Here is a 55,797-nt window from a genome sequence, read left to right as displayed (position 1 = left end):
GCGTCTCGCCGCCGAAGACAAGTTCATCTCGAAGTTCACCCGTGTGCTGCTGGGTATCACCAAGGCCTCGCTGTCGACCGAATCGTTCATCTCCGCGGCTTCCTTCCAGGAAACCACCCGCGTACTGACCGAAGCGGCCGTTACCGGCAAGCGCGATTACCTGCGCGGCCTGAAAGAGAACGTGGTCGTGGGTCGTCTGATCCCGGCCGGTACCGGTCTGGCCTATCACAGCGAGCGCAAGCGCCGCCGTGAAGCCGACAAGCCGCTGCGTGTGAGCGCCAGTGAGGTGGAAGCCGCACTGACCGAAGCGCTGAACTCCAGCGGTAACTAAGTACAGGGCAGGGCCCCGGCAAACCCCGTGCGACCATCGATGACATGAAATGTTGCCGATGATCGGGCGGGGAGGGCCGGGGCCTCGTCTTGACTGGGTGCAAGATCCTCCGTAGACTTTTGTACCCTTAAATTTGGTGAGGCTCCGTCTCGCCAATTTTTGGCTTTCTTGCAAGACAATTGAGTCGCAAGGCAATCAGTGGAGCTAGTAGATGGCAACTATCAACCAGCTGGTACGTCAGCCGCGTAAGCGTTCGGTCGAGAAATCGGACGTTCCTGCGCTGCAGAACTGCCCGCAACGTCGTGGCGTGTGCACCCGCGTGTACACCACTACGCCGAAAAAACCTAACTCGGCACTGCGTAAAGTATGCCGTGTGCGTCTGACCAACGGTTTCGAGGTTTCCTCGTACATCGGTGGTGAAGGCCACAACCTGCAAGAGCACAGCGTCGTCCTGATCCGTGGCGGCCGTGTAAAAGACTTGCCAGGTGTTCGTTACCACACCGTTCGCGGCTCTCTGGATACTTCGGGCGTCAAAGGCCGTAACCAGGGTCGTTCGAAGTACGGTACCAAGCGTCCGAAGTAATCGGCCGTTTGCAGACATCCATTTTTTTGAGTCGATAAGAGTAAGGTCGGGCAGGGGTCGAAGACCCACGTCCCGGGCTAACCTGAAGACCGTTTGAGGGCTTATCATGCCAAGACGTCGTGTAGCAGCAAAACGTGAGATCCTTGACGATCCGAAGTACGGATCCCAGATCCTCGCCAAGTTCATGAACCACGTGATGGAAAGCGGCAAGAAGGCCGTAGCCGAGCGCATCGTTTACGGTGCCCTGGATACCGTCAAAGCACGCAAGAACAGCGACCCCCTGGAAATCTTCGAGAAAGCTCTCGACGCCATCGCTCCGCTGGTCGAAGTTAAGTCCCGCCGTGTTGGCGGTGCCACTTACCAGGTCCCGGTTGAAGTTCGTCCATCCCGTCGTAACGCTCTGGCAATGCGCTGGCTCGTAGACTACGCCCGCAAGCGCGGCGAGAAGTCGATGGCCCTGCGCCTGGCCGGTGAACTGCTGGATGCTGCCGAAGGCAAAGGTGCTGCAGTCAAGAAGCGTGAAGACGTTCACCGTATGGCTGAAGCCAACAAAGCGTTCTCGCACTACCGCTTCTAATTCAAGCATCAATCATTTTGCGAGGGCTTTATGGCTCGTACTACAGCAATTAACCGCTACCGTAACATTGGTATCTGTGCCCACGTTGACGCGGGCAAGACCACCACTACCGAGCGGATCCTGTTCTACACAGGTCTGAGCCACAAGATGGGCGAGGTGCATGACGGCGCCGCGACCACCGACTGGATGGTGCAGGAGCAGGAGCGCGGTATCACCATTACCTCCGCTGCCGTTACCACCTTCTGGAAAGGTTCCCGTGGTCAGTACGACAACTACCGCGTAAACGTCATCGATACCCCCGGCCACGTTGACTTCACCATTGAAGTAGAGCGTTCGCTGCGCGTACTCGACGGCGCGGTCGTTGTGTTCTGCGGTACCTCCGGCGTTGAGCCGCAGTCCGAAACCGTATGGCGTCAAGCCAACAAGTACGGCGTTCCACGTGTTGTTTACGTGAACAAGATGGACCGTGCTGGTGCCAACTTCCTGCGCGTTATCGGCCAGATCAAGAACCGCCTGGGTCACACCCCGGTTCCGGTCCAGCTGGCTATCGGTGCAGAAGACGACTTCCAGGGTCAGGTTGACCTGATCAAGATGAAAGCCATCTACTGGAACGACGACGACAAAGGTACTACCTACCGCGAGGAAGAAATTCCTGCCGAGCTGGTGGACCTGGCCAACGAATGGCGCAGCAACATGGTCGAAGCTGCTGCCGAGGCCAACGAAGAGCTGATGAACAAGTACCTTGAAGAAGGTGACCTGTCCGTCGAAGACATCAAGGCTGGTCTGCGCGCCCGTACCCTGGCGAGCGAGATCGTTCCTGCTGTCTGCGGTTCGTCGTTCAAGAACAAGGGTGTTCCCCTGGTTCTCGACGCCGTTATCGACTTCCTGCCTGCTCCGACCGAAATCCCGGCGATCAAGGGTATCCACCCTGACCTGATCGACGTGCCGAAGGACGAAGTTACCGCAGAACAGTACGATGAGCGTCCTGCTGACGACAACGAGCCGTTCTCGGCCCTGGCGTTCAAGATTGCCACCGACCCGTTCGTTGGTACTCTGACCTTCGTCCGCGTTTACTCGGGCTTCCTGACCTCCGGTGACTCCGTCATCAACTCGGTCAAGGGCAAGAAAGAGCGCGTTGGTCGTATGGTGCAGATGCACGCCAACCAGCGTGAAGAGATTAAAGAAGTACGCGCTGGTGACATCGCTGCTCTGATCGGCATGAAGGACGTCACCACCGGTGACACCCTGTGCAACGCCGACAAGCCGATCATCCTCGAGCGTATGGACTTCCCTGAGCCGGTAATCTCGCTCTCCGTAGAGCCGAAAACCAAGGCTGACCAGGAGAAGATGGGTATCGCACTGGGCAAGCTGGCCCAGGAAGACCCGTCGTTCCGCGTCAAGACCGACGAAGAAACCGGCCAGACCATCATCTCCGGTATGGGTGAGCTGCACCTGGACATCCTCGTTGACCGCATGAAGCGCGAGTTCAACGTCGAGTGCAACGTCGGCAAGCCGCAGGTTTCGTACCGCGAGAAGATCACCAAGTCCAACGTCGAGATCGAAGGCAAGTTCGTTCGTCAGTCGGGTGGTCGTGGTCAGTTCGGTCACTGCTGGATCCGTTTCTCGGAGCCGGACGTGGACGACAAAGGCAATATCACCGAAGGTCTGGTGTTCTCCAACGAAGTCGTTGGTGGTGTGATTCCTAAGGAATTCATCGCCCCGATCCAGAAGGGCATCGAAGAGCAGATGAAAAACGGCGTTGTTGCCGGCTATCCGCTGCTCGGCCTGAAGGCCACGGTATTCGACGGTTCGTACCACGACGTCGACTCCAACGAAATGGCGTTCAAAATCGCTGCTTCGATGGCCACCAAGCAACTGGCCCAGAAGGGCGGTGGCGTGGTCCTCGAACCGATCATGAAGGTCGAAGTTGTAACCCCGGAAGATTACCTGGGTGACGTGATGGGTGACCTGAGCCGTCGTCGTGGGATGATCCAGGGTAATGAAGACTCGGTGTCCGGCAAGGTAATCACTGCTGAGGTGCCGCTCGGAGAGATGTTCGGTTACGCGACCGACGTTCGTTCCATGTCTCAGGGTCGCGCAAGCTACTCCATGGAATTCTCCAAATACGCCGAAGCTCCGTCGAACATCGTCGAAGCACTCGTTAAAAAACAAGGCTAATCCCCTTTAGGCAAGAGGTTCACTGTCGTGGCTAAAGAAAAATTTGATCGTTCCCTTCCCCACGTTAACGTCGGCACTATCGGCCACGTTGACCACGGTAAGACCACTCTGACCGCAGCTCTGACCCGCGTCTGCTCCGAAGTTTTCGGTTCGGCCGTCGTTGAGTTCGACAAGATCGACTCGGCTCCGGAAGAAAAAGCTCGCGGTATCACCATCAACACCGCGCACGTCGAGTACAACTCGAACATTCGTCACTACGCTCACGTTGACTGCCCAGGTCACGCTGACTACGTGAAGAACATGATCACCGGTGCTGCCCAGATGGACGGCGCGATCCTGGTTTGCTCGGCCGCCGATGGTCCGATGCCACAAACCCGTGAGCACATCCTGCTGTCCCGTCAGGTTGGCGTTCCGTACATCGTGGTCTTCCTGAACAAGGCTGACCTGGTAGACGACGCTGAGCTGCTGGAACTGGTCGAGATGGAAGTTCGCGACCTGCTGTCCACCTACGACTTCCCAGGCGACGACACTCCGATCATCATCGGTTCGGCTCGTATGGCCCTGGAAGGCAAAGACGACAACGAAATGGGCACCAGCGCTGTCAAGAAGCTGGTTGAAACTCTGGACAGCTACATCCCAGAGCCAGAGCGTGCTATCGACAAGCCGTTCCTGATGCCAATCGAAGACGTGTTCTCGATCTCCGGTCGCGGTACCGTTGTTACCGGCCGTATCGAGCGCGGTATCGTTCGCGTTCAAGACCCGCTGGAAATCGTTGGTCTGCGTGACACCACCACCACCACCTGCACCGGCGTTGAGATGTTCCGCAAGCTGCTGGACGAAGGTCGTGCTGGCGAGAACTGCGGCGTCCTGCTGCGTGGTACCAAGCGTGACGACGTTGAGCGTGGCCAGGTTCTGGTCAAGCCAGGTTCGGTCAAGCCGCACACCAAGTTCACCGCAGAAGTCTACGTTCTGTCGAAGGAAGAAGGCGGTCGTCACACTCCGTTCTTCAAAGGCTACCGTCCTCAGTTCTACTTCCGTACCACTGACGTGACCGGTAACTGCGAACTGCCGGAAGGCGTTGAAATGGTAATGCCAGGTGACAACATTCAGATGACTGTCACCCTGATCAAGACCATCGCAATGGAAGACGGTCTGCGCTTCGCCATCCGTGAAGGCGGTCGTACCGTCGGCGCCGGCGTCGTAGCCAAAATCATCGAGTAATCACTCGACCGATTGAAAAAGCCCCCGCTCAGCGGGGGCTTTTTTTATTGGGTTGACACTAAATTGGGGCGTCTATAGAATCACGCCTCCTTTTAGCGGGCGTAGTGCGTCCGTTGGGAACAGCCTGGAGTCTGAAATCCAATGCAAAATCAGCAAATCCGTATCAGGTTGAAGGCTTTCGACCATCGCCTGATCGACCAATCCACCCAGGAAATCGTGGAAACCGCGAAACGTACTGGTGCACAAGTGCGTGGTCCAATTCCACTGCCTACCCGCAAAGAGCGTTTCACCGTTCTGGTCTCCCCGCACGTCAACAAAGACGCGCGTGACCAGTACGAGATTCGCACTCATAAGCGTGTTCTGGACATCGTCCAGCCAACGGATAAAACCGTTGACGCGCTGATGAAGCTTGATCTGGCGGCCGGCGTGGAAGTACAGATCAGCCTCGGCTAAGACTTCGGTCTGGTCGTGTAACGCTCTGAAATGGGCGGCCATAGCGGGTGAAAGCCCCGTACACTCATGAGGTTTACAACATGACTATTGGTGTAGTCGGTCGAAAAGCGGGTATGACCCGTATTTTCACCGAAGAAGGTGTCTCCATTCCGGTCACGGTCATTGAGATCGAGCCGAATCGCGTCACCCAGTTCAAAACCGAAGAAACTGATGGCTACCGTGCAGTGCAAGTCACTGTCGGCGAGCGTCGTGCTTCGCGTGTGACCGCCGCTCAGGCTGGCCACTTTGCCAAGGCCAACGTTGCCGCTGGTCGCGGTGTCTGGGAGTTCCGTCTTGAAGAAGGCGATTTCCAGGCTGGCGATCTGATCAAAGCTGAACTCTTCACTGCAGGCCAGCTGGTAGACGTAACCGGTCAGTCCAAAGGTAAAGGCTTCGCCGGTACCATCAAGCGCTGGAACTTCCGTGGTCAAGATAACACCCACGGTAACTCCGTATCGCACCGTGTCCCTGGCTCCATCGGCCAGTGCCAGACTCCTGGTCGTGTATTCAAGGGCAAGAAAATGTCCGGTCACATGGGCGCTGAGCGCGTGACTGTGCAGTCCCTGGAAGTAGTACGCGTAGACGCTGAACGCAACCTGCTGCTGATCAAGGGTGCCGTTCCAGGCGCTACTGGCGGCGACGTGGTTGTGCGTCCAGCTGTCAAGGCTCGCGGGTAAGGGGAAACTGACATGCAACTTAATGTAAATGACGCTCAGGCGATCGAAGTTTCCGAACTGACTTTCGGTGGCGAATTCAACGAGACGCTGGTACACCAAGCAGTCGTGGCCTACATGGCCGGCGGCCGTCAGGGCACCAAGCAGCAGAAGACCCGTTCTGACGTGGCCGGTGGCGGTAAGCGCCCATGGCGTCAGAAAGGTACTGGCCGTGCTCGTGCCGGTACTACCCGTGGTCCGATCTGGCGTGGCGGTGGTGTAACCTTCGCAGCTCGTCCTCAGGATCACTCGCAGAAGCTCAACAAGAAGATGTATCGCGCAGCTCTGCGCTCCATCCTCGCTGAGCTGGTGCGTAGCGACCGTCTGGTCGTGGTTCAGGACTTCGCTGTTGAAGCGCCGAAAACCAAAGACCTGCTGAACAAGCTGAACGGCATGGGTCTGAGCGATGTTCTGATCGTTTCGGACGCTGTTGATCAGAACCTGTACCTGGCTGCTCGCAACCTGCCGCACGTCGATGTACGTGACGTTCAAGGTTCCGACCCGGTCAGTCTGATCGCATACGAGAAGGTGTTGATCACCGTCTCGGCCGTGAAGAAATTCGAGGAGCTGCTGGGATGAACCAGGAACGCGTATTCAAAGTCCTCCTTGGCCCGCACGTTTCCGAGAAGGCTACCGTTCTGGCTGAGAAGAAAGGCCAGTTCGTATTCAAGGTTGCTACCGATGCAACCAAGCTGGAAATCAAGAAAGCTGTCGAAGGCCTGTTCAACGTAAAAGTTGAAAACGTGTCGACTGTTAACGTTCTGGGTAAAACCAAGCGTACCGCACGTGGTCTGGGCAAGCGTAATGACTGGAAGAAGGCGATCGTCTCCCTTCAGCCAGGCCAAGATCTCGATTTCAGCAGCAGTGCTGAGTAAGGAAGGGGTGCATCATGGCAATCGTTAAATGCAAACCGACTTCCCCTGGCCGCCGTTTTGTGGTCAAGGTGGTCAACAAGGAGCTGCACAAAGGCGCTCCTCACGCACCGCTGATCGAGAAGAAATCGAAGTCTGGTGGTCGTAACAACAATGGCCGCATCACCACGCGTCACGTGGGTGGTGGTCATAAGCAGCATTACCGTCTGGTCGACTTCCGTCGCAACGACAAGGATGGCATTCCAGCCACCGTCGAGCGTATCGAATACGACCCGAACCGTACTGCTCACATCGCCCTGCTGTGCTACGCAGACGGTGAGCGTCGCTACATCATCGCCCCTAAAGGCGTGAGCGCTGGCGACCAGCTGATCGCAGGTGCCCTGGCCCCAATCAAGGCCGGTAACTCCCTGCAGCTGCGCAACATCCCAGTGGGTAGCACCATTCACGGCATCGAACTGAAGCCGGGTAAAGGTGCTCAGATCGCTCGTTCCGCTGGTGCTTCGGCTCAGCTGATCGCTCGCGAAGGTGTCTACGTGACCCTGCGTCTGCGCTCTGGTGAAATGCGTAAAGTCCTGGCTGAGTGCCGTGCGACCCTGGGCGAAGTCTCGAACTCCGAGCACAGCCTGCGTTCGCTGGGTAAAGCTGGTGCCAAACGCTGGCGCGGCGTTCGCCCAACCGTTCGTGGTGTTGCCATGAACCCGGTTGACCACCCGCATGGTGGTGGTGAAGGTCGTACCTCCGGTGGTCGTCATCCGGTATCGCCATGGGGCTTCCCAACCAAGGGTGCTAAAACCCGTGGTAATAAGCGTACCGACAACATGATCGTCCGTCGTCGCAAGTAACTAGAGGGATACGACAGTGCCACGTTCTCTGAAAAAAGGTCCTTTTATCGATCTTCACCTGTTGAAGAAGGTCGAAGTGGCGGTGGAGAAGAACGATCGCAAGCCAGTTAAAACCTGGTCGCGCCGTTCGATGATCCTGCCACAAATGGTCGGTCTGACCATCGCGGTACACAACGGTCGCCAACACGTCCCAGTTCTCGTGAACGAAGACATGGTCGGCCACAAACTGGGCGAGTTCGCCGGTACCCGCACCTATCGCGGGCACGTGGCTGACAAGAAAGCCAAGCGTTAAGGGGTAAGGAAATGGAAGTAGCCGCTAAGTTGTCGGGCGCTCGCATCTCCGCCCAGAAAGCCCGCTTGGTCGCCGACCAGATCCGCGGGAAGAAGGTGGGCGAAGCGCTCAACCTGTTGGCCTTCAGCAGCAAAAAAGCCGCTGAAATCATGAAGAAAGTCCTCGAGTCGGCCGTTGCCAACGCCGAACACAACGAAGGCGCAGACGTTGATGACCTGAAGGTCTCCACCGTCTTCGTCAACGAAGGGCGTTCGCTGAAGCGCATCATGCCGCGTGCCAAAGGCCGCGCTGATCGCATCGTCAAGCGGTCTTGCCATATCACTGTCAAGGTTGCGGACAAGTAACGGAGTCGATCAGATGGGTCAGAAAGTACATCCCACTGGCATTCGCCTGGGAATCGTCAAGGAGCACACCTCCGTCTGGTACGCAGACGGCGCGACTTACGCAGATTACCTGCTGAAGGATCTGCAAACTCGTGAGTACCTCCAAGACAAACTAAAAAGCGCGTCCGTAAGCCGTATCGATATTCATCGTCCGGCTCAAACTGCACGCATCACCATCCACACCGCTCGTCCCGGTATCGTTATCGGCAAGAAAGGTGAAGATGTTGAGAAGCTGCGTCAGGACCTGACCAAGCAGATGGGTGTGCCTGTGCACATCAACATCGAAGAGATCCGCAAGCCGGAACTCGACGCTATGCTGGTTGCTCAGAGCGTAGCCCAGCAGCTGGAACGCCGCGTAATGTTCCGTCGCGCCATGAAGCGCGCCGTACAGAACGCCATGCGTATTGGTGCCAAGGGCATCAAGATCCAGGTGAGCGGTCGTCTCGGCGGTGCCGAGATCGCACGTACCGAGTGGTATCGCGAAGGTCGTGTGCCCCTGCACACCCTGCGTGCCGATATCGACTACAACACCTACGAAGCTCACACCACCTACGGTGTGATCGGTGTCAAGGTTTGGATCTTCAAAGGCGAAGTGATTGGTGGTCGCCAGGAAGAGCTGAAGCCTCAAGCACCAGCGCCTCGTAAAAAAGCTGCTAAGTAAGGGGTACGCCAAATGTTGCAACCAAAGCGTACAAAATTCCGCAAGCAGATGACTGGCCACAACCGTGGTCTGGCACTGCGCGGTAGCAAGGTCAGCTTCGGCGAGTTCGCTCTGAAAGCTGTCGCCCGCGGTCGTCTCACCGCTCGCCAGATCGAGTCGGCGCGTCGTGCCCTGACCCGTCACGTTAAGCGTGGCGGCAAGATCTGGATCCGTGTGTTCCCGGACAAGCCGGTTACCAAGAAGCCTCTCGAAGTGCGGATGGGTAAAGGTAAGGGTTCCGTGGAATACTGGGTTGCCCAGATTCAGCCAGGCAAAGTCCTGTACGAGATCGAGGGTGTTTCTGAAGAGCTGGCGCGCGAAGCTTTCGCCCTGGCCGCTGCAAAGCTGCCTCTCGCCACCTCCTTTGTTAAGCGGACGGTGATGTGATGAAAGCGAATGAACTTCGTGAAAAATCCGCACAGCAACTGAATGAGCAACTGCTCGGCTTGCTGCGCGACCAGTTCAATCTGCGCATGCAGAAAGCAACTGGCCAGTTGGGGCAGTCGCACCTGCTCTCGCAAGTTAAGCGTGACATCGCTCGCGTGAAAACTGTGCTCAACCAGCAGGCAGGTAAGTGATCATGGCTGAAGCTGAAAAAACCGTCCGTACGCTGACTGGCCGTGTCGTCAGCGACAAAATGGACAAGACCATCACCGTTCTGATCGAGCGTCGCGTAAAGCACCCGATCTACGGTAAATACGTTAAGCGTTCGACTAAGCTGCACGCGCACGACGAAGCCAACCAGTGCAAGATCGGCGACAAGGTTTCCATTCGCGAAACCCGTCCGCTGGCCAAGACCAAGTCCTGGGCACTGGTTGAAGTCCTCGAACGCGCTGTTGAAGTCTAAGGGCTAGGGGTCGGAGAAATTTTATGATTCAGACTCAATCCATGCTCGATGTGGCCGATAACAGCGGCGCTCGTCGCGTCATGTGCATCAAGGTGCTCGGCGGTTCGCACCGCCGTTACGCCGGCATCGGTGACATCATCAAGGTAACCGTCAAGGAAGCAATTCCGCGCGGTAAGGTCAAAAAAGGCCAAGTGATGACTGCTGTTGTCGTCCGTACCCGTCACGGTGTACGTCGCGCTGACGGTTCCATCATTCGTTTCGACGGCAACGCTGCTGTTCTGCTGAACACCAAGCAAGAGCCGATCGGCACTCGCATCTTCGGGCCAGTGACCCGTGAACTTCGTACCGAGAAGTTCATGAAGATCGTCTCGCTCGCCCCTGAAGTGCTCTAAGGAGATCCGACATGCAAAAGATTCGTCGTGACGACGAGATCATCGTGATCGCCGGCAAAGACAAAGGTAAGCGCGGTAAGGTGCTGAAGGTTCTCGCTGATGACCGTCTGGTCGTCGGTGGTGTCAACCTGGTCAAGCGTCATACCAAGCCTAACCCGATGGCGGGCGTCCAGGGCGGTATCGTCGAGAAAGAAGCGCCACTGCACGCTTCCAACGTTGCCATCTTCAACAGCGAAACCAACAAAGCTGACCGCGTTGGTTTCAAAGTAGAAGAAGGTAAGAAAATTCGTGTCTTCAAGTCGACCCAAAAAGCGGTTGATGCTTGAACACTGCTAGGTAGAAGACCATGGCACGACTGAAAGAGATTTACCGGAACGAAATCGCTCCTAAGCTTAAGGAAGAACTTAAGCTGTCGAACGTGATGGAAGTTCCTCGCGTTACCAAAATCACCCTGAACATGGGTCTGGGCGAAGCGATCGGCGACAAGAAAGTCATCGAGCACGCTGTAGCTGACCTGGAAAAGATCACCGGTCAAAAGCCGGTCGTGACTTTCGCTCGCAAATCCATCGCTGGCTTCAAAGTCCGCGAAGGCTGGCCGATCGGCGTCAAGGTGACCCTGCGTAGCGACAAGATGTACGAATTCCTGGACCGCCTGCTGGCGATCTCCCTGCCTCGGGTTCGCGACTTCCGCGGCCTGAATGCCAAGTCCTTCGATGGTCGTGGCAACTACAGCATGGGCGTGAAAGAGCAGATCATCTTCCCGGAAATCGACTACGACAAGATCGATGCTCTGCGCGGTTTGGACATCACCCTGACCACCACTGCTCGTTCGGACGACGAAGGCCGCGCTCTGCTGCGTGCTTTCAAGTTCCCGTTCCGCAACTGATTGGAGTAGGAAAATGGCCAAGAAGAGCATGAAAAACCGCGAGCTGAAGCGTCAGCTCACGGTAGCCAAGTACGCTAAAAAGCGTGCCGAGCTGAAAGCGACCATCGTCAACCTGAACGCCTCTCCAGAAGAGCGTTTCGCTGCCGTTGTCGCTCTGCAGAAGCAGCCACGTGACGCTAGCGCCTCGCGCATGCGTAACCGCTGCCGCATCACCGGTCGTCCGCACGGCGTGTACCGCAAGTTCGGCCTCGGCCGTAACAAGCTGCGCGAAGCCGCCATGCGTGGTGATGTGCCAGGTCTGGTCAAGGCCAGCTGGTAATCCCGGTTGGCGTGACCGCCGGCGGAAGGGGAGAAATCTTCCGACCGCCGGTGACCTCGCAAAGAAACAAGCCCCTATATGGGGCTTGTTTCGTTTCTGCCTTGTGTCTAGAATGACCGGCTCACCTGAGCCTGGGTTTTTTACCCTGCCTGCTCGGGTGGTTGTGATAGCCGCAAGGCTAATAATTCTTGTATCAGGAGCATCTAGCCCATGAGTATGCAGGACCCGTTAGCGGACATGCTAACTCGCATCCGTAATGCCCAGATGGCTGAAAAGTCTGTCGTAAGCATGCCTTCCTCCACGCTGAAGGTCGCGGTTGCCAAAGTACTGAAAGACGAAGGTTACATCGCCGGCTACGAAGTCAGCGGCGAAGCCAAGCCTTCCCTGTCGATCGAACTGAAGTACTTCGAAGGCCGTCCGGTCATCGAGGAACTGAAGCGCACCAGCCGTCCAGGCCTGCGCCAGTACAAGGCCGTCACTGACCTGCCGAAAGTACGTGGCGGTCTGGGCGTGTCTATCGTCTCCACCAACAAAGGTGTGATGACTGACCGCGCTGCGCGCGCTGCCGGTGTCGGCGGCGAAGTTCTGTGCACAGTGTTCTAAGGGGAGATAGGCATGTCTCGCGTCGCTAAGAACCCCGTTAAGCTGCCAGCAGGCGTCGAAGTCAAATTCGCCGGTCAGCAGCTTTCGGTGAAGGGTGCCAAGGGCACTCTCGAACTGAACGTTCACTCGTCTGTTGAAGTTACCGAAGAAGCTGGCGAGCTGCGTTTCGTCGCTCGCAACGGTGATCAGCAAGCTCGCGCCATGGCCGGTACCACCCGCGCCCTGGTGAACAACATGGTCCAGGGCGTAAGCCAAGGCTTCGAGCGCAAGCTCCAGCTGGTCGGTGTTGGTTACAAGGCACAGGCCAAGGGCACCATCCTGAACCTGGCTCTGGGCTTCTCGCACCCAGTGGATTACGAACTGCCAGCCGGTATCACCGCTGAAACTCCTAGCCAGACCGACATCCTGATCAAGGGTATCGACAAGCAGCTGGTAGGTCAGGTGGCCGCTGAAGTCCGCGGTTTCCGTCCGCCAGAGCCTTACAAGGGCAAGGGTGTGCGTTACGCGGATGAAGTAGTCCGTCGTAAAGAAGCCAAGAAGAAGTAGGGCCTAGCAAATGACCGACAAAAAAGTTACTCGACTGCGTCGCGCTCGCAAAGCACGCCTGAAAATGCACGAGCTCGAAGCCGTGCGTCTGTGCGTGTTCCGCTCCTCGCAGCACATCTACGCCCAGGTCATCTCGGCCGACGGCAGCAAGGTTCTGGCAAGTGCCTCGACCTTGGACAAAGAACTGCGTGATGGTGCCACCGGCAACATCGACGCGGCCACTAAGGTTGGCAAGCTGGTAGCTGAGCGTGCGAAAGCCGCCGGTGTATCTCAAGTTGCCTTTGACCGTTCCGGCTTCAAGTACCATGGCCGCGTCAAAGCGCTGGCTGATGCTGCTCGTGAAGGCGGGCTGGAGTTCTAAGTTATGGCAAATAACGATCAAAAGCGCGACGAAGGCTACATCGAGAAGCTGGTTCAAGTTAACCGCGTTGCCAAGACCGTCAAGGGCGGCCGTATCTTCACCTTCACCGCGCTGACCGTGGTAGGTGATGGCAAAGGCCGCGTTGGCTTCGGCCGTGGCAAATCGCGCGAAGTACCAGCTGCGATCCAGAAAGCCATGGAAGCTGCTCGTCGCAACATGATTCAGGTTGACCTGAAAGGCACCACCCTGCAGTACGCCACCAAGGCCGCCCACGGCGCCTCGAAGGTCTACATGCAGCCTGCCTCGGAAGGTACCGGTATCATCGCCGGTGGCGCAATGCGTGCCGTCCTGGAAGTTGCTGGCGTTCAGAACGTCCTGGCCAAGTGCTACGGCTCGACCAACCCAGTGAACGTGGTACACGCCACCTTCAAGGGTCTGAAAGCCATGCAATCCCCTGAGTCCATTGCTGCCAAGCGCGGCAAGACTGTTGAGGAGATCCGCTGATCATGGCAACCGTTAAAGTTACGCTGATCAAGAGCGTCTCGGGCCGTATCCCTAACCACAAACTGTGCGTGAAGGGTCTGGGTCTGCGTCGTATCGGTCACACTGTAGAAGTCCAGGATACTCCCGAGAACCGCGGGATGATCAACAAGGCTTACTACATGCTGAAGGTCGAGGGTTAATCGATGAAACTCAATGATCTGAGTCCAGCGCCGGGTTCCCGTCGCGAGAAGCACCGTCCGGGCCGTGGTATCGGTAGCGGTCTGGGCAAGACTGGTGGCCGTGGTCACAAAGGTCAGACTTCGCGTTCCGGTGGCACCATTGCTCCAGGCTTCGAAGGCGGTCAACAGCCGCTGCACCGTCGCCTGCCGAAGTTCGGCTTCGTATCCCTGAAAGCCATGGACCGCGCAGAAGTGCGTCTGTCCGAGCTGGCCAAGGTGGAAGGCGATCTGATCACTGTTCAGTCCCTCAAGGACGCCAACGTGATCGGCCAGCACGTACAGCGTGTGAAAATCATGCTGTCGGGCGAAGTCACTCGCGCAGTCACCCTCAAGGGTATCGCCGTCACCAAAGGTGCACGTGCGGCTATCGAAGCAGCTGGCGGCAAGTTCGAGGAATAAATGGCTAAGCAAGGTGCTCTCTCTTCGCTCGGTAAGGGCGGGATGTCGGAACTCTGGGCTCGTCTGCGTTTTCTGTTCATGGCGATCATCGTCTATCGGATTGGCGCGCACATCCCGGTACCAGGCATTAACCCGGACCGTCTCGCGGATCTGTTCCGGCAGAATGAGGGGACCATTCTTAGCTTGTTCAACATGTTTTCCGGCGGCGCGCTGGAGCGCATGAGCATCTTTGCACTGGGGATCATGCCGTACATCTCGGCATCGATCATCATGCAGCTCATGACCGCTGTCAGCCCGCAGCTGGAGCAGTTGAAGAAGGAAGGTGAAGCTGGCCGTCGCAAGATCAGCCAGTACACCCGCTACGGCACCGTAATCCTGGCGCTGGTTCAAGCCATTGGCATGTCCATTGGCCTGGCCAACCAGGGCGTGGCGTTTTCTGTTGGCCTCGGCTTCCATGTCGTCGCCGTCTCCACCTTCGTGGCAGGCGCGATGTTCATGATGTGGCTGGGTGAGCAGATCACCGAGCGCGGTGTGGGCAACGGTATCTCGATGTTGATCTTCGCAGGTATCGTTGCCGGTCTTCCGAGAGCAATCGGGCAGTCTTTCGAGTCTGCGCGTACAGGCGATATCAACATCTTCGCCCTGGTCGCTATCGGTTTGCTGGCAGTAGCGATTATCGGTTTCGTGGTGTTCATTGAGCGTGGTCAGCGTCGTATCGCCGTTCACTACGCCAAGCGTCAGCAGGGCCGCAAGGTCTTCGCTGCGCAGACCAGCCACCTGCCGCTGAAAGTGAACATGGCGGGCGTAATCCCAGCCATTTTCGCGAGCAGCATCTTGCTGTTCCCGGCTTCGCTGGGTGCCTGGTTCGGTCAGTCCGAAGGTATGGGCTGGTTGCAGGACATCTCGCAGTCGATCGCTCCTGGTCAGCCGTTGAACATTCTGCTGTTTAGTGCAGGGATCATTTTCTTCTGCTTCTTCTACACAGCGTTGATGTTCAATCCGAAAGACGTAGCGGAAAACCTGAAGAAGTCCGGTGCCTTTATTCCGGGTATCCGTCCTGGTGAGCAGTCGGCGCGCTACATTGATGGCGTTCTGACCCGTTTGACCATGTTCGGTGCTCTTTACATGATGGCCGTGTGCCTGCTGCCCCAGTTCCTGGTGGTGGCTGCAAACGTGCCGTTCTACCTTGGCGGGACCTCGTTGCTGATTGTGGTAGTGGTTGTGATGGACTTCATGTCCCAAGTACAATCGCACCTCGTTTCGCACCAGTACGAATCCCTGATGAAGAAAGCCAACCTGAAAGGCTACGGCGGCAGCGGTCTGCTGCGCTGATCTAGCCCCTTAAGGTTCGAGGAGTCGGTAATGAAAGTTCGTGCATCGGTGAAAAAGCTGTGCCGCAACTGCAAGATTATTCGTCGCGAAGGTATCGTGCGCGTGATCTGCAGCGTGGAACCGCGTCACAAGCAGCGCCAAGGCTGAGTGTGATCTGCGTCAAACCCAGCAGCTAGTGTGCTGCTGGGTTGATTATTCGTTTCTACAGCGATATTATCTCGCGCCCTATTTCTTGGCTTCCGGGGCGTAGGTAGCTGTCAATTGGAGTCCCACTGAATGGCCCGTATTGCAGGCGTCAACATTCCAGATAACAAGCATACTGTTATCTCGCTGACCTACATCTATGGTGTCGGTCGCACTACTGCACAGAAAATCTGTGCAGACGCTGGTGTCAACCCAGCCGCAAAGATCAAGGATCTGAGCGACGAGCAAATCGAAACCCTGCGTGGCGAAGTTGCGAAGTTCACCACCGAAGGTGACCTGCGTCGTGACATCAACATGAAGATCAAACGCTTGATGGACCTGGGTTGCTACCGCGGCCTGCGTCATCGTAAAGGTCTGCCGGTTCGCGGTCAGCGCACCAAGACCAACGCACGCACCCGTAAGGGCCCGCGTAAGCCGATCCGCAAGTAATCGCCCAGGAATATAGACATGGCAAAACCTGCTGCTCGTCCTCGTAAAAAAGTCAAAAAGACAGTGGTTGATGGCATCGCCCACATCCATGCGTCTTTCAACAACACCATCGTGACCATCACCGACCGTCAGGGCAACGCACTGTCCTGGGCGACCTCCGGTGGTTCGGGTTTCCGTGGTTCGCGCAAATCCACCCCGTTCGCAGCTCAGATCGCTGCTGAGCGTGCTGGTCAAGCTGCGCTGGAATACGGCCTGAAAAACCTCGACGTCAACGTCAAGGGTCCAGGTCCGGGTCGTGAATCCGCCGTTCGTGCACTGAACAGCTGCGGCTACAAGATCGCCAGCATCACCGACGTGACGCCAATCCCGCATAACGGGTGCCGTCCGCCGAAGAAGCGTCGCGTGTAATCAGGAGACAGATAAATGGCACGTTACATTGGTCCAAAATGCAAACTGTCTCGCCGTGAAGGCACTGACCTGTTCCTGAAGAGCGGCGTTCGCGCTCTGGAATCGAAGTGCAACATCGAAGCAGCCCCAGGTATCCACGGCCAGCGCCGTGGCCGTCAGTCCGACTACGGTACCCAGCTGCGCGAGAAACAAAAAGTTCGTCGTATCTACGGTGTTCTGGAGCGTCAATTCCGCGGTTACTACCAAGCGGCTGCCTCGAAGAAAGGCGCCACCGGTGAGAACCTGCTGCAGATGCTCGAGTCCCGTCTGGACAACGTCGTCTACCGTATGGGCTTCGGTTCCACCCGTTCCGAGTCCCGTCAGCTGGTTTCGCACAAAGCAATCAGCGTCAACGGCAAGACCGTGAACATTCCATCCTACCAAGTTCGTCCGGGTGACGTGGTCGCAGTTCGCGAGAAGTCGCTGAACCAGCTGCGCATTGTTCAAGCCCTTGAACTGTGCTCTCAGCGTGGCCGCGTTGAGTGGGTAGACGTGGATGCTGCTAAAAAGTCGGGCGTTTTCAAGAACGTTCCTGCTCGCAGCGACCTGTCCGCCGACATCAACGAAAACCTGATTGTCGAGCTCTACTCCAAGTAAGGGCTAGAAAATAGGTGCATCCATGCAGATTTCGGTAAATGAGTTTCTGACACCCCGCCACATTGATGTGCAGGTTGTCAGTCCAACCCGCGCCAAGATCACGCTCGAGCCTCTCGAGCGTGGCTTCGGCCATACCCTGGGCAACGCGCTGCGCCGCATCCTGTTGTCCTCCATGCCTGGCTGTGCAGTAGTCGAGGCCGAGATCGATGGCGTACTCCATGAGTACTCCGCGATCGAAGGTGTACAGGAAGACGTCATTGAAATCCTGTTGAACCTGAAAGGCCTGGCTATCAAGCTGCACGGTCGTGACGAAGTTACGCTGACCTTGTCGAAAAAGGGTTCGGGGGTGGTTACCGCTGCCGATATTCAGCTGGATCACGATGTCGAGATCGTCAACCCCGATCACGTAATCGCGAACCTGGCGTCCAACGGCGCCCTGAACATGAAGCTCACTGTAGCTCGTGGTCGCGGTTACGAGCCGGCCGACTCCCGTCAGACCGACGAAGACGAAAGCCGTAGCATTGGCCGTCTGCAGCTGGACGCTTCGTTCAGCCCGGTGCGTCGTATCGCCTATGTGGTCGAGAACGCCCGTGTTGAACAGCGTACCAACCTGGACAAGCTGGTCATCGATCTGGAAACCAACGGTACCCTGGATCCTGAAGAGGCCATCCGTCGTGCCGCGACCATCCTGCAACAGCAGCTGGCCGCGTTCGTCGACCTCAAGGGTGACAGCGAGCCGGTCGTGGTCGAGCAGGAAGACGAGATCGATCCGATCCTGCTGCGCCCGGTTGACGACCTGGAACTGACCGTACGTTCGGCCAACTGCCTCAAGGCGGAGAACATCTACTACATCGGCGACCTGATTCAGCGTACCGAAGTAGAGCTGTTGAAGACTCCTAACCTGGGCAAGAAGTCCCTGACTGAAATCAAGGACGTCCTGGCCTCCCGTGGTCTGTCTCTCGGCATGCGCCTCGACAACTGGCCGCCTGCAAGCCTTAAGAAAGACGACAAGGCGACAGCCTGATCGTCGTAATCACCGAACGTTGTGTTTGGTAAGGAATGAATCATGCGTCATCGTAAAAGTGGACGTCACCTGAGCCGTACCAGCTCTCACCGCAAAGCTATGTTCCAGAACATGGCTGTGTCGCTGATCGAGCACGAGCTGATCAAAACCACCCTGCCGAAAGCCAAGGAACTGCGCCGCGTTGCCGAGCCGCTGATCACCCTGGCCAAGGAAGACAGCGTTGCCAACCGTCGTCTGGCCTTCGACCGTACTCGTTCGAAGTCCGCTGTTGGCAAACTGTTCAACGACCTGGGCAAGCGTTACGCCACCCGTCAGGGCGGCTACCTGCGCATCCTGAAGTGCGGTTTCCGCGCTGGCGACAACGCGCCTATGGCGTACGTCGAGCTGGTTGATCGTCCGGTCGGTGGTGCTGTAGAAGCTGCCGAGTAAGACGTTCTGTCTGCTACAAAGAACCGGGCCTAGTGCCCGGTTTTTTGTTGCCCGGTGAATTGTCATTTTCTATTGATGCAAGTCAGGTAATGAATTTGTTCGTGTCACACCGCTCGTCAATACTCTCTCCAAGCCGATTAGCCGGCCGTTCAAGACCGATAAGGAGAGCCCATGAGCAAGATTCTCACCACCGCCAGCGGTGCACCTGTAGCTGATAACCAGAATTCCCGTTCCGCCGGCCCGCGCGGCCCGCTGTTGCTCGACGATTTCCACCTGCTCGAGAAGTTAGCTCACTTCAACCGCGAGAACATTCCTGAGCGCCGTGTACATGCCAAAGGCTCGGGCGCCTACGGTACTTTCACCGTTACCCGCGATATCACCGGCTACACCAGCGCCAAGCTGTTCAGCGCCGTCGGCAAGCAGACCGAAACCTTCCTGCGCTTCTCCACCGTGGGTGGCGAGCGCGGCTCTGCTGATACCGAGCGCGACCCGCGTGGCTTTGCGGTCAAGTTCTACACCGAGGAAGGCAACTGGGACATTGTCGGCAACAACACGCCGGTCTTCTTCATTCGTGACCCGCTGAAATTCCCGGATTTCATTCACACCCAGAAGCGCCACCCGCAGAGCAACCTGAAGAATGCCCAGATGATGTGGGACTTCTGGTCGCATTCGCCCGAGGCGCTGCATCAGGTCACCATCCTGTTCTCCGATCGCGGCATCCCGGACGGCTACCGCCACATGCACGGTTTCGGCAGCCATACCTACAGCCTGATCAACGACAAGGGTGAGCGCACCTGGGTCAAGTGGCACTACAAGACCCAACAGGGCATCAAGAACCTGACCCCTGCCGAAGCAGCCCGCCTTGCCGGCAGCGACCCAGATTACGCCCAGCGCGACCTGTTCGAAGCCATCGAACGTGGCGATTACCCGCGCTGGACCGTGTGCATCCAGGTGATGAGCGAAGCCGAGGCTGCAAGCCGTCAGGAGAACCCGTTCGACGTGACCAAGACCTGGTCGCAAAAGGACTATCCGCTGATCGAAGTCGGCGTGCTGGAGCTCAACCGCAACCCGCTCAACTACTTCGCCGAAGTTGAGCAGGCCACGTTCGGCCCGAGCAACATGGTCCCGGGCGTGGGGCTGTCGCCGGACCGTATGCTGCAAGGCCGCGTATTCGCCTACGCCGACGCCCACCGCTACCGCGTGGGTACCAATCACCAGCATCTGCCGGTGAACGCGCCGCGCAGTCCCGTGCACAGCTACCAGCGCGATGGCGCCATGGCCAGCGGCAGCTACGGCAGCGCGCCGAACTACGAACCGAACAGCTTCAGCGATGCACCCAAGCAGTCGCCGCGTCATGCCGAGCCGTCGTTGGCGCTCGATGGTACGGCTGACCGCTACGATCACCGCGAGGACAACGACTACTACAGCCATGCCGGCGCACTTTTCCGCCTGATGAGCAACGAACAGCGAGCACTGCTGATCAACAACATCGCCGGGACCATGGCCAATGTCAGCGAGGACGTCATCCAGCGCCAACTGCAGCACTTCTACAAGGCCGATCCGGCCTATGCGCAAGGCATTGCCAAAGCTCTGGGCATAACCCTTGCCTAAGTCGAAGTGATAAAAAGAACCGCCCTCATTTGGGCGGTTTTTCAATGAAAATCACTACGGTTTAGCCGATTATTTGCCGTTAATTGCGCATTTTCCCGTGACCACGCGCAAAAGCTGGTTCAAACTATGAGCTATCGACGCATTCACAGGGAGAAGCAGGGCGATGCAAGGTCACCCGGACGTAATCAACTACCTCGTCATGTTGCTGAAGGGCGAACTGGCAGCACGCGATCAATACTTCATCCATTCGCGGATGTATGAAGATTGGGGCCTGGGCAAGCTCTTCGAGCGCATCAACCACGAGATGGAAGAAGAGACGCAGCACGCCGATGCGCTGATGCGCCGTATCCTCATGCTCGAAGGCACCCCGGACATGCGCGCTGATGATCTGGAAGTGGGCAAGACCGTGCCCGATATGATCGCGGCCGACCTCAAGCTCGAGTACAAAGTCCGCGCCGCGCTGTGCAAGGGCATCGAGCTGTGCGAGCTGCACAAAGACTACATCAGCCGCGACATCCTGCGCGCGCAGTTGGCAGATACCGAAGAAGATCACACCTACTGGCTGGAGAAGCAGCAGGGCCTGATCAAGGCTATCGGCCTGGAAAACTACCTGCAGTCGCAGATGTAAGTTATCCACAGCTGCAAAAAAGCCCCTGTCACTCACATGACAGGGGCTTTTTCATGGGCGCGGGATCAGGCCCGATCTCGCTCCAGCAGTGGTTTCAGATAGTGCCCGGTATAGGACTGCTGCTTCTCGGCCAGCTCTTCAGGCGTACCAACGGCAATGATCTGCCCACCCTTGGAGCCACCCTCCGGCCCCAGGTCCACCAACCAGTCCGCCGTCTTGATCACATCCAGGTTGTGCTCGATGACCACCACGGTGTTGCCGTGGTCGCGCAGACGATGCAGCACGTCCAGCAGTTGCTGGATATCGGCGAAGTGCAAGCCTGTGGTCGGTTCGTCGAGGATGTACAGGGTCTTGCCGGTATCGCGCTTGGACAGCTCGCGCGACAGCTTGACCCGCTGCGCCTCGCCGCCCGACAGCGTGGTGGCTGACTGCCCCAGCTTGATGTAGGAAAGCCCCACGTCCATCAGCGTCTGCAGCTTGCGCGCTAGTGCCGGCACCGCGTCGAAGAACCCACGGGCATCCTCGATGGTCATTTCCAGCACCTCGTGGATGTTCTTGCCCTTGTACTTGATCTCCAGGGTTTCGCGGTTATAGCGCTTGCTCTTACACACGTCGCACGGCACGTAGATGTCCGGCAGGAAGTGCATTTCCACCTTGATCAGGCCGTCGCCCTGGCACGCCTCGCAGCGCCCGCCCTTGACGTTGAACGAGAAACGCCCCGGGCCGTAGCCGCGGGAGCGCGCCTCCGGCACACCGGCGAACAGCTCACGGATCGGTGTGAAGATGCCGGTATAGGTCGCCGGGTTTGAACGCGGCGTGCGACCGATCGGGCTCTGGTCGATATCGACCACCTTGTCCAGGTGTTGCAGGCCATCGATGCTGCTGTGCGGCGCCGGCTCCAGGGTGCTGGCACCGTTGAGCGCGGTGGCCGCCAGGGGGAACAGGGTGTTGTTGATCAGCGTCGATTTACCCGAGCCGGACACACCGGTCACGCAGGTCAAAAGGCCAATCGGCAGTTCCAGGTCGACGTTCTGCAGGTTGTTGCCGCGCGCGCCCTTGAGCTTGAGCGACAGCTTCTTGTTGCGCGGGGTGCGCTTGGCCGGCACGACGATCTTCTTGCGCCCGGACAGGTACTTGCCGGTCAGCGAGTCGGGATGCGCCATCACCTCGTCCGGTGTGCCCTCGGCGACGATCTGCCCGCCATGCACGCCGGCCCCGGGGCCGATATCCACAACGTAGTCGGCCAGGCGGATGGCGTCCTCGTCGTGCTCCACCACGATCACCGTGTTGCCCAGGTCGCGCAGGTGGTTGAGGGTGGCCAGCAGGCGGTCGTTGTCCCGTTGATGAAGGCCGATGGACGGTTCATCGAGGATGTACATGACGCCCACCAGGCCGGCACCGATCTGGCTGGCCAGGCGGATCCGCTGGGCCTCACCGCCGGACAGGGTGTCGGCGCTGCGGTCGAGGGTCAGGTAGTCGAGGCCGACGTTGACCAGGAACTGCAGGCGCTCGCAGATCTCCTTGAGAATCTTCGCCGCGATCTCGCCACGGCGGCCGGTCAGGGTCAGGTCGCTGAAGTAGTTGCTGGCTTCACCGATCGGCAGGTTGGTCACCGCCGGCAGGGTCTTCTCGCCCACCCACACATGCCGCGCCTCACGGCGCAGGCGGGTGCCGCGGCAGTCTGGGCAGGGCTGGGTGCCAAGGAACTTGGCCAGCTCTTCGCGCACGGTGGCCGACTCGGTCTCGCGGTAGCGGCGCTCGAGGTTGGGCACGATGCCTTCGAACGGGTGCGAACGCTTGACGATATCGCCCCGGTCGTTGAGGTACTTGAAGTCGACGCTTTGCTTGCCGCTGCCGTGCAGGATGACCTTCTGGTCCTCGGCCGACAGCTCGCCGAACGGCTGTTCAAGGCTGAAGCCATAGTGCGCCGCCAGCGAGCCGAGCATCTGGAAGTAGTAGACGTTGCGCCGGTCCCAGCCGCGTATCGCCCCCTCGGCCAGAGTCAGCTCGCTGTTGACCAGGCGCTTGGTATCGAAGAACTGCTTCACCCCCAGGCCATCGCAGGTCGGGCAGGCGCCGGCCGGGTTGTTGAAGGAGAACAGCTTCGGTTCCAGCTCGCTGATCGCATGGCCGCAGATCGGGCAGGCGAAGCGCGCGGAGAAGATCGTCTCTTCGCCGTCCTCGTCATCCATCGGCGCTACCAGGGCGATGCCGTCCGCCAGTTTGAGCGCGGTCTCGAACGACTCGGCCAGACGCTGTTGCAGGTCGGCGCGCACCTTGAAGCGGTCCACCACCACATCGATGCTGTGCTTCTTCTGCTTGTCCAGCTTGGGCAGTTCGTCCAGCTCGTAGAGCTTGCCGTTGACCCGCGCACGCACGAAGCCCTGGGCGCGCAATTCGTCGAACACCGCCAAGTGCTCACCCTTGCGCTCGCGGACCACCGGCGCCAGCAGCATCAGCTTGCTGCCTTCGGGGTTTTCCAGCACCAGGTCGACCATCTGGCTGATCGTTTGCGCTTCCAGCGGGATGTCGTGGTCCGGGCAGCGCGGCGTGCCAACCCGCGCATAGAGCAGGCGCAGGTAGTCGTAGATCTCGGTGATGGTGCCCACGGTGGAGCGCGGGTTGTGCGAGGTGGACTTCTGCTCGATGGAAATCGCCGGCGACAGGCCTTCGATGGTGTCGACGTCGGGCTTTTCCATCATCGACAGGAACTGCCGGGCGTAGGCCGACAGCGATTCCACATAGCGGCGCTGGCCCTCGGCGTACAGGGTGTCGAACGCCAGCGACGACTTGCCGGAGCCGGACAGGCCGGTGATCACGATCAGCTTGTCCCGCGGTAGCGTGAGGTCGATGTTCTTCAGGTTGTGGGTACGTGCCCCACGAATCAGGATCTTGTCCACTGCGGCCTCGCTCGGCGGGCATAAACATAGGAGTATACGGCGCGCTGCCAGTACGCGGCAAAGCGTCGCGCAGATGCCGCCAAGCCGTCGGACTGATAGAATCGCCGCCGGTTCACACGAGGTTAATCCATGCACGACACCCACAACGAGCGCATGAGTGGCAGCGAAACCCGCGCCGCTAGCGGCCTGGCCCTGGTCTTTGCCTTTCGTATGCTGGGCATGTTCATGGTATTGCCGGTGCTGGCCACCTACGGCATGGACCTGGCTGGCGCCACGCCTACGCTGATCGGCCTGGCCATCGGCGCCTATGGCCTGACCCAGGCCGTGCTGCAGATTCCATTCGGCATGATCTCCGACCGTATCGGCCGCCGCCCGGTGATCTACCTGGGCTTGGTGATCTTCGCCCTCGGCAGCGTGCTGGCGGCCCAGGCCGACTCGATCTGGGGCGTGATCGCCGGGCGTATCCTGCAAGGTGCCGGGGCCATTTCCGCAGCCGTCATGGCGCTGCTGTCCGACCTCACCCGCGAGCAACACCGCACCAAGGCCATGGCCATGATCGGCATGAGCATCGGCCTGTCGTTTGCCGTTGCCATGGTCGTCGGGCCGCTGCTGACTCGTGCCTTCGGCTTGTCAGGATTGTTCCTCGCCACTGCAGGACTCGCCCTGGTCGGTATCGCCCTGATCGCCTTCGTCGTGCCCAACACCCACAAGACCCTGCAGCACCGCGAGTCCGGCGTGGCCCGCCAGGCCCTGGGCCCGACCCTGCGCCATCCGGACCTTCTGCGCCTGGACGTGGGTATTTTCGTCCTGCACGCCATCCTCATGGCCAGCTTCGTCGCGCTGCCGCTGGCCTTCGTCGAGCGTGGCGGGCTGCCGAAGGAAGAACACTGGTGGGTGTACCTGACCGCGCTGCTGGTTTCATTTTTTGCAATGATCCCCTTCATCATCTACGGCGAGAAGAAGCGCAAGATGAAACGCGTGCTGCTTGGCGCGGTCAGTGTGTTGCTGCTGGTGGAGCTGTTCTTCTGGCAGTGGGCTGACAACTTGCGCGGACTGGTGATCGGCACCGTGGTATTCTTTACCGCCTTCAACCTGTTGGAGGCATCCTTGCCTTCGCTGGTCAGCAAGGTGTCGCCCGCCGGTGGCAAAGGGACTGCAATGGGTGTGTACTCCACCAGTCAGTTCCTGGGTGCCGCGCTGGGAGGAATCATCGGTGGCTGGTTGTTCCAGCACGGTGGCCTGAGCATGGTGTTTCTCGGTTGCGCGGGGCTGTGTGCCCTGTGGCTGGTCACTGCGTTGCGCATGAACGAGCCGCCTTACGTGACCAGCCTGCGCATGCCGCTGACGCCAGAGGCAGTCCGGGAAGCCGGGCTTACCGAGCGCCTGATGGCCGTGCCGGGTGTGACCGACGCCGTGGTGGTGGCAGAAGAAGCCGCCATCTATATCAAACTGGATACGAAAATTTTGGACCGTGCGACCCTCGAGCGTCTGGTGAACCCAGCCTCTTCGGCGTGCGAAGCCTAGGAGAACGTTATGGCCCGTGGGGTTAACAAAGTCATTCTGGTCGGTACCTGCGGTCAGGATCCCGAAGTCCGCTACCTGCCCAACGGTAACGCCGTGACCAACCTGAGCCTGGCCACCAGCGAGCAGTGGACCGACAAGCAGTCCGGCCAGAAGGTCGAGCGCACCGAGTGGCACCGCGTTTCGCTGTTCGGCAAGGTTGCCGAAATCGCCGGCGAGTACCTGCGCAAAGGTTCGCAGGTGTACATCGAAGGCAAGCTGCAAACCCGCGAGTGGGAAAAAGACGGCATCAAGCGCTACACCACCGAGATCATTGTCGACATCAACGGCACCATGCAGCTGCTTGGCGGCCGTCCGCAGAACCAACAAGGTGGCGGCGACCAGTACAACCAGGGTGGTGGCAACAACTACAACCAGGGTGGCGGCCAGCAGCAGTACAACCAGGCCCCGCGTCAGCAAGCCCAGCGTCCTCAGCAGGCGCCACAGCGCCCAGCGCCGCAGCAGCCGGCTCCGCAGCCAGCCGCCGACTTCGACAGCTTCGACGACGATATTCCGTTCTGATCGCAAGCGCTCGGCGTCACGCCAACTCGAAAAACCCAGGGCCTGTGCCCTGGGTTTTTTTATGGCCCCTTGCGCAGTAACGCAATCACCGACTGATGGCATGTTGGCGCCAGGAATCTTGGCTTTGTCTGGCGCAACTGGTAGCGTGCGCGCCACGACGCACAGGGTGTGCGCAGGTCATCACAGGGAGCAGCACATGACAGTCGCCAATACCGTCATTACCGGCATTGAACTCGAGCAATTGCTGGACCGCCTCGACGGCGTCCTCCAGGACCATGGCGCGGCCGCGCTGCTGGAGCAGCTGCAGGCCGAGCCGCTGCAAGCCGACTCGATCGGCTCGATCGAGCGCCTGCATGTGCTGTGGGTCAACGCCGGTGACCTCCACGCCGCCACCCGCGTGCTCGAGCATGACGGCCAACGCCTGCTTGAACACTGCGACCCCGCCGCCCGCGCCGAACTGAGCATGTGCCTGCTGCTCAAGCGCCTGCGCCTGGCCAATTACTGCGACGACGAACCGCTGCTGGAGCAACTGCTCGACCAAGCCCAGGCCATGGCCCAGGTCGCGCCGGACTATGACGTCGAGCACTACCGCCGCGCGCATATCTTCGAGCAGCTCGAGCAGCGTTCCCTGGCGCTGGCGCTCAAGGCCATCGATGCCCGCCACGCCCTGACCCTGCTCAACCCCGGGCGTGCCAGCCTGCGCGCCTGGGATCAGGCCGACCGCGCCTGCCGCCGCGCCTGGGCGCTGCACAACCACCAGCAGCAGGCCGAAGCCCGCGAGGTCGCCCTCGAAGCCGTGGCCGCGTTGCGCCAGGCCGGCCCGGACCAGGACATCGACCAGGGCGACTGGACCTGGCTGGGCAATAGCCTGATCGAGCTGATCCCGTTGCGCCTGGCCATGTTCGAGCAACCGGTGATGGCGCTGATCGCCGACCTGCCGCTGGCCCAGCGCCGCGAGTGGGAAGTGCGCCTGGCGCGCCTCGCCGCCCGGGCCATGCATGCCCAGGGCGACCTGCAGGGCGCCTTGCGCATCCTGCCGGCCGCGGCCATTGCCCTGGACTGCGAAGGCGACAACAGCTTCATCGCCTATGAGCTGCCTTGGCTGGTCGAGGCAGGCGAAATCGAACGGGCAGGGCGCCGAGCCTTCCACGAGATCTACGACCTGCGCGCAGCCGCCGCGCCCGTCGCGGCCCAGGTGGTGGTCGAGCGCCTGCTCGCCCAGGACCCGAGTGTCTGGTGGCCACTGTGCGTCATGCGCGCCTGTGACAGTGAAGAGGTGCTGGAGCACTTCCTGGCGTGCCTGCCGGCCCTCGACGAGTCGCCAGCGGGGAAGGGCGCGCTGCTCGAAGCGCTGTACGACGATGGCGAACAGCCCGAACGGCTCGCGCGCCTGTATGCCCTGGCCCTGGCCGAGGCCCAGCGCATCGCCCCGCGCCACCCCTGGATCCTGCGCTTGCAGGCCGTGCGCGACCGGCAGGCCGGGCGCATCGACGCCGCCACCGAGCTGGCCCTGCTGCAGGAAGCCTTCGCCAGCGGTCAGCTGGATGATCACCGCAGCAGCTATGCCCTGATGTACGCCACGGCCAGTGCGCAGGGCCTGCTCGCTGCCTTGCACCTGCCACCATTCACCCTGGCCAGTGGCTACGACTACTACAACCACGGCTGCAAGCTGTCGGGGCTGGTCGAGCACTTCATCGAAACCCTCGCGCCCGAGCAGCAGGCACAAGCCTGGCACTTGAGCGAGATGGCCCAGCGCGAAAGCTACGAGCGCGGCCAGGCATGCCTGGAGCGCTACTTCGCCAGCGGCCAGGGGCATCGCGGCGACGGTTGCGCGCACCTGTACTCGATGCTGTGCAACAACCTGGCGATCAACTACCGCTACCTCAAGGGCCAGGAGCGCGTCGCGGCGTCCATCGAACTGCACCAGCGCGGCATCGACGCCAGCCCCTTCGCCGAGCACTACCACGGCCTGCTCAACGCCCAGCTCGCCCTCGACGACCACGCGGCGGTGTGCCAGGCGGCGGAAGCCCTGTGGCACTTCGTCCTGGCCCATGGCTACGGCCGTCACGACCCGGATGGCTACATCGGCAAGGTCGCCAGGGCGCTGTATTTCCTCGACCGTGACCACGAGATCACGATCTGGCTGCAACGCCTGCTCGACTGGCAGGCCGAGCAGGAAATCACCGATCAGCAAGTGGACTACGACGGCCTGCGCTGCCGGATGAAGGTAGCCCTGCACCTGGCCCCCACCCAGCCGGACGCCGCGCTGGCGCTGTGGCAGCGCTTTGAAGCGATCATCGTTGGCCACAACGACACGCTGCTGACCTGGGATGCCGGTGACCTGTTCAAGAACCTCGGTCGCAAGGATGAAGCCATCGCTCGCTACACCGCGGCACTGGCCCTGTGTGCCGGCAGCGAGGCGCCCCACGACGTGGCCAACGCCGCCACCCTGCGCCAGGTCATCGACGAGATGCAGCAGGAGCCGGTGCAGGCGCCTGCGGCCAAGCGCTGGTGGCAAGTGTGGAAATGATCGCCACCCCGCGCGCCGGCGCCTATGCGCCGCGCAACCTGCTCAACGCCGAAGCGCTCAAGCGCCGCCTTGAGCAACGCAGCCAGGCCAGGGGCGACGAAGCGCCGGTGCGTAGCTGGCTGCTCAACCATTTCTACCGCCAGCTGGTCGGCAACTTCGAGCCGGTGCACAGGGTGCACAGCCTCGAGCAGGCCGCGACCTTGCTGCAAGGCCAGGCCGTGCCAGCCTGGGTCGGCCGCCACCTGGAACAGGCGGCCAAGGCGGATGGCGCCGTGACGCTCGCCTGGCTCGACCCGGAACACCCCGCGGTGCTGGAGCAGGAAGCGATGCTGGTGGAGTTCCTCGCTGCGCGCAAAGGCACGGCGCTGGACGGCAAGCTCGAACGCATCAACTGCCCGCAGGCCCTGGCGCTGTGGCACCAGGAACACGCCCGCATGGCCGCGCGCCAGGCCCAGGGATGGCGCCAGAGCCGGCCCGAGGCAGTGCGCCAGGTAGTCGAATGCGCCGAGCACGCGCTGGTCGAGCTGCTGCCGGACGGCCCGCACCTGCGTGAAGAAATGGCCTTCGAAAGCTACGTGATGCGCCACTGCCTCGGCCAGTTCGCCGACCGTCGCGCCCTGCACGGTGGCTACGGCGAAAGCTACGCCGAGGCCGTGGAGGCCGGGCGCATGCGCATCTTCAGCCTGCGCGATGGCCAGGGCCAGCCGCACATCACCATCAGCCTGCTGGTCATGGCCGACGGCAGCCTGCGCCTCGACCAGCTCAAGGGTAAACAGAACCGCCCGCCGGTCGCCCGCTACCTGGACGACGTACTCAGGTGCCTGAATGCGCTGGGCACCGACCGGCAAACGCCGGCGGATTGCCTGGCCATCGGTGTGGTGCGCTGTGACGCGGGCTGGTGTCGACTGGAAGCGGTGACCGACCCCGCTACCCAGGCGCGGCTGATCGCCCAGCACCCGCAGTTGTTCGACCGTTTTGCCGCGCCGTCGGCGCTGGTGGAATGGCTGGTGGCGGCGCGTCAGCCCGAACAGTTGCGGGCGACGCCACCGCGTACCGCCACGTTGCGCTACGCCTTGCGCCACCTGCTTGGCCAGCCCGTACACGACGGCCCGGTGTACGCCACTGAAGCCGTGACCTGGCCCGGCATGACCGCGGCCATGGCCGCTGGCATCGCCGATTGGCTATCCACCCAACGCTGAGGCTATTGCGATGTTGATCTTCCTGGGCATGCTGGTCGCCACCTGGCTCCTTGCACGCTGGCTGCGCCCGCGCGCGCCGGATTTCGAGCTGTACAGCCCCCGCAGGCACCTTGCACTGGCGCTGGCGAGCCCCATGGCAGAGGCCATGCAGGTGGACGGTTTCTACAACAAGCACTGCACGAACTTCACGCAAAGTGCCCAGGACTTCCTGCGCATACCCTTGCTGCACATCGCCGGCCTGCAAGGCAGCGCCAGCGACGAAGAGATCCAGCGCTACTTCGCCACTGACTTCGAGCGCCAGTGGTTCCGCCTCGACCTGCTCAACCTGCAACCGACCGACGACCCGCGCGCCTCGCTGGCCTTCGCCTGCCTACGCTGCGCCTTTCTCGTGCGCTGCGCCTTGTTGCTGGGGTGGCTGGCACCCGACATTGGCTGGCGCGTGTTATTGCTCAACGCCCAGCGTGCCCAGGACTGTTTCGATGGCTGGGCGGATTTCGGCGCGGCCTATCTTGCCGGTCGTCGGCAATGGGTCGGGGCCTTTCGCGCCGATTCGTTGGGTCTTTTTGATGAACAGCGGCTTCAGGCATTGCTGGCGCCCGAGGGGCGTTGGGCCGAGCTGCCGTGGCGCGAAGTGCCTGCGTTGAGTCCAGAACTTCAGCCGGCATGAGTGCATGTTCTTGTTGCAAGATGCTGGGGAGCTCGATGTAGGAATACCCTGAAACTCCATTCAAAGAATTGTGTTGCGAGCGCATCGCTGATTACTGTTGCGGCCCTTCAATGAAGTCTGGTGTTGGCGCTAACATGTGTTGTTGCTTATGTGTGTGAAATTTAAGTTAAACAACGGAATATTGTTTCAAACATTAACCTGACAACTTTCCCTGGCGGCTCAGGGTATATATGAGCGCCATCAGGGAAACCCCTAGAAGCCCGCTGCCTCTGCGTTTGCTATCCATTTGAGTGATTGCAAAGCGCTATTGATAGCATTAGGCTATTCGACCGTTTGATCGACTGCCCACCGGATTGTGGGCTGAATCAATAGAACTTCCAGATCGGCAAATCCTGAACGTCAGTTCCAGGGTCGATGGCGAGGTTCTAACTGTGAGAAAAGGATGTCCTACTCTTCGAAGCTGGCCGCGCGCTATCTTGAACTTGGCAAAAACGCTGTCTCCCCCGGGTCTTTCGGCGGTGAAGACGTGCGTTTTTCCAGCGAGTTCGAAGCCCTCGAAAACGAGCTGACCCGCGCCCAGTCGATCCATGCCAGCGGCCAGGTGGACTGGCTGAAAATCCTCGAGAACAGCGAAGCGCTATTGCGCGACCAGTCCAAGGATCTGCGCGTGGCCTCGTGGTTCACCTGGGCCCTGTTCCAGCGTGAATCCTACGCCGGCCTGCTGGCCGGCATCAGCGTGCTGCGCGAGCTGTGCGAGCAGCATTGGGACGACGTCCACCCCGCCAAACCCCGTACCCGTTCCGCCGCCATCGGCTGGCTGGTGCCGCGCCTTGAACAGGCGCTGGGTGCCGACATCGCCATCAAGGAGCAGTTGCCGCTGTTCCAGCAGATGGTCGAGCAGCTTAGCGGCCTGGAGGCGGCGCTGTCCGCCCGGCTGGGGGACGACGCGCCCCTGCTGCTGCCGATCTGCCGCGCACTCAAGGGCCAGGTCCAGCGCTCCGCCGACAACGAACCACAACCCGGCGCAGTCGGCGCCATCGTTGCCCAGGTCAAGCAGGCCGCCACCCAGCTGTTCACCCCGGGCGAGCCGGTGGAGAACGAAAAGGACGCCAACAAGGCCCTGCGCGCCCAGCAAGAGCAGGGCCGGCAGCTGTGCGTATGGTGGCAGCGGCAGAAAGCCACCGACCTGCGCGCCCTGCGCCTGAACCGCACGCTGCTGTGGTTGCCCATCGAAGCGATGCCCGAGCGCAACGCCGAGAACGTCACCGCCCTGCGCGGCCTGCCCGCCGACAAACTCAAGAGCTACAAGGACCGCTTCGAGCAGGGCAACTATGCCGACCTGCTGGTGGAGCTGGAAAACAGCGTGGCCAAGGCACCGTTCTGGTTCGATGGCCAGCGCCTGGTGTGGGAGTGCTGCCAGGCCCTGAACGTCGAAGCCGGCATGCGCGAAGTGGAGATGAACTTCGCCTCGCTGTTGCAACGCCTGCCCAGCGTCATCGAGCTCAAGTTCCACGACGGCACCCCGTTCGCCGACCCCGAGACCCGTGCCTGGGTCGCCGCCCAGGTCACCCCCCACCTGCAAACCGCCGTGGCCCAGCCAGTGGCCGAGCCCGGCGTGCGCCAGGCCCCCTGGGACGAAGCCCTGGAGGCGAGCCTGCCGATCCTGCGCAAGGACGGCCTCAAGAGCGCGGTGCAGCACCTCAAGCAGCAGATGCAGGGCGCCCACGGCGGGCGCGAGCGCTTTTTCTGGCAACTGAGCCAGGCGCGCCTCTGCTACACGGCCAAGAAATACGAACTGGCCAAGACCCAACTGGAAGCCCTCGACGAGCAACTGCGCCAATCCGGCCTGGATGCCTGGGAGCCAGACCTGTCGTTGCAGGTACTGCACCTGTTGCACACCTGCTGCGAGCTGCTGCCGCAGAACCATGTGGTGCGCGAACGCAAGGACGAGATCTACCGCAGGCTGTGCCACCTCGATCTCGAAGTCGTACTCGAATAGGCCCAAGGGCCATAACCCTCAAGGAGAAAACCAATGGCCAAAGAAGGCTCGGTAGCCCCCAAGGAACGCATCAACGTTACCTTCAAACCCGCCACCGGCGGAGCTCAGGAAGAGATCGAACTGCCGTTGAAGCTGCTGGCGATCGGTGACTACACCCTGCGTGCCGACGATCGCAAGATCGAAGACCGCAAGCCGATCAGCATCGACAAGATGAACTTCGACGAAGTGCTGGCCAAGCAGGAACTGAGCATGACCCTGGCCGTGCCGAACCGCCTGCAGGAAGGCGCCGAAGGCGACGAGCTGGCGGTGAGCCTGCGCGTCAACACCATGAAGGACTTCAACCCGGCCAGCCTGGTCGAGCAAGTCCCTGAGCTGAAGAAGCTGATGGAGCTGCGCGAAGCCCTGGTTGCCCTGAAAGGCCCGCTGGGCAACGCCCCGGCCTTCCGCAAGGCCATCGAAGGTGTGCTGGCCGACAACGAGTCCCGCGAGCGCGTGCTCGGCGAGCTGGGCCTGAACGCTCAGCCGGACGCCTGATCCCCCTAGTCAAGGAAGCCTAATTGCCATGAGCACCGCAGCAGAGCAACAGAGCGCCGAGAACAGCGAATTCAGCATTCTCGACAGCATCATCGCCGAAACCCGCCTGACCCCGGACGACGAAGCCTACGACATCGCCAAGCGCGGCGTGTCGGCCTTCATCGAAGAACTGCTCAAGCCGCAGAATGACGGCGAGCCGGTCAAGAAAGCGCTGGTCGACCGCATGATCGCCGAGATCGATGCCAAACTCAGCCGCCAGATGGACGAGATCCTCCACCACCCGGACTTCCAGTCCATGGAGTCCGCCTGGCGCGGCCTGCAGTTGCTGGTCGACCGCACCAACTTCCGCGAAAACATCAAGATCGAGATCCTCAACGTCTCCAAGCAGGACTTGCTGGACGACTTCGAGGACTCGCCGGAAGTCATGCAGGCTGGCCTGTACAAGCACATCTACACCGCTGAATACGGCCAGTTCGGTGGCCAGCCGGTCGGCGCGGTCATCGCCAACTACTTCATGTCGCCGAGCTCGCCCGACGTCAAGCTGATGCAGTACGTCTCCAGCGTCGCCTGCATGTCCCACGCGCCATTCATCGCCGCGGCCGGCCCGAAATTCTTCGGCCTCGAAAGCTTCACCGGCCTGCCCGACCTGAAGGATCTGAAGGATCACTTCGAAGGCCCGCAGTTCACCAAGTGGCAGAGCTTCCGCGAGTCCGAGGACGCGCGCTACATCGGCCTGACCGTGCCGCGTTTCCTGCTGCGCAACCCGTACGACCCGGAAGAGAACCCGGTCAAGTCGTTCGTCTACAAGGAAACCGTGGCCAACAGCCACGAGCACTACCTGTGGGGCAACACCGCCTACGCCTTCGGCACCAAGCTGACCGACAGCTTCGCCAAGTTCCGCTGGTGCCCGAACATCATCGGCCCGCAGAGCGGTGGCGCGGTGGAAGACCTGCCGTTGCACCACTTCGAGAGCATGGGCGAGATCGAGACCAAGATCCCGACCGAAGTGCTGGTGTCCGACCGTCGCGAGTACGAGCTGGCCGAAGAGGGCTTCATCGCCCTGACCATGCGCAAGGGCAGCGACAACGCGGCGTTCTTCTCGGCCAACTCGGCGCAGAAACCGAAGTTCTTCGGCATCAGCGCTGAAGGCAAGACTGCCGAGCTGAACTACAAGCTGGGCACCCAGCTGCCGTACATGATGATCGTCAACCGCCTGGCCCACTACATCAAGGTCCTGCAGCGCGAGCAGCTGGGCTCCTGGAAGGAACGCACAGACCTGGAGCTGGAACTGAACAAGTGGATCCGCCAGTACGTGGCCGACCAGGAGAACCCGAGCGCCGAAGTGCGTGGCCGTCGTCCGCTGCGCGCCGCCCAGGTGATCGTCAGCGACGTGGAAGGTGAGCCGGGCTGGTACCGCGTCAGCCTGAACGTGCGTCCGCACTTCAAGTACATGGGCGCCGACTTCACCCTGTCGCTGGTCGGCAAGCTGGACAAGGAGTAAGCGACGATGGGCAATGGTTACGGAAGCCTGTTCGAACGCCTGAGCGGCGAAGCCGACCAGCGCGCCAACTGGCGGCGTGAAGACGCCGCCATGGCTTCCGTGGCCGCTCATCTGGCGAAGATGCTCAGCACCCGGGCCGGCAGCGTGCAGACGCTCGCCGACTACGGGCTGCCCGACCTCAACGACATGCGCCTGAGCCTGCACGACGCGCTCAGCCAGGCACGCCGGGCCATCGAGTACTTCATCGAAGCCTACGAACCGCGCATGTCCGATGTCCGGGTGGTGTCCCGCCCGCGTGATCACGATCAGCTCAAGCTGGCTTTCAGCATCGAAGGCCAGCTTGAGGTGGACGGAATCAAGCGCCAGGTCAGTTTTGCCGCGCGCCTGGATGGCAGCGGGCAAGTCAGAGTCAGTCAAGGAGACGAGTGATGTTGCGCCTCCCATAGCCTGAGTTTTCCCCCAACCCTTGCGCGGCAAACGGTCGGCCCTTTGGCCCGGCCCCGCGCCTGCGCAGTACCGGCCACTGGCGGTACCCGAGAGCTGAATTCAGGCGGAACGACGGATGTCCTTCAATTACTACTACCAAAGCGAGCTGACGGCACTGCGCCAGCTGGGTCGGCGTTTTGCCGAACGCAGCCCGGCGCTGGCGCCGTACCTCGGCCAGGCCGGGCGCGACCCGGACGTCGAGCGCCTGCTTGAAGGTTTTGCCTTCCTCACCGGCCGCCTGCGGCAGAAGCTCGACGACGAACTGCCCGAGCTGACCCACTCGCTGATGCACCTGCTGTGGCCGAACTACATGCGCCCGCTGCCCGCCTTCAGCATCTTGCAGTTCGACCCCCTGCGCCAGGCCGGCCCGGCGCTGCGGGTCGAGCGTGACACCCCGGTGGAAGGCCGGCCGATCGAGGGCGTCAGTTGCCGCTTTCGCACCTGTTACCCCACCGAAGTCCTGCCCCTGCGCCTGAGCGCGCTGAACTACTCGCTCAATGGCCAGGGCGCGCTGCTCAGCCTGCGCCTGGACATGAACTGCGACGGCAATCTGGGCGACGTCAAGCTCAGCAAGCTGCGCCTGCACCTGGCCGGCGAGCGCTACATCAGCCAGATGCTCTACCTGAGCCTGCTGCGCGGCCTGGCCGGCATCGAGCTGATGCCGCTGGACAGCCACGGCAAACCGATGGTCAACGCCAAGGGCGAGCCGCTGCTGCTGCGTGCACCGGCGGCCAAGGTGCATCCGGTGGGCTTCGCCGAGGAAGAGGCGCTGATTCCCTACCCGCTGAACACCTTCCGCGGCTACCGCTTCCTGCAGGAGTACTTCGCCTTCCAGGACAAGTTCCTGTTCGTCGACGTGACCGGCCTGGACGTGCTGCAGAGCCTGCCCGAGGAAACCCTCAAGCAGGTGCATGGCATCGAGCTGCGCTTCGACATCCGCCAGGGCGAGGCCCAGCGCCTGCGCCCGACCCTGGACAACGTCAAGCTGTACTGCACGCCGATCGCTAACCTGTTCAAGCACGACGCCCTGCCTATCCGCCTGGATGGCAAGCAGGACGAATACCTGCTGCTGCCGGCCGAGCTCGACCCTGAGCACTGCGGGGTGTTCTCGGTCGACGGCGTGACCGGCTGGAGCCCCGGCGGCCTCGGCTACCAGAGCTACGTACCCTTCGAATCGTTCGAGCACGACGCCAGCTTCGACGTGCCGGAGAACCGCTCGCACTACAGCATCCGCCAGCGCTCCTCGCTGCTGCATGACGGCCTCGACACCTACTTGAGCTTCGGCGTGCACCAGGCCGAATCCCACGAGACGCTGTCGATCGAGCTCACCTGCACCAACCAGAACCTGCCGCGTCGCCTGAAGCTCGGCGACATCTGCATGCTCAGCGAAGAGACCCCCGAGTTCCTCACCTTCCGCAACATCACCCCGGTCACCGCCAGCTACGCGCCGCCGCTGAACCGCGACTTCCTGTGGAAGCTGATCAGCAACATGTCGCTGAACTACCTGTCGCTGGCCGACGTTGATGCACTCAAGGTGATCCTCGAAACCTACGACCTGCCGCGTTACTACGACCAGCACGCGGAAAAGGTCAGCCGCCGCCTGCTTGGCGGGCTCAAGGCGATCCGCCACCAGCACGTTGACCGCCTGCACCGGGGCCTGCCGCTGCGCGGCTTGCGCACGGAACTGACAATCGACCCGGAGGGCTACATCGGCGAGGGCGACCTGTTCGTCTTCGCCTCGGTGCTCAATGAATTCTTCGCACTCTACGCCAGCCTCAACTCGTACCACGAGCTGCGGGTGAAAAGCACACAGGGGGAGGTGTACCAATGGACACCACGCATGGGCCTGCAACCGCTGCTGTAAGCCGGCTCAGCCGGAGCATCCGCGAGTACTCGCTGTTCCAGGCCGTGCTGCTGGTGATGGAACAGCTGCGCGAGGCGTACCCGTACCTGGAAGACGAAGAGCTCTACGACCTGGTCGAGTTCCAGGCCAACCCCAGCCTCGGTTTCCCCGGCAGCGACGTCGATCGCATCGAGTTCTTCCGCGAGCACGGCCAACTGCGCGCGCGCATGCGCTTCAACCTGATCGGCCTGGTCGGCTCCAGCTCGCCGCTGCCGGCGTTCTACGGCGAACAGGCGCTGGGCGACAACGAGGACGGCAACCCCACGCGGATGTTCCTCGACCTGTTCCACCACCGCCTGCAACGCCTGATGCTGCCGATCTGGCGCAAGTACCGCTACCGCGCCAGCTTCGAGAGCGGCGCGCTGGATGGTTTCTCGTCGCACCTGTTCGCCCTGATCGGCCTGGGCGGCGACCAGATCCGCCAGGCCAAGGAACTGAACTGGAAACGCCTGCTGCCGTACCTCGGCGTGCTCAGCCTGCGCGCCCACTCGGCGGCGCTGATCGAGGCCGTGCTGCGTTACTACTTCAAGCACGCCGACCTGGTGATCGAGCAATGCCTGGAACGGCGCGTCGACATCCTCGAAGAGCAGTGCAACCGCCTGGGGCTGGCCAACAGCCTGCTGGGCGAGGACGCCGTGCTGGGCGAGCGCGTGCGCGACCGCAGCGGCAAGTTCCGCATCCACATCACCCAGCTGGACTGGCAGCGCTTTCACGAATTCCTGCCGATCGGTTTCGGCTACCAGCCGCTGTGCGCGCTGACCCGCTTCACCCTGCGCGACCCGCTGGACTACGACATCCGCCTGGAGTTGCGCCGTGAAGAGATCCGCGAGCTGCGCATCGGCGAACAGAACGTCTGCCACCTGGGCTGGACCAGCTGGCTGGGTCGCGAGCGCGCTGATGGCGTGGTGACCCTGGGAAGCAAAATTCATTAAGGACCAATGGCCATGATCAACGTAGACCTGCAACAACTCGTCCAGGCCCTGGACGCCGACAGCCGCCGCGACCTTGAACGTTCCGCCGAGCGCTGCGTCGCCCGCGGCGGCAGCAAGATCCTCATCGAGGACCTGCTGCTGGGCCTGCTCGAGCGCCCCGACAGCCTGTTGCAGCGTGCGCTGCAGGACGCCGCGATCGATACCGGCGCGTTCAGCGCCGCGCTGCAACCCAACGTCGAGCACAGCGCCACCCGCAACCCGGTGTTTGCCCCGGAGCTGGTGCAGTGGCTGCAGGACGCGTTGCTGGTCTCCAACCTCGAGCTGGGCCAGAGCCAGGTCGACCAGGCCGCGCTGATCCTCGGCCTGCTGCGCAACCCGCTGCGTTACGCCGGCAGCCGCTATCACAAGCTGCTCGGCGGCCTGGATATCGAACGCCTCAAGGGCTACGCCCTGGCCCAGCAACCGGCCGCCGCCAAGGCCCCCGGCGCGCCCCAGGGCGAATCGATGTTGCAGCGCTTCACCCACAACCTCACCCAGCAGGCCCGTGACGGCAAGCTCGACCCGGTACTGTGCCGCGACGCGTCGATCCGCCAGATGATCGATATCCTCGCTCGCCGGCGCAAGAACAACCCGATCGTGGTCGGCGAAGCCGGCGTGGGCAAGACCGCCGTGGTCGAAGGCCTGGCCGCGCGCATCGTCGCTGGCGAAGTGCCGCCGGCCCTGCAAGGGGTCGACCTGCTGGCGCTGGACATGGGCCTGTTGCAGGCTGGCGCCAGCGTCAAAGGCGAGTTCGAGCGCCGCCTCAAGGGGGTGATCGACGAGGTCAAGGCCGCGCCGCGCCCGGTGATCCTGTTCATCGACGAAGCCCACACGCTGATCGGTGCCGGCGGTAACGCCGGTGGCTCCGACGCCGCCAACCTGCTCAAGCCAGCACTGGCCCGTGGCGAGCTGCGCACCATCGCCGCCACCACCTGGGCCGAGTACAAGAAGTACTTCGAGAAAGACCCGGCCCTGGCCCGTCGCTTCCAGCCGGTGCAACTGCTCGAGCCCACCGTGGGCGAGGCGGTGACCATCCTGCGTGGCCTGGCCCAGCTGTACGAGAAGAGCCACGGCATCTACCTGCGCGACGACGCCGTGGTCGCCGCCGCCGAACTGTCGGCGCGCTACCTGACCGGCCGGCAGCTGCCCGACAAGGCCGTCGACGTGCTCGACACCGCCTGCGCCCGGGTGCGCATCAGCCTGGCTGCCGCCCCCGACAGCCTCGAGCGCCTGCGTGCCGAACTGGCCGAGGGCGAGCGCCAGCGCAACGCCCTGCGCCGTGACGCCGAGGCGGGCCTGGCCATCGATCACGAGGCATTCGCAGCCCTCGAGCAGCGCCTGGCCGAAGCCCACGGGCAAGAGATCGAACTGGCCGCCCGCTGGGCCCGTCAGCGTGAGCTGGCCGAGCAGGTACTGGAGCTGCGCCAGCAGGTTGCCAACGCCGCCGTCGCACCGGCCGCGCAAACCGAAGGCGAGGAGGGCGAGGAGGGCGAGGCCGTCGTCGAAGGCGAAAGCCGCGAACAGCTGCAACAGCGCCTGGCCGAGACCCATCAGGCCCTGCTCGACGCCCAGGCCGAAGAACGCCTGGTCAGCGCCGAAGTGTGCCCACGCTTGGTGGCCGAGGTGATCAGCGCCTGGACCGGCGTGCCGCTGAGCCAACTGGCCCGCGAGCACAACGCCAAGGTAATCACCTTCGCCGACGACCTGCGCGCCCGCATCCGTGGCCAGGAGCAGGCCGTGCATGCGCTCAACCGCTCCATGCGCGCCACCGCCGCCGGCCTGAACAAGCCCGACGCACCGGTGGGCGTGTTCCTGCTGGTCGGCCCCAGCGGCGTCGGCAAGACCGAAACCGCGCTGGCGCTGGCCGACCTGCTGTACGGCGGCGACCGTTTCATCACCACCATCAACATGTCCGAGTTCCAGGAGAAGCACACCGTCTCGCGCCTGATCGGCGCGCCGCCCGGCTACGTCGGTTACGGCGAAGGCGGCATGCTCACCGAGGCGGTGCGCCAGAAGCCGTATTCGGTGGTGCTGCTGGACGAGGTGGAGAAGGCCGACCCGGACGTGCTCAACCTGTTCTATCAGATCTTCGACAAGGGCGTGGCCAACGATGGCGAAGGCCGCCAGATCGATTTTCGCAACACGCTGATCCTGATGACCTCCAACCTGGCCAGCGACCAGATCAGCGCCCTGTGCGAAAACGGCGGGCGCCCTGACGCCGAGCTGCTTGAACAGCACATCCGCCCGGCGCTCAGCCGCCACTTCAAGCCGGCGCTGCTGGCGCGCATGCGCGTGGTGCCGTACTACCCAGTGGGCGGCCCGGTGCTGCGCGAGCTGATCGAAATCAAGCTGGGCCGCCTGGGCGAGCGTTTGCAGCGTCGGCAACTGGCGTTCAGCCACTGCCAGGCCCTGGTCGACCACCTGGCCGAGCGCTGCAGCCAGAGCGAAGCCGGCGCGCGCCTGATCGACCACCTGATCGACACCCACGTGCTGCCCAAGGTCGCCGACCGCCTGCTCGACGCCATGGCCAGCGGCGAGGCGATCAGCCGCGTACACGCCACCCTCGACGGGGATGCCGGCGTGACCTGCGAGTTCGCCTGAGGTGGGGGTGATGTTCACGCACGTGCCACAACCGCTGGCCTACGCCGAAGCGCTGCTGGGCACCTTCACCGAGCTGGCGCGGGCAACTGACGAGCAAGGCCTGCTGCAGGCACTGGTGCCGGCCGTGGCCGAGCTCAGCGGCTGCCCGCTGGTGCAGGTCTACCTGCTCGACCCGACCCACACCCGGCTCGGGCTCGAAGCCGCCTGGCTCGACGGGCGGCTGCTGGCGCGTGACTGCTCCAGCCTGCCGGCCGACTACAACGGCGAGCAGCTGTTGCAGTTCGCCCTGTGCCAGAACCGCGTGGTGAACATCAGCGACCTTTCCGCCAGCCTGTTCGACACCAGCTTCCTGCCCAGCCAGGCCACGCCCTGGCAAGCACTGCTGGCGGTGCCCCTGCTGACCGCGCAACAGCGGGTGGCCGGGGTGCTGTTGTGCGTGAACCGCGTGCGCGGCGGGCTTGAAGCCTTCGCCGACTCCCTCGGCCAGCTCGGCAGCTTCACCATGGGCCAACTGCAACTGCTGCGCCGCCTGCACCAGCCCGGGCCACAGCCCCAGGCGAGCGGCCGCGCCCCGGTGGCCGCCAGCAGCTACGGCCTGATCGGACAGAGCCCGGCCATGCGCCAGACCTGCCAGATGATCAGCAAGGTCCTGCACAGCCCCTACACCGTGCTGCTGCGCGGCGAGACCGGCACCGGCAAGGAGCTGGTGGCCCGCGCCATCCACGACTACGGCCCGCGCCGCTCCGGCGCGCTGGTGGTACAGAACTGCGCAGCCTTCCCCGAGAGCCTGCTGGAGAGCGAACTGTTCGGCTACCGCAAAGGCGCCTTCACCGGCGCGGACCGCGACCGCCCGGGGCTGTTCGATGCCGCCGACGGCGGCACCCTGCTGCTCGACGAGATCGGTGACATGCCCCTGGCCCTGCAGGCCAAGCTGCTGCGCGTGCTGCAAGAGGGCGAGATCCGCCCGCTGGGCGCCAACGTCACCCACAAGATCGACGTGCGCATCATCGCCGCCACCCATCGCGACCTGGCGCAGATGGTCGCCGACGGCCTGTTCCGCGAAGACCTCTACTACCGCCTGGCGCAGTTCCCCATCGAGCTGCCGCCGCTGCGCCAGCGCGTCGGCGATGTCATCACCCTGGCCCGGCACTTCTGCGACAAGGCCTGCACTTTCCTGCAGCGCAGCCCGGTGGGCTGGACCCAGGCCGCCCTCGATCACCTCGAAAGCTACGCCTTCCCCGGCAACGTGCGCGAGCTCAAGGGCCTGGTGGAGCGCGCGGTGCTGCTGTGCGAAGGCGATGCGCTGGAGGTCGGCCACTTCTCGTTGAACCTGGCCGAACCGCCGCCCGAAGACAACGAGCTGAACCTGCGCGAGCGCCTGGAGAAAGTCGAGCGCAGCCTGCTGCTCGACTGCCTGCGCAAGCACGACGGCAACCAGACCCTGGCCGCCCGCGAACTCGGGCTGCCGCGGCGCACCCTGCTGTACCGGCTGGGGCGCCTGAACATCCAGATCGGCGATTGCGAGGGCTGACCGGCATGACCCCGACACTTACTCCCTTTACCCCAGGCGCACCCGTAACGGTGCCTGCCTCATCCGCACATGGAGCCGCCCCCATGCTTCACCGTTACTGCCGGGCCAGCTTGCTGGCCCTGCTCACCGCGTTCGCCCTGGCCGGTTGCACAGGCAACTACAAGTTCGACGACGACAGCTACCGCCCCCTGGGAGACCCCCAGGCCCTCAACCGTGACAACTGAGCGCAAGGAGCCCTGACCATGGAACTGGTTTTCGAACTGCTCGACAAACGCCAGCACGGCCGCACCGACTCGCCGAACAAGACCTTTGGCCGCGCCGGTGGCGAGATCGGCCGGGCCAAGGACTGCCACTGGTGCATTGAGGACGACAAGCGTCACCTGTCCAGCCATCACGCCCAGGTCACCTACCAGAACGGCGCGTTCTTCCTCACCGACACCAGCAGCAACGGCATCCGCCTGGCCAGCAGCGGTGCACAGTTGCGCAAGGGCGAGCTGCACCGCATCGAGCAAGGCGCGATTTACCGCATGGGTGACATCGAGGTGCGCGCGCGCCTGATCGACAGCGAGGCCGGCTACGACGTCGGCCTGGGCATGCCGGGTGGCGCCATCATCCCCGACGACGCCTTCCTCGAACTCGACCCCATCAGCGCCCTGGACCACGAAGAAACGCGCCTGCAACCGATGGACGAGCTGGCCGCCCTGGCCATGCCCGAGCCCCCGGCGCGCCAGCGTGCCGACTACGCGCAGATCGACCAGGAAAGCCTGATCGTGCCGACCCTGGTACCGGCGGTGGCGCCAGAGCCCGCACCGGTGCCGGCCCCGCGCGAACGCCGCGACGACGCCTTCTGGAAGCGCTTCGGCGCGGCCCTGGGTGTCGATCTGGACAACCTCGACGAGCAGGCCCGCGAAGACCTCGCGGTGCGGGCCGCCGGGCTGCTGCGCCATAGCGTCGCCGGGCTGCAACAGAGCCTGCGCACCCGCAGCGAGCTGAAGAACGAACTGCGCCTGTCGCTGACCACCCCGCAAAGCGCCAGCCGTAACCCGATCAAGGCGCCGCTGGAAGCCGACCAGGTGCTCGGCGACCTGCTCAAGCCGCGCCGTGGCGGCCAGCTGTCTGCCGAGCAGGCAGTGGCCCAGGCCTTCCGCGACCTCCAGGCGCACCAGGTGGCCATGCTCGGCGCCAGCCGCCAGGCCCTGCGCAGCACCCTGGAGCATTTCGCCCCGGAGCAGTTGGCGCTGCAATTCGAGCGTCAGGGCCGCCGCGGCCTGTTCGGCAGCCGCTGGAAGGCCTACGTGCGCTACCACCAGGCCCTGGTGGGCAACGAAGACTGGAGCGAGCGCCTGCTGACCAAGGACTTCGCCCGCACTTACGAAGAGCAGGTCCGCCTGATCGCTTCGCTCAATCACGACCCGCAAGGATAAAACCCATGACTCGCATCACCCGCACGATGCTCAGGGCGACGTGGGCCCTGGCCACCCTGTCCTGGCTGGCCGGCTGCAGCGCCCTGTCGCCGTACTCGCACATGACCAAGCTCGACCTCACCCTGACCGCCACCGACCAGCTCAACCTGGACATCAACGGCCGGCCGTCGCCGGTGGTGGTGCGCCTGTACGAGCTCAAGCACCCGGTGGCCTTCGAGAGCACCGATTTCTTCACCCTCTACCAGCGCCCGAAAGAGGCCCTGTCCCAGGACATGGTGGCCACCGAGGAGCACGAACTGCGCCCCGGCGAAACCTTGAGCCTGAAGCTCAGCATCGACCCCGACAGCCGCTTCGTCGGCGTCATGGCCGCCTACCGCGACCTCGACCAGGCGCAGTGGCGCCGGGTGCAGGCCATTCGCGCCGGCGAGCGGGTCACCGCCAACCTCTACCTCGACCAGGCCGGCATCCACAACGGTGTGCCGGCCGTGGCGCAAGCGGGTGATCAGCGATGAACGTGCACAAGGTAGTCTGGCAGGAAGGGATGCTGCTGCGTCCCCAGCATTTCCAGCACAACGACCGTTACTACGACAGCCAGATGAAGACCCGCACCCAGCTGCTGGGCACCTACACCTACGGCTTCATCAACCTGGAAATCGACCTGCAGTTCCTCAACATGGGCAAGCTGGTGATCAGCCGCGCCGCGGGCATCCTGCCTGATGGCAGCCTGTTCGAGCTCGACGGCAGCAGCGAGCCGCTGGCCCTGGACGTGCCGCCGAACACCGGCGCCACGCCGATCTTCATGGCCCTGCCGCTGGTCACCGGCAACCACATCGAGGCGCGCCGCCCCGAGCAGTCCGACGTGCTGACCCGCTACACCACCTACGAGGTGGAGGTGTCCGACTCCAACGCCGGCGACGACAACAGCAGCCAGATCAACTGCGCGCGCCCGGACTTCCGCCTGCTGCTGGGCGAGCAGCAAACCGACCAGGCCTACGTCAAGCTCAAGGTCTGCGAGATCCTCGACACCTCGCCCGACGGCGTCATCAGCCTCGACCCGAACTTCGTGCCCACCTACATCCGCACCCACGCCTCGGTGTACCTGCTGTCGTGCCTCAAAGAGGTCATCAGCATGCTGGCGCTGCGTGGTGACACCCTGGCCGAGCGCATCCGCTCCAACGGCAAGGTCGGTGGCGCCGAGGTCGGCGACTTCATGATGCTGCAGCTGATCAACCGCACCGAAATGCTCCTGCGCCACTACCTGAGCCTGGAGCAGGTGCACCCCGAAGAGTTGTACCGCACCTTCCTGATCATGCTCGGCGACCTGTCGACCTTCTCCAGCGACACCAAGCGCCCGCGCCTGGACGCCCGCTACCAGCACAGCGACCAGGGCGCGAGCTTCCGCAAGCTGATGGAGTCGATCCGCCAGGTACTGTCGATGGTGCTCGAACAGCACGCCATCGAGCTGGAACTGCAACAGCGCCAGTACGGCATCCTGGTGTCGCCGCTGCACGACCCGGGCCTGCTCACCACCGCCTCGTTCGTGCTGGCCGCCAGCGCCAACTGCGAATCCGAGGAGCTGCGCCAGCGCCTGCCGTCGCACCTCAAGGTCGGCCCGGTGGAGCGCATCCGCCAGCTGGTCAACCTGCACCTGCCCGGGCTCAAGGTCAAACCGCTGCCGGTGGCGCCGCGGCAGATCCCGTTCCACGCCAACAAGACCTATTTCATCGTCGAACTCGACGCCGAAGATCGCAAGAAGATGGACGGTTCCGGTGGCTTCGCCTTCCACGTCACCAGTGAGTTCTCCGATCTCGAACTGAAATTCTGGGCCATCAGGAACTGAGCATGAGCAAGGACATGGATACCCCTCAGGACGACAAGACCGTCCTGTTCAACCAGGATGGCTCGGCACCGCAAGGGCAGGCCCTGACCGCCCTGGGCAGCTCGGCGCGGGCCGAGCCGCTGGAGCAGCGCATGGTCTATTCGGCGCGCCTGCCCTCGAGCGGCAGCTTCAGCGTCGGCCTCAACCCGCTGGTGGCTGCCGCCAGCGAGCTGCTCTCGGAAGTGGTGCGGCTCAAGCACAGCGACACCGCCGAAGACCTGAACAACCTCAAGGAGCGCCTGAGCGCCTGCGTGCGCGCTTTCGAGGCGCGCATCCATTACGAGGGCGTGGAGAGCGGCCAGGTCACCGTGGCCCGCTACCTGCTGTGCACCGTGGTCGACGAGGCGGTGGTCACCACCCCCTGGGGCAACGAGAGCCAGTGGTCGCAGATGAGCCTGCTCAGCGCCTTCCACAACGAGACCTTCGGCGGCGAGAAGTTCTTCTCGCTGCTCGACCGCATGTCGAAGAACCCGGTCAAGCATCTGGCGATGCTCGAACTGATGTACCTGTGCCTGTCGCTGGGCTTCGAGGGCAAGTACCGGGTCATCGACCGCGGCATGTCCGAGCTCGAGGGCATCCGTGACGCACTGTTCCGGCAGATCCGCCAGCTGCGCGGCGACGTGCCCCGCGAGCTGTCGCCGCGTTGGGAAGGGCTCGACCAGCAACGCAACAGCCCGGTGCGCATCGTGCCGTGGTGGAGCGTGGCGTTGTTCACCCTGGTGTGCCTGGTGGTGATGTATTCCGGTTTCGCCTGGGTACTGGGCGAACAGCGCGCGACCGTCCTGCAACCCTTCCAGACGCTCGAGCAGCCAGCGGCCCAACCGCGGCAGTGACACAAGGACCTGTGATGAAGAATTTTTTCAAGAAAGTAGGCGCCTTCCTCGCCAAGACCTGGGTCTGGAGCCTGCTGCTGGTACTGGCCCTGGCGCTGCTGGTGTGGTTCGCCGGCCCGTTGCTGGCCGTGGCCGACAACAAGTTCTGGGAAGACGCCGCCGCGCGGTTGCTGACCATCAGCGTCCTGTTCCTGGTGTGGGGCCTGTGGATGGTGTTCGCCAGCTGGCGCGCCAACAACCGCAAGCAGGAAGAGCTTGAGAGCGAGGACGGCCGCGAGCGCCTGGAACGCGAAGAGCGCAAGGACGAGGAGGCCAGGGAGATCAAGGCCCGCTTCAAGCATGCCTTGTCCACCCTCAAAAATTCGAGCCTGTATGGCGGGCGCAGCGAACGCTGGCGCCGCGACCTGCCCTGGTACCTGGTGCTCGGGCCTCAGGGTGCGGGCAAGACCAGCCTGATCGACCATTCGGGCCTGGAGTTCCCGATCAACGCGCTGGAGCGCAAGCTCGCCCGTGATCCGTCCAGCGGCGATTTCTGCGATTTCTACTTCGCCGAACAGGCCGTGCTGGTGGACACCGCCGGGCGCTTCCTCAACCAGTCCGACAGCGAGATCGACGGCAGCGCCTGGCGCGTGCTGCTCGACCAGCTGCGTCTGCGCCGACGCAACCGCCCGCTCAACGGCGTGGTGGTCACCGTGCCGCTGGACACCCTGCTGGGGGGCGAGGCGGCGGTCAACGACCTGGCGCAGAAAGTCCGCTCGCGCTTGCAGGAGCTGCGCCAGCGCCTGCACGTCGAAGTGCCGGTGTACCTGGTGCTGAGCAAGACCGACCGCCTGCAAGGCTTTGACGCCTTCTTCGACCAGCAGTCGCGCGAAGAGAACGAGCAAGTGTTCGGCATCACCTTCGGCAAGGGCCAGAACGGCGCCGACACCGAGCTGCTGGCCAAGGAATTCCAGGGCCTGCTGCAACGCCTGGGCGACCAGGTCACCCAGCGCATGCATCACGAGCGCAACACCCAGCGCCGCGCGCGCATCCTCGACTTCCCGCACCAGCTGGGGCGCATCGGCGACCAACTGTGCCTGTTCGTCGATGCCGCCTTCACTGGCAACCGCTACCAGCGCGCCAGCCAGTTGCGCGGCTTCTACCTGACCAGCGCGCCGCATCAGGCGCCGCGGGTCGACAGCGACAACGGCTTCCACCCCGGCCAGCCCGGCCGTGGCGCGGTGCAGGGCCGCTCGCGCTTCACCCTGCAACTGTTCAGCCGGGTGATCTTCCCCGAGTACGACCTGGCTGGCCTCGACCAGCGCGAACGCCGCCGCATCCACTGGGGCCAACGGGCCGTCTACCTCGGTGCCCTGGGCGCCCTGGCGCTGTTCGGCGCGCTGTGGGCCGGCAGTTTCTCCGGCAACCACGAACGCCTGGAGCAGGTGCGTGAGCTGGGCCGTCAATGGCAGCGCCAACACCTTGCCCTGGATGTCCGCGACGACGCCCTGGCCGCGCTCAAGCCGCTGGACACCGCCTGGCAGGCCTCACGCGTGTTCCCCGTGCCCGGCGATGTCTCGCTGCTGCAACGCGGCGGCCTGTACCAGGGCGTGCCGGCTAACGAGGTGCTGCAACCGGCCTACCAGCGCGAGCTGGAAACCGTGCTGCTGCCGCGGGTGGCGCAGATGGTCGAAGGGCAGATCCGCAGCAACCTGAAGAACCGCGAGCGCCTGCTCAACAGCCTGCGCGCCTACCTGATGCTCGGCCTGCCCGAGCGCCGCGACCAGGCCTGGCTCAAGGACTGGGTGGCGGCTGGCTGGTCGCAGCGCTACAACGGCAACACGGCCGCCCAGGACAGCCTGAACACCCACTTCGGGCGCCTGCTCGAGCAATCGTTCGCCTACCCGCTCAACGACGCCCTGGTGGCCCAGGCCCGCCAGGTGCTGCGCGCCGAATCGCTGGCCAGCGTGGTGTACCGCGTGCTGCGCGAACAGGCCCGCAGCCTGCCCGAATACCGTCTCAGCCAGCAGCTCGGGCCGCAGGCCGCGCAGTTCGTCGGCATCGACTACCCGATCCCCGGCTTCTACACCTCCCAGGGTTACCAGCAGTACTTCTCGGTGCAGGGCGCCAACCTGGTCAACGACATCCTGCGCGACAACTGGGTGCTGGGCGAGGGCAGCGGCATCAGCGACATGGACATGCGCCGCCTGATGGTGGAGCTGGAGCAGTTGTACTTCCGCGACTACGCCAACTACTGGGGCGAGGCGGTCAACCAGGTCGGCCTGATCCCGTTCAGCGACGCCGGCGAAGGCGCCGATCAGCTGTCGGCGCTGACCGCCGCCAACTCGCCGCTGCTGCTGTTGCTCACCGAGGTGCGCGAGAACACCCGCTTCCCGGTACTGGCCGAAGCCACCGACGAAGGCAACCCGGCCGCCGAAGCCGCCGCCAACAAGGCCGTGGCCAAGAAGCTCGGCAAGGGTGGCGCGGCCGTGGCCGGTGCCGTGGCCGACAAGGCCCGCGACGCCCTGGCCAAGAAGCCGCTGCCGGACACTGCGCGCATGGCCCTGCAACGGCGCTTCGAGCCGCTGCACCGGCTGCTCGACGACAACAACGGCCCGGGCCCCGACCTGGCGCCGACCCTGCAGGCGCTCAACGACCTGCAGCAGCAGCTGGCCGGCCTGGCTCGCTCCAACCAGGCCGAAGAAGCCTCGTACCAGATGGCCAAGGCGCGCATGTCGGGGCAGCGTGACGCCCTGAGCAGCCTGCGCAACGGCACCGTGCGCCTGCCGCGCCCGGTGGCCGGCTGGTTCAACCTGTTGTCCGACGACATCTGGCGCATGGTGCTCAACGATACCTACACCTACCTCAACCAGCGCTATCAGAGCGAGCTGTACAGCCACTACGGCCGCACCATCGAGTCGCGCTACCCGTTCAACGCCCATGGCACCAGCGATGTGGCGATCAGCGACTTCCGCGACTTCTTCAAGGCCCAGGGCGTGGCGGACCGCTTCTTCGACACCTACATGCGCCCGTTCGTCAGTGGTGAGCCGGGCGCCTACCGCCTGCGCAGCCTCGACGGCCAGAGCCTGCCGATGACCAAGGCCTACCTCGAACAGATGAGCGCCGCCCAGACCATCCGCCAGAGCTTCTTCGCGCAGAACCCCGAAGAGCCGCAGGTGCAGTTCAAGCTCGAGCCGTACACCCTCGACCCGGCGGTGAGCCGCGCCGAGTTCCGCTTCGGCGACACGGTGATCGACTACCGTCACGGCCCGATCGTCTCCACCAGCCTGAAGTGGCCGACCGAAGCCCAGGACGGCAACACCAGCCTGACCCTGGAGCAGCTCAACGGCCGCCCCATGGCGCTGGAGAAGAACGGTGGCCCGTGGTCGCTGTTCCGCCTGCTCGACCTGATGCAGACCGAGTACCTCAAGGGCCGCGACACCATGGTGCTCAAGGCCAATGTCGGCGGCATGCGCGCCAACTACCTGCTGACCAGCCAGCGCGCGCCGAACCCGTTCGACCTGAGCGTGCTGCGCGGCTTCCGCCTGCCAGGGGAGCTGTGATGCGCGCAGCCAGCCCCTGGCGCAGCGCGGCGCGCACCGACCCCGGCAAGGTCCGTGCGCGCAACGAGGACGCCTTTCTCGACTGCCCGCAGCACGGGCTGTGGGCGGTCGCCGACGGCATGGGCGGCCATGAGGCCGGTGATATCGCCAGCCAGATGATCGTCGAGAGCCTGGCCGATCTGCCGGCCGCCAGCAGTTTCGACGAGCGCGTGCTCGCCGTGCGCCAGTGCCTGCACTGGATCAACCGGCGCCTGGGCCAGGAGCTGACGGTGAGCGTCGCCGGCCAGGCGCGGGTGATCGGCAGCACCGTGGTGACCCTGCTGCTCGACGGCCGCCGCGGCGCCTGCGTGTGGGCCGGCGACAGCCGCTGCTACCTGTGGCGCGGCCAGCGCCTGTACCAGCTGACCCGCGACCACTCGCTGCAACAGCAGCTGATGGACCAGCAAAGCATGAGCGCCGAGCAGGCCCGCGAGCACCCCTCGGCCCGGGCCCTGACCCGCGCCGTCGGCGCCAGCGCCAGCCTCACCCTGGAAGTGCTGGAGTTCGAGGCGCAGCCGGGCGACGTGTTCCTGCTGTGCAGCGACGGCCTCTACGACGGCCTGGAGAGCGGCGGCCTGGGCCACGCCCTGGACCTGGCCTCGCCCGGCGAGGCCCTGCAACGCCTGTTCGACACCGCCTTGGGCGGCGCGGCGAAAGACAACCTGACCGCAGTGGTGATCCACCGATGAATCTTGGCAGCGGCGACGCGCTCGACGTGCTCGACGCCCTTGAGCAGGGCAGCGAGTCGACTTACTTTGCATTCACCCAGGCCAGCGAGCCCGAGCCCGCCCGCACCGGCAAGGCACGGCGCAAACGGCGCGGCAAGGGCCGCGCGCAACCCGCGCCGGCCCCGGCCGTGCGGGCGCTGGCGCCGATCCCCGACGTGCTCGCCGGGCGCTACCGCCTGGAACGCCTGCTCGGCGCCGGCGGCATGGGCCTGGTGTATCGCGCCCGCGACCTGTTGCAGGAGGGCTTCGGTGACCCACAACCGTTGCTGGCGGTGAAGCTGATGAGCGACCAGCTGGCCACGGCGCCCGACGCCAACGCCCTGCTGTTCAACGAGTTCGCCCTCACCAGCCGCCTGCGCCACCCCAACCTGGTGCGCCTGCAAGGCTTCGCCATTGACCCGCAGAGCGAACGCGGCTTCATCACCATGGAGCTGATGCGCGGCACCTCGCTGGACCGCCTGCTCTGTGACCAGCCGCTGGGCCTGGCCTGGGCGCAAGTGCGCGAGATCGCCGTGCCGCTGCTCGACGCCCTGGCCTGCGTGCATGCCCAGGGCGTGGTGCACGGCGACCTCAAACCCAGCAACGTGATGCTCGGCGACGACGGCCTGCGCCTGTTCGACTTCGGCCTGGGCCTGGCCCTGGACGGCCCGCTGGCCGGCCTGCCGCACCTGAGCCATGGCCGCTTCGAAGCCTGGACCCCGGCCTACGCCGCCCCCGAACTGTTCGAAGGCGGCACGCCGAGTACTGCCAGCGACCTGTATGCGGTGGCGTGCGTGCTGTACGAGCTGATTACCGGCCGCCACCCCTTCGAGCGCGTGCCGTCGCTCAAGGCCCGTGACCAGGGCATGCAACTGGCGGCCAAGGCCCCGCCCGGCATGCCAGGCAAGGCCTGGGCCGCACTGCGCCGGGCCCTGGCCTTCGACCCCGAGCAGCGCCGCGTCGATGCCGGGCAACTGCGCGACGCCTTCGCCGCGCAAGGCTTCTGGGCCAGGCTCCGGCGATGACGCCAGGCCACGGACGCATTAACACGAATTCACGCACATAGAGGGACAAGGATGTTTGCCGCCGCGAACCAGACCCATTTCAGCCTGCACATCGACGGGTTGGAGCATGACTTCCAAGTGCTTGCCTTCGATGGCAACGAAGCCATCAGCCAGCCCTACGCCATCGACCTGGAGCTGGTCAGCGAGCGCCCTTCGCTGGACCTGGAAAACCTGCTGCACAAGCCCGCGTTCCTTCAGCTCGGCGACGACGGCCGTGGCCTGCACGGCCTGATCTACCGCGCCGCGCAAGGCGAGGCGGGCAAGCGCCTGACCCGCTACCAGGTGACCCTGCGCCCGCAGCTGGCGTACCTGGCCCACCGCATCAACCAGCGCATGTTCCAGCACATGACCGTGCCGAAGATCATTGCCCAGGTGCTGGAAGAGCACGGCATTCTCGCCAACGCCTATCAGTTCCAGCTCGGTGCCGTGTATCCGGACCGTGAGTACTGCGTGCAGTACGACGAGTCCAACCTGCAGTTCATCCAGCGCCTGTGCGAAGAGGAGGGGATCCACTACCACTTCCGCCACAGCGCCGACGGCCACCAACTGGTGTTCGGCGACGACCAGACGGTGTTCCCCAAGCTGGCGCCGGTGCAGTTCCAGCACGACTCCGGCCTGGTCGCCGATACGCCGATGATCAAGCGCTTCGCCCTGCGCCTGGAGACCCGCACCAGCAGCGTCACCCGCCGCGACTACGACTTCAAGAAACCGCTGATCCAGCTCGAAGGCGCCGCCGACAGCCTCGACGAACCGGCCCTGGAAGACTACGACTACCCCGGTCGCTTCCTCGACCGACCACGCGGCAAGCACCTGGCCACCCGCGCCCTGGAACGCCACCGCAGCGACTACCAGCAGGCCAGCGGCGACAGCGACCAGCCGCTGCTCGCCAGCGGGCACTTCCTCACCCTGGGCAGCCACCCCAACGCCCAGTGGAACGACCTGTGGCTGCTCACTGACGTGCACCACCAGGGGCGTCAGCCGCAGGTACTGGAGGAGGCCATCACCAGCGATGTCGACGCCAAGTACGATGGCTTCCAGCAGGGCTACCGCAACTTCTTCGTGGTTACCCCGTGGCAGCAGCCGTACCGTCCGCCGCTGAAACACCCGAAACCCAAGGTGCTGGGTGATCAGCGCGCCGTGGTCAGCGGGCCGGCTGGTGAAGAGATCTACTGCGACGAGTTCGGCCGCATCAAGGTGCAGTTCTTCTGGGACCGCGAAGGCCAGGCCGACGACAAGTCCAGCGTGTGGATGCGCGTGGCGTCGAGCTGGGCCGGGCAGGGCATCGCCGGGCTGCAACTGCCGCGCGTGGGCATGGAGGTATTGGTCAGCTTCCTTGAAGGTGACCCCGACCAGCCCTTGGTGACCGGCTGCCTGTACCACGGCGTGAACATGCCGCACTACAAGCTGCCCGACCTCAAGACTCTGGCCACCATCAAGAGCAAGGAATACAAGGGTAGCCGCGGCAACGAACTGCGCATCGACGACACCACCAGCGAAATCAGCATAGCCCTGCGCAGCGACCACGGCGCCAGTGCGCTGAACCTCGGTTACCTCACCCACCCGCGCCCCTCCGGCGGCGCTCCGCGTGGTGAAGGTTTCGAACTGCGCACCGACCGCCACGGCGCCATCCGCGCTGCTGGCGGTTTGTTGCTCACCACCGAACCCCGCGCCAACGAAGCCAAGCACCACAAGGACCTGCCCGAAACCGCCGAACGCCTGGCCACCGCCAGCGACCAGCAGGACAGCCTGGCGGAACTGGCCAAGCAGATGCAGGCCCAGGAGCCGGGCGACCAGGACACCGTGGCCAAGGACCTGCACAAGCAGCACCAAGGCATCCTCGGCAGCGGCCCGGGCGACCTGAGCAAAAACGAGTTCGCCGAATTCACCCAACCGCACCTGGTGGTGTCGAGCCCCGCCGGCATCGCCCTGACCACCCCTGGCCCCAACCACCTCACCAGCGGCAGCCACCTGGCCCTGAGCAGCACCGGCCACACCAGCCTGGCCATCGGCAAGCGCCTGCTGGCCAGCGCCAGCCAAGGCATGCGCCTGTTCGTGCAGAGCCTCGGCCTGCGCCTGGTGGCAGCCTCCGGCGATATCGATTTCCGCGCGTTGAAGGACAACATCAACCTGTTGGCCAAGCTCGACATCACCGCCAACGCCGACCGCATCACCCTCAAGGCCAAGACCGAGCTGGTGGTACAAGGCGGCGGCAGCGGCACGACCTACAACGCCGGCGGCATCACCCATGTCACCAGCGCCAACTACACCGCCCACGCCGCGCAGTTCGCCCATATCGGCGGGGCGAGCATGGCCGGCACCTTCCCCGAACCGCCCAAGCCGGGCAAGGGCGCGCTGGAGCTGTTCAACCTGTATGCCAACACCAAAGGCATCAAGGCCGGCGACTACGAAGTCACCGATGCCCTGGGCACAGTGCTCAAGGGCGCGCTGGACGGCCAGGGGTTCAATACTGTCTCCGGTGCGGCGCCGGGGCCGGCCATGGCCAAGTTCGGCCTCGACACGGCCGATACCTGGAGCATCGGCAGCTTCGCCAAGGGCCTGCCCTGGCCGAAGCTGCCCGTGGCCGAAGAGGGCACGCCGTCGCTGCTCGAATCGATGTACGCCAAGCTCGCCCCAGACGGCAGCGGCGGCATGCTGGACAAGGCCAAGCAACTGGCCAGCAGTGGCATGAGTGCGGCGAAGACCGGCATGGGCCTGCTCAAGACCGGGCAGAACACCCTGCAAAGCGCGCAGCAGGTGCAAGCCGCGCTCAAGGGCGGCGTGGCTGGCTTGCCGCAACTGGCCTCTGCCGCCAGCTCGGCGCTGCCGGCCGCTTCCAGCGCACTGGGCGCCGCCGGCAAGGCCGGTGCCGCCGTCCAGGGCGCCATGGCCAGCCTGCCCAAGTTGCCGACCCTGCCCAAACTTCCCGACTTCAAGGCGCCGAGCCTGAATACCCTGACTGACCTGATGCCAGGCGAGCTGATCTCATGACTGCACAGAATGCCGCAACAAACGAAAACGCCCGTGCCCCTCAGGTCGCGATCACCCCACTGGCCGAGGTGCAGATCGAGGACGTTGGCCGTGGCGCAGTGGTGTTCGATACCTGGCTGCGTAACACCAGCGCCAGCTTCGTCACCCTCGAACGCCTCAAGGGCGTGGCCGGCAACGTGGCCGTGGCGGGCAACATCATCGCCCTGGTGGATGCCTTGGGCGATATCGCCATCCTCAGCCGCAACAAGGTGCCCGACCCGATCGACTGCGCCACCTACGGCATCAACCTGATCGGCCTGGTCACCTCGCCCGCCAGCGCGGCGGCGGCCCGCATGGCCCTGCGCCCGATGCTGTTCATCGTGCGCCAGGAGGGCAAGCAGGTGCTGGGCGATGCGCTGATCGAGCTGATGGTCGGCCACCTCAACGCCGATATCGTCGGCAGCATCGACGACTTCGTCGGCCAGGCCGCAGGCAATCTCAAGGCCGCACTGGCCGACGCTGCCACCCTCGGCGAGCAGCTGATCCTCGACATCGCCGGCGGCCTGGCCACCCTGGCCGCAGGCACAGCCCCCGCCAGCGTGGCGGCCGGTGGCGGGGGCAGCCTGCTGCTGCATGACCCGCAAGCCAGCATCGGCAACTATCTGGCCGGTGCCTTCAACGCCTACAAGAGCGCCGGTAAGGGCATGACCAGCGCCGACGTCAGCCCCGCGCTCAGCGCCGCCGGCAAGACCGAGCTGCTGGCCCACAGCGCGCACCTGCGCACCCTGGCGCCTCTGGTGCGCGGCATGATCCTCAAGCTGGGCGATGCCGGCAGCCCCGGCTCCATCGAGGCCCTGCGCCTGACCCTGGCCAGCAGCGTCAAGCAGTGGCGCCAGCGCAACCCGCAACAGGTGGTGGCCAACGTCAAGGCGGGCGGCACCAGCAAGGCCCGCCACCAGCTGGCCGAAGGCAAAGTTGAGACCCAAAAGGAGCAGATGCCTGCCTCCCAGGCCCCCAACCAGTGCAAGAACGGCGCCCCGGCCAACACCTGCAACAGCATCAACTTCGCCCTGGGCAGCGAGACCCTGCAGCACACCGACTTCAGCCTGCCCGGACCGTTCCCGATCACCTGGACCCGCACCTACCACTCGCGCCTGGCCGCCCTCGACAGCGCCAGCCTCGGCGCCCGCTGGATCACCGCCTTCACCACCTGCATCGATGTGCAGGACGACGGGCTGCTGCTGCACGATATCGACGGCCGCAGCCACGCCTACCCGCTGCCCAAGGTCGGCAAAACCCATTACGACGCAGTCGAGTACCGTGGCCTGACCCGCACCACCGACACCCAGCTCATCTTGTCGCGCGGGCAGGAGCGCCACGAGACCTACGAGCGCGTCGGCGAGCGCTTCCACCTGGTGCATATCGTCATGCGCAACGGCGTCGGCGCGATGCTGCACTACGAGCACAGCCACAACGGC

59 protein-coding genes (1 of these 59 only partly in view) are annotated in these 55,797 nt (G+C 63.2%); 58 read left to right on the top strand and 1 reads right to left on the bottom strand.

The annotated features are described in order from the left end of the window. The 35 genes from rpoC to bfr form a co-directional block, all read left to right on the top strand. A protein-coding gene (rpoC, locus tag ABE459_RS11055; RefSeq protein ID WP_125462382.1) for a DNA-directed RNA polymerase subunit beta' crosses the window boundary here: on the top strand, positions 1–331 show its end. Its footprint begins 3,869 nt before the window's first position; 331 of the gene's 4,200 nt are visible here — the last part of the coding sequence; its start codon lies beyond the left edge, outside the window; the stop codon is at positions 329–331. A gap of 211 nt (positions 332–542) precedes the next feature. Continuing rightward, a complete protein-coding gene (gene rpsL, locus ABE459_RS11050; protein ID WP_003255492.1) occupies positions 543–914 on the top strand; it encodes a 30S ribosomal protein S12 in 372 nt (123 codons plus the stop codon). A gap of 106 nt (positions 915–1,020) precedes the next feature. Further along, positions 1,021–1,491: a 30S ribosomal protein S7 gene (gene rpsG, locus ABE459_RS11045; RefSeq protein ID WP_003246741.1), complete on the top strand. Its 471-nt coding sequence runs from the start codon at positions 1,021–1,023 to the stop codon at positions 1,489–1,491. A gap of 30 nt (positions 1,492–1,521) precedes the next feature. Further along, positions 1,522–3,669 carry an elongation factor G gene (gene fusA, locus ABE459_RS11040; protein WP_125462383.1) on the top strand — a complete coding sequence of 716 codons (2,148 nt, stop codon included), beginning with the start codon at positions 1,522–1,524 and terminating at the stop codon, positions 3,667–3,669. Between the two features lie 27 nt (positions 3,670–3,696). Continuing rightward, on the top strand, positions 3,697–4,890 hold the full coding sequence (tuf, locus tag ABE459_RS11035; RefSeq protein ID WP_016484647.1) for an elongation factor Tu: 1,194 nt from the start codon (positions 3,697–3,699) through the stop codon (positions 4,888–4,890). A 141-nt stretch (positions 4,891–5,031) separates the two neighbouring features. Beyond that, the gene (gene rpsJ, locus ABE459_RS11030) at positions 5,032–5,343 is read left to right on the top strand and encodes a 30S ribosomal protein S10 (RefSeq protein WP_003186070.1); all 312 of its coding nucleotides are present in this window, start codon (positions 5,032–5,034) and stop codon (positions 5,341–5,343) included. Between the two features lie 80 nt (positions 5,344–5,423). Further along, a complete protein-coding gene (gene rplC / locus ABE459_RS11025) occupies positions 5,424–6,059 on the top strand; it encodes a 50S ribosomal protein L3 (protein WP_011531887.1) in 636 nt (211 codons plus the stop codon). A 12-nt stretch (positions 6,060–6,071) separates the two neighbouring features. Beyond that, on the top strand, positions 6,072–6,674 hold the full coding sequence (gene rplD, locus ABE459_RS11020) for a 50S ribosomal protein L4 (RefSeq protein ID WP_003255485.1): 603 nt from the start codon (positions 6,072–6,074) through the stop codon (positions 6,672–6,674). After that, complete coding sequence (gene rplW / locus ABE459_RS11015) at positions 6,671–6,970, top strand: 50S ribosomal protein L23 (protein WP_003255484.1); 300 nt, start codon at positions 6,671–6,673, stop codon at positions 6,968–6,970. The genes rplD and rplW overlap by 4 nt, the downstream gene beginning before the upstream one ends. Positions 6,971–6,984: 14 nt before the next feature. Continuing rightward, positions 6,985–7,809, top strand: coding sequence for a 50S ribosomal protein L2 (gene rplB, locus ABE459_RS11010; RefSeq protein WP_003255483.1), 825 nt, complete (start codon positions 6,985–6,987; stop codon positions 7,807–7,809). A gap of 16 nt (positions 7,810–7,825) precedes the next feature. Beyond that, positions 7,826–8,101, top strand: a complete 276-nt coding sequence (gene rpsS / locus ABE459_RS11005; RefSeq protein WP_003255482.1) for a 30S ribosomal protein S19 — start codon at positions 7,826–7,828, stop codon at positions 8,099–8,101. An 11-nt stretch (positions 8,102–8,112) separates the two neighbouring features. Continuing rightward, positions 8,113–8,445, top strand: coding sequence for a 50S ribosomal protein L22 (gene rplV, locus ABE459_RS11000; protein WP_003103908.1), 333 nt, complete (start codon positions 8,113–8,115; stop codon positions 8,443–8,445). A gap of 13 nt (positions 8,446–8,458) precedes the next feature. Then, positions 8,459–9,145: a 30S ribosomal protein S3 gene (rpsC, locus tag ABE459_RS10995; RefSeq protein WP_011531889.1), complete on the top strand. Its 687-nt coding sequence runs from the start codon at positions 8,459–8,461 to the stop codon at positions 9,143–9,145. Positions 9,146–9,157: 12 nt separating this feature from the next. Then, complete coding sequence (gene rplP / locus ABE459_RS10990; RefSeq protein WP_009397508.1) at positions 9,158–9,571, top strand: 50S ribosomal protein L16; 414 nt, start codon at positions 9,158–9,160, stop codon at positions 9,569–9,571. Next, the gene (gene rpmC, locus ABE459_RS10985) at positions 9,571–9,762 is read left to right on the top strand and encodes a 50S ribosomal protein L29 (RefSeq protein WP_002555481.1); all 192 of its coding nucleotides are present in this window, start codon (positions 9,571–9,573) and stop codon (positions 9,760–9,762) included. Before rplP ends, rpmC begins: the two co-directional genes overlap by 1 nt. A 2-nt stretch (positions 9,763–9,764) precedes the next feature. Beyond that, positions 9,765–10,031 (top strand): 30S ribosomal protein S17, encoded by a 267-nt coding sequence (gene rpsQ, locus ABE459_RS10980; RefSeq protein WP_003255478.1) that lies wholly within the window; start codon positions 9,765–9,767, stop codon positions 10,029–10,031. 23 nt (positions 10,032–10,054) lie between these two features. Further along, positions 10,055–10,423, top strand: a complete 369-nt coding sequence (gene rplN / locus ABE459_RS10975; protein ID WP_008089810.1) for a 50S ribosomal protein L14 — start codon at positions 10,055–10,057, stop codon at positions 10,421–10,423. Positions 10,424–10,434: 11 nt separating this feature from the next. Next, positions 10,435–10,749: a 50S ribosomal protein L24 gene (gene rplX, locus ABE459_RS10970; protein WP_125462384.1), complete on the top strand. Its 315-nt coding sequence runs from the start codon at positions 10,435–10,437 to the stop codon at positions 10,747–10,749. A 20-nt stretch (positions 10,750–10,769) separates the two neighbouring features. After that, entirely contained in the window at positions 10,770–11,309 is a 540-nt protein-coding gene (gene rplE, locus ABE459_RS10965; protein WP_003255474.1) for a 50S ribosomal protein L5, read from the top strand. Positions 11,310–11,322: 13 nt separating this feature from the next. Then, positions 11,323–11,628 (top strand): 30S ribosomal protein S14, encoded by a 306-nt coding sequence (gene rpsN / locus ABE459_RS10960; protein ID WP_023629181.1) that lies wholly within the window; start codon positions 11,323–11,325, stop codon positions 11,626–11,628. Between the two features lie 210 nt (positions 11,629–11,838). Beyond that, complete coding sequence (gene rpsH / locus ABE459_RS10955; RefSeq protein ID WP_110996348.1) at positions 11,839–12,231, top strand: 30S ribosomal protein S8; 393 nt, start codon at positions 11,839–11,841, stop codon at positions 12,229–12,231. A 12-nt stretch (positions 12,232–12,243) separates the two neighbouring features. Next, positions 12,244–12,777: a 50S ribosomal protein L6 gene (rplF, locus tag ABE459_RS10950; RefSeq protein ID WP_110996349.1), complete on the top strand. Its 534-nt coding sequence runs from the start codon at positions 12,244–12,246 to the stop codon at positions 12,775–12,777. A 10-nt stretch (positions 12,778–12,787) separates the two neighbouring features. Continuing rightward, positions 12,788–13,138, top strand: coding sequence for a 50S ribosomal protein L18 (gene rplR, locus ABE459_RS10945; RefSeq protein WP_011531893.1), 351 nt, complete (start codon positions 12,788–12,790; stop codon positions 13,136–13,138). A gap of 3 nt (positions 13,139–13,141) precedes the next feature. Continuing rightward, a complete protein-coding gene (gene rpsE, locus ABE459_RS10940) occupies positions 13,142–13,642 on the top strand; it encodes a 30S ribosomal protein S5 (protein WP_046857343.1) in 501 nt (166 codons plus the stop codon). A gap of 2 nt (positions 13,643–13,644) precedes the next feature. Next, a complete protein-coding gene (gene rpmD / locus ABE459_RS10935) occupies positions 13,645–13,821 on the top strand; it encodes a 50S ribosomal protein L30 (RefSeq protein WP_011531895.1) in 177 nt (58 codons plus the stop codon). 3 nt (positions 13,822–13,824) lie between these two features. Continuing rightward, positions 13,825–14,259, top strand: coding sequence for a 50S ribosomal protein L15 (gene rplO, locus ABE459_RS10930; protein ID WP_110996350.1), 435 nt, complete (start codon positions 13,825–13,827; stop codon positions 14,257–14,259). Continuing rightward, positions 14,260–15,591: a preprotein translocase subunit SecY gene (secY, locus tag ABE459_RS10925; RefSeq protein WP_003257108.1), complete on the top strand. Its 1,332-nt coding sequence runs from the start codon at positions 14,260–14,262 to the stop codon at positions 15,589–15,591. It begins immediately after the preceding gene. Between the two features lie 30 nt (positions 15,592–15,621). After that, on the top strand, positions 15,622–15,738 hold the full coding sequence (gene rpmJ / locus ABE459_RS10920) for a 50S ribosomal protein L36 (RefSeq protein WP_032116397.1): 117 nt from the start codon (positions 15,622–15,624) through the stop codon (positions 15,736–15,738). A 129-nt stretch (positions 15,739–15,867) separates the two neighbouring features. Then, positions 15,868–16,224 carry a 30S ribosomal protein S13 gene (rpsM, locus tag ABE459_RS10915; protein WP_003255457.1) on the top strand — a complete coding sequence of 119 codons (357 nt, stop codon included), beginning with the start codon at positions 15,868–15,870 and terminating at the stop codon, positions 16,222–16,224. Positions 16,225–16,242: 18 nt separating this feature from the next. Continuing rightward, positions 16,243–16,632 (top strand): 30S ribosomal protein S11, encoded by a 390-nt coding sequence (gene rpsK, locus ABE459_RS10910; protein ID WP_003255454.1) that lies wholly within the window; start codon positions 16,243–16,245, stop codon positions 16,630–16,632. Between the two features lie 15 nt (positions 16,633–16,647). Continuing rightward, on the top strand, positions 16,648–17,268 hold the full coding sequence (rpsD, locus tag ABE459_RS10905) for a 30S ribosomal protein S4 (RefSeq protein WP_110996351.1): 621 nt from the start codon (positions 16,648–16,650) through the stop codon (positions 17,266–17,268). Positions 17,269–17,290: 22 nt separating this feature from the next. Beyond that, positions 17,291–18,292 carry a DNA-directed RNA polymerase subunit alpha gene (gene rpoA / locus ABE459_RS10900; RefSeq protein ID WP_003255452.1) on the top strand — a complete coding sequence of 334 codons (1,002 nt, stop codon included), beginning with the start codon at positions 17,291–17,293 and terminating at the stop codon, positions 18,290–18,292. Positions 18,293–18,334: 42 nt separating this feature from the next. Next, the gene (rplQ, locus tag ABE459_RS10895; RefSeq protein ID WP_003255451.1) at positions 18,335–18,721 is read left to right on the top strand and encodes a 50S ribosomal protein L17; all 387 of its coding nucleotides are present in this window, start codon (positions 18,335–18,337) and stop codon (positions 18,719–18,721) included. Positions 18,722–18,892: 171 nt separating this feature from the next. Next, positions 18,893–20,332 (top strand): catalase, encoded by a 1,440-nt coding sequence (locus ABE459_RS10890; protein ID WP_323832990.1) that lies wholly within the window; start codon positions 18,893–18,895, stop codon positions 20,330–20,332. Between the two features lie 163 nt (positions 20,333–20,495). Continuing rightward, on the top strand, positions 20,496–20,960 hold the full coding sequence (bfr, locus tag ABE459_RS10885; protein WP_323832992.1) for a bacterioferritin: 465 nt from the start codon (positions 20,496–20,498) through the stop codon (positions 20,958–20,960). Positions 20,961–21,025: 65 nt separating this feature from the next. On the opposite strand, the gene uvrA is transcribed toward bfr, so the two are convergent. Beyond that, positions 21,026–23,860 (bottom strand): excinuclease ABC subunit UvrA, encoded by a 2,835-nt coding sequence (uvrA, locus tag ABE459_RS10880; protein ID WP_178125880.1) that lies wholly within the window; start codon positions 23,858–23,860, stop codon positions 21,026–21,028. A 129-nt stretch (positions 23,861–23,989) separates the two neighbouring features. Here uvrA and ABE459_RS10875 point away from each other — a divergent pair, with 129 nt between their 5' ends. The 23 genes from ABE459_RS10875 to ABE459_RS10765 form a co-directional block, all read left to right on the top strand. After that, complete coding sequence (locus ABE459_RS10875) at positions 23,990–25,384, top strand: MFS transporter (RefSeq protein ID WP_110996354.1); 1,395 nt, start codon at positions 23,990–23,992, stop codon at positions 25,382–25,384. 9 nt (positions 25,385–25,393) lie between these two features. Next, a complete protein-coding gene (locus tag ABE459_RS10870) occupies positions 25,394–25,942 on the top strand; it encodes a single-stranded DNA-binding protein (RefSeq protein ID WP_110996355.1) in 549 nt (182 codons plus the stop codon). Positions 25,943–26,138: 196 nt separating this feature from the next. Continuing rightward, entirely contained in the window at positions 26,139–28,472 is a 2,334-nt protein-coding gene (locus tag ABE459_RS10865) for a hypothetical protein (protein WP_323832994.1), read from the top strand. Then, complete coding sequence (locus ABE459_RS10860; RefSeq protein WP_258644207.1) at positions 28,469–29,671, top strand: PcfJ domain-containing protein; 1,203 nt, start codon at positions 28,469–28,471, stop codon at positions 29,669–29,671. Before ABE459_RS10865 ends, ABE459_RS10860 begins: the two co-directional genes overlap by 4 nt. Before the next feature lie 10 nt (positions 29,672–29,681). Continuing rightward, on the top strand, positions 29,682–30,338 hold the full coding sequence (locus ABE459_RS10855; protein ID WP_258705592.1) for a DUF1266 domain-containing protein: 657 nt from the start codon (positions 29,682–29,684) through the stop codon (positions 30,336–30,338). A 442-nt stretch (positions 30,339–30,780) separates the two neighbouring features. Then, entirely contained in the window at positions 30,781–32,337 is a 1,557-nt protein-coding gene (gene tssA, locus ABE459_RS10850; RefSeq protein WP_323832997.1) for a type VI secretion system protein TssA, read from the top strand. A 33-nt stretch (positions 32,338–32,370) separates the two neighbouring features. Then, positions 32,371–32,871 carry a type VI secretion system contractile sheath small subunit gene (gene tssB, locus ABE459_RS10845; protein ID WP_110996291.1) on the top strand — a complete coding sequence of 167 codons (501 nt, stop codon included), beginning with the start codon at positions 32,371–32,373 and terminating at the stop codon, positions 32,869–32,871. A 28-nt stretch (positions 32,872–32,899) separates the two neighbouring features. Next, positions 32,900–34,372 (top strand): type VI secretion system contractile sheath large subunit, encoded by a 1,473-nt coding sequence (gene tssC / locus ABE459_RS10840; protein ID WP_110996292.1) that lies wholly within the window; start codon positions 32,900–32,902, stop codon positions 34,370–34,372. 6 nt (positions 34,373–34,378) lie between these two features. Further along, a complete protein-coding gene (gene tssE, locus ABE459_RS10835; RefSeq protein WP_125462391.1) occupies positions 34,379–34,801 on the top strand; it encodes a type VI secretion system baseplate subunit TssE in 423 nt (140 codons plus the stop codon). A 133-nt stretch (positions 34,802–34,934) separates the two neighbouring features. Continuing rightward, on the top strand, positions 34,935–36,722 hold the full coding sequence (tssF, locus tag ABE459_RS10830) for a type VI secretion system baseplate subunit TssF (protein ID WP_110996294.1): 1,788 nt from the start codon (positions 34,935–34,937) through the stop codon (positions 36,720–36,722). Further along, entirely contained in the window at positions 36,686–37,693 is a 1,008-nt protein-coding gene (gene tssG / locus ABE459_RS10825; RefSeq protein WP_125462392.1) for a type VI secretion system baseplate subunit TssG, read from the top strand. Before tssF ends, tssG begins: the two co-directional genes overlap by 37 nt. A gap of 6 nt (positions 37,694–37,699) precedes the next feature. Then, a complete protein-coding gene (tssH, locus tag ABE459_RS10820) occupies positions 37,700–40,333 on the top strand; it encodes a type VI secretion system ATPase TssH (protein WP_323832999.1) in 2,634 nt (877 codons plus the stop codon). 10 nt (positions 40,334–40,343) lie between these two features. Then, positions 40,344–41,864 (top strand): sigma 54-interacting transcriptional regulator, encoded by a 1,521-nt coding sequence (locus ABE459_RS10815; RefSeq protein WP_258644229.1) that lies wholly within the window; start codon positions 40,344–40,346, stop codon positions 41,862–41,864. Between the two features lie 83 nt (positions 41,865–41,947). Further along, on the top strand, positions 41,948–42,088 hold the full coding sequence (locus ABE459_RS10810; protein WP_125462395.1) for a type VI secretion protein: 141 nt from the start codon (positions 41,948–41,950) through the stop codon (positions 42,086–42,088). 18 nt (positions 42,089–42,106) lie between these two features. Next, the gene (gene tagH / locus ABE459_RS10805; RefSeq protein ID WP_258644232.1) at positions 42,107–43,288 is read left to right on the top strand and encodes a type VI secretion system-associated FHA domain protein TagH; all 1,182 of its coding nucleotides are present in this window, start codon (positions 42,107–42,109) and stop codon (positions 43,286–43,288) included. Positions 43,289–43,293: 5 nt separating this feature from the next. Next, the gene (tssJ, locus tag ABE459_RS10800) at positions 43,294–43,800 is read left to right on the top strand and encodes a type VI secretion system lipoprotein TssJ (protein WP_110996300.1); all 507 of its coding nucleotides are present in this window, start codon (positions 43,294–43,296) and stop codon (positions 43,798–43,800) included. Beyond that, positions 43,797–45,128 carry a type VI secretion system baseplate subunit TssK gene (gene tssK, locus ABE459_RS10795; RefSeq protein ID WP_110996301.1) on the top strand — a complete coding sequence of 444 codons (1,332 nt, stop codon included), beginning with the start codon at positions 43,797–43,799 and terminating at the stop codon, positions 45,126–45,128. Before tssJ ends, tssK begins: the two co-directional genes overlap by 4 nt. Positions 45,129–45,130: 2 nt before the next feature. Next, complete coding sequence (gene icmH, locus ABE459_RS10790; RefSeq protein ID WP_125462397.1) at positions 45,131–46,000, top strand: type IVB secretion system protein IcmH/DotU; 870 nt, start codon at positions 45,131–45,133, stop codon at positions 45,998–46,000. A gap of 14 nt (positions 46,001–46,014) precedes the next feature. Beyond that, positions 46,015–49,542 carry a type VI secretion system membrane subunit TssM gene (gene tssM / locus ABE459_RS10785; RefSeq protein ID WP_323833002.1) on the top strand — a complete coding sequence of 1,176 codons (3,528 nt, stop codon included), beginning with the start codon at positions 46,015–46,017 and terminating at the stop codon, positions 49,540–49,542. After that, positions 49,542–50,270 carry a PP2C family serine/threonine-protein phosphatase gene (locus ABE459_RS10780; RefSeq protein WP_125462399.1) on the top strand — a complete coding sequence of 243 codons (729 nt, stop codon included), beginning with the start codon at positions 49,542–49,544 and terminating at the stop codon, positions 50,268–50,270. The genes tssM and ABE459_RS10780 overlap by 1 nt, the downstream gene beginning before the upstream one ends. Continuing rightward, positions 50,267–51,313: a serine/threonine-protein kinase gene (locus tag ABE459_RS10775; RefSeq protein ID WP_323833004.1), complete on the top strand. Its 1,047-nt coding sequence runs from the start codon at positions 50,267–50,269 to the stop codon at positions 51,311–51,313. The genes ABE459_RS10780 and ABE459_RS10775 overlap by 4 nt, the downstream gene beginning before the upstream one ends. A gap of 51 nt (positions 51,314–51,364) precedes the next feature. Then, on the top strand, positions 51,365–54,340 hold the full coding sequence (gene tssI / locus ABE459_RS10770) for a type VI secretion system tip protein TssI/VgrG (protein ID WP_125462401.1): 2,976 nt from the start codon (positions 51,365–51,367) through the stop codon (positions 54,338–54,340). Then, positions 54,337–55,797: DUF6531 domain-containing protein (locus ABE459_RS10765; protein ID WP_346648025.1), on the top strand; the 1,461-nt coding region annotated here is incomplete at its 3' end. The genes tssI and ABE459_RS10765, both read left to right, overlap by 4 nt.

Source organism: Pseudomonas sp. TWI923 (assembly GCF_039673365.1).
GTDB classification, from domain to species: Bacteria; Pseudomonadota; Gammaproteobacteria; order Pseudomonadales; family Pseudomonadaceae; genus Aquipseudomonas; species Aquipseudomonas sichuanensis.
This window is presented reverse-complemented; position numbering and strand designations above follow the sequence as displayed.

What these genes read in the sequence shown, in the direction of transcription:
- ABE459_RS10810 (WP_125462395.1), top strand. Translation starts at nt 41,948, where the DNA reads ATGCTTCACCGTTACTGCCGGGCCAGCTTGCTGGCCCTGCTCACCGCG.
- tssE (WP_125462391.1), top strand. Translation starts at nt 34,379, where the DNA reads ATGGGCAATGGTTACGGAAGCCTGTTCGAACGCCTGAGCGGCGAAGCC.
- bfr (WP_323832992.1), top strand. Translation starts at nt 20,496, where the DNA reads ATGCAAGGTCACCCGGACGTAATCAACTACCTCGTCATGTTGCTGAAG.
- rplR (WP_011531893.1), top strand. Translation starts at nt 12,788, where the DNA reads ATGACCGACAAAAAAGTTACTCGACTGCGTCGCGCTCGCAAAGCACGC.
- rpoA (WP_003255452.1), top strand. Translation starts at nt 17,291, where the DNA reads ATGCAGATTTCGGTAAATGAGTTTCTGACACCCCGCCACATTGATGTG.
- ABE459_RS10870 (WP_110996355.1), top strand. Translation starts at nt 25,394, where the DNA reads ATGGCCCGTGGGGTTAACAAAGTCATTCTGGTCGGTACCTGCGGTCAG.
- rpmD (WP_011531895.1), top strand. Translation starts at nt 13,645, where the DNA reads ATGGCAACCGTTAAAGTTACGCTGATCAAGAGCGTCTCGGGCCGTATC.
- rpsK (WP_003255454.1), top strand. Translation starts at nt 16,243, where the DNA reads ATGGCAAAACCTGCTGCTCGTCCTCGTAAAAAAGTCAAAAAGACAGTG.
- rpsJ (WP_003186070.1), top strand. Translation starts at nt 5,032, where the DNA reads ATGCAAAATCAGCAAATCCGTATCAGGTTGAAGGCTTTCGACCATCGC.
- rplW (WP_003255484.1), top strand. Translation starts at nt 6,671, where the DNA reads ATGAACCAGGAACGCGTATTCAAAGTCCTCCTTGGCCCGCACGTTTCC.
- rpsG (WP_003246741.1), top strand. Translation starts at nt 1,021, where the DNA reads ATGCCAAGACGTCGTGTAGCAGCAAAACGTGAGATCCTTGACGATCCG.
- rpsD (WP_110996351.1), top strand. Translation starts at nt 16,648, where the DNA reads ATGGCACGTTACATTGGTCCAAAATGCAAACTGTCTCGCCGTGAAGGC.
- rplB (WP_003255483.1), top strand. Translation starts at nt 6,985, where the DNA reads ATGGCAATCGTTAAATGCAAACCGACTTCCCCTGGCCGCCGTTTTGTG.
- tssG (WP_125462392.1), top strand. Translation starts at nt 36,686, where the DNA reads ATGGACACCACGCATGGGCCTGCAACCGCTGCTGTAAGCCGGCTCAGC.
- tssB (WP_110996291.1), top strand. Translation starts at nt 32,371, where the DNA reads ATGGCCAAAGAAGGCTCGGTAGCCCCCAAGGAACGCATCAACGTTACC.
- tssH (WP_323832999.1), top strand. Translation starts at nt 37,700, where the DNA reads ATGGCCATGATCAACGTAGACCTGCAACAACTCGTCCAGGCCCTGGAC.
- rplX (WP_125462384.1), top strand. Translation starts at nt 10,435, where the DNA reads ATGCAAAAGATTCGTCGTGACGACGAGATCATCGTGATCGCCGGCAAA.
- icmH (WP_125462397.1), top strand. Translation starts at nt 45,131, where the DNA reads ATGAGCAAGGACATGGATACCCCTCAGGACGACAAGACCGTCCTGTTC.
- tssF (WP_110996294.1), top strand. Translation starts at nt 34,935, where the DNA reads ATGTCCTTCAATTACTACTACCAAAGCGAGCTGACGGCACTGCGCCAG.
- tssA (WP_323832997.1), top strand. Translation starts at nt 30,781, where the DNA reads ATGTCCTACTCTTCGAAGCTGGCCGCGCGCTATCTTGAACTTGGCAAA.
- rplQ (WP_003255451.1), top strand. Translation starts at nt 18,335, where the DNA reads ATGCGTCATCGTAAAAGTGGACGTCACCTGAGCCGTACCAGCTCTCAC.
- rpmJ (WP_032116397.1), top strand. Translation starts at nt 15,622, where the DNA reads ATGAAAGTTCGTGCATCGGTGAAAAAGCTGTGCCGCAACTGCAAGATT.
- rplD (WP_003255485.1), top strand. Translation starts at nt 6,072, where the DNA reads ATGCAACTTAATGTAAATGACGCTCAGGCGATCGAAGTTTCCGAACTG.
- ABE459_RS10860 (WP_258644207.1), top strand. Translation starts at nt 28,469, where the DNA reads ATGATCGCCACCCCGCGCGCCGGCGCCTATGCGCCGCGCAACCTGCTC.
- ABE459_RS10775 (WP_323833004.1), top strand. Translation starts at nt 50,267, where the DNA reads ATGAATCTTGGCAGCGGCGACGCGCTCGACGTGCTCGACGCCCTTGAG.
- tssI (WP_125462401.1), top strand. Translation starts at nt 51,365, where the DNA reads ATGTTTGCCGCCGCGAACCAGACCCATTTCAGCCTGCACATCGACGGG.
- rpsC (WP_011531889.1), top strand. Translation starts at nt 8,459, where the DNA reads ATGGGTCAGAAAGTACATCCCACTGGCATTCGCCTGGGAATCGTCAAG.
- rplC (WP_011531887.1), top strand. Translation starts at nt 5,424, where the DNA reads ATGACTATTGGTGTAGTCGGTCGAAAAGCGGGTATGACCCGTATTTTC.
- rpsL (WP_003255492.1), top strand. Translation starts at nt 543, where the DNA reads ATGGCAACTATCAACCAGCTGGTACGTCAGCCGCGTAAGCGTTCGGTC.
- rpsE (WP_046857343.1), top strand. Translation starts at nt 13,142, where the DNA reads ATGGCAAATAACGATCAAAAGCGCGACGAAGGCTACATCGAGAAGCTG.
- tagH (WP_258644232.1), top strand. Translation starts at nt 42,107, where the DNA reads ATGGAACTGGTTTTCGAACTGCTCGACAAACGCCAGCACGGCCGCACC.
- ABE459_RS10780 (WP_125462399.1), top strand. Translation starts at nt 49,542, where the DNA reads ATGCGCGCAGCCAGCCCCTGGCGCAGCGCGGCGCGCACCGACCCCGGC.
- rplO (WP_110996350.1), top strand. Translation starts at nt 13,825, where the DNA reads ATGAAACTCAATGATCTGAGTCCAGCGCCGGGTTCCCGTCGCGAGAAG.
- tssK (WP_110996301.1), top strand. Translation starts at nt 43,797, where the DNA reads ATGAACGTGCACAAGGTAGTCTGGCAGGAAGGGATGCTGCTGCGTCCC.
- rplV (WP_003103908.1), top strand. Translation starts at nt 8,113, where the DNA reads ATGGAAGTAGCCGCTAAGTTGTCGGGCGCTCGCATCTCCGCCCAGAAA.
- rpsQ (WP_003255478.1), top strand. Translation starts at nt 9,765, where the DNA reads ATGGCTGAAGCTGAAAAAACCGTCCGTACGCTGACTGGCCGTGTCGTC.
- rpmC (WP_002555481.1), top strand. Translation starts at nt 9,571, where the DNA reads ATGAAAGCGAATGAACTTCGTGAAAAATCCGCACAGCAACTGAATGAG.
- tssM (WP_323833002.1), top strand. Translation starts at nt 46,015, where the DNA reads ATGAAGAATTTTTTCAAGAAAGTAGGCGCCTTCCTCGCCAAGACCTGG.
- fusA (WP_125462383.1), top strand. Translation starts at nt 1,522, where the DNA reads ATGGCTCGTACTACAGCAATTAACCGCTACCGTAACATTGGTATCTGT.
- rplP (WP_009397508.1), top strand. Translation starts at nt 9,158, where the DNA reads ATGTTGCAACCAAAGCGTACAAAATTCCGCAAGCAGATGACTGGCCAC.
- ABE459_RS10865 (WP_323832994.1), top strand. Translation starts at nt 26,139, where the DNA reads ATGACAGTCGCCAATACCGTCATTACCGGCATTGAACTCGAGCAATTG.
- secY (WP_003257108.1), top strand. Translation starts at nt 14,260, where the DNA reads ATGGCTAAGCAAGGTGCTCTCTCTTCGCTCGGTAAGGGCGGGATGTCG.
- rpsM (WP_003255457.1), top strand. Translation starts at nt 15,868, where the DNA reads ATGGCCCGTATTGCAGGCGTCAACATTCCAGATAACAAGCATACTGTT.
- ABE459_RS10875 (WP_110996354.1), top strand. Translation starts at nt 23,990, where the DNA reads ATGCACGACACCCACAACGAGCGCATGAGTGGCAGCGAAACCCGCGCC.
- tssC (WP_110996292.1), top strand. Translation starts at nt 32,900, where the DNA reads ATGAGCACCGCAGCAGAGCAACAGAGCGCCGAGAACAGCGAATTCAGC.
- ABE459_RS10855 (WP_258705592.1), top strand. Translation starts at nt 29,682, where the DNA reads ATGTTGATCTTCCTGGGCATGCTGGTCGCCACCTGGCTCCTTGCACGC.
- rpsH (WP_110996348.1), top strand. Translation starts at nt 11,839, where the DNA reads ATGAGTATGCAGGACCCGTTAGCGGACATGCTAACTCGCATCCGTAAT.
- tssJ (WP_110996300.1), top strand. Translation starts at nt 43,294, where the DNA reads ATGACTCGCATCACCCGCACGATGCTCAGGGCGACGTGGGCCCTGGCC.
- rplN (WP_008089810.1), top strand. Translation starts at nt 10,055, where the DNA reads ATGATTCAGACTCAATCCATGCTCGATGTGGCCGATAACAGCGGCGCT.
- rplE (WP_003255474.1), top strand. Translation starts at nt 10,770, where the DNA reads ATGGCACGACTGAAAGAGATTTACCGGAACGAAATCGCTCCTAAGCTT.
- rpsN (WP_023629181.1), top strand. Translation starts at nt 11,323, where the DNA reads ATGGCCAAGAAGAGCATGAAAAACCGCGAGCTGAAGCGTCAGCTCACG.
- ABE459_RS10890 (WP_323832990.1), top strand. Translation starts at nt 18,893, where the DNA reads ATGAGCAAGATTCTCACCACCGCCAGCGGTGCACCTGTAGCTGATAAC.
- ABE459_RS10815 (WP_258644229.1), top strand. Translation starts at nt 40,344, where the DNA reads ATGTTCACGCACGTGCCACAACCGCTGGCCTACGCCGAAGCGCTGCTG.
- rplF (WP_110996349.1), top strand. Translation starts at nt 12,244, where the DNA reads ATGTCTCGCGTCGCTAAGAACCCCGTTAAGCTGCCAGCAGGCGTCGAA.